Annotated in this window: 42 protein-coding genes; 15 read left to right on the top strand and 27 right to left on the bottom strand. The window is 44.4% G+C overall.

Annotated features, from left to right (window positions below):
* The first annotated feature begins 85 nt into the window (after nucleotides 1-85).
* The 7 genes from GL182_RS08865 to GL182_RS08835 all read left to right on the top strand — a co-directional run bounded on the left by GL182_RS08865 (nucleotide 86) and on the right by GL182_RS08835 (nucleotide 11,373).
* On the top strand, nucleotides 86-1,678 hold the full coding sequence (locus tag GL182_RS08865) for an ATP-dependent DNA ligase (RefSeq protein ID WP_163379307.1): 1,593 nt from the start codon (nucleotides 86-88) through the stop codon (nucleotides 1,676-1,678).
* On the top strand, nucleotides 1,668-4,112 hold the full coding sequence (locus GL182_RS08860; RefSeq protein ID WP_163379306.1) for a ligase-associated DNA damage response DEXH box helicase: 2,445 nt from the start codon (nucleotides 1,668-1,670) through the stop codon (nucleotides 4,110-4,112). Before GL182_RS08865 ends, GL182_RS08860 begins: the two co-directional genes overlap by 11 nt.
* Nucleotides 4,113-4,195: 83 nt before the next feature.
* Nucleotides 4,196-5,320 carry a PQQ-dependent sugar dehydrogenase gene (locus GL182_RS08855; protein WP_240469747.1) on the top strand — a complete coding sequence of 375 codons (1,125 nt, stop codon included), beginning with the start codon at nucleotides 4,196-4,198 and terminating at the stop codon, nucleotides 5,318-5,320.
* A 100-nt stretch (nucleotides 5,321-5,420) separates the two neighbouring features.
* Complete coding sequence (betA, locus tag GL182_RS08850; RefSeq protein WP_163379305.1) at nucleotides 5,421-7,091, top strand: choline dehydrogenase; 1,671 nt, start codon at nucleotides 5,421-5,423, stop codon at nucleotides 7,089-7,091.
* Complete coding sequence (locus tag GL182_RS08845) at nucleotides 7,091-8,566, top strand: aldehyde dehydrogenase family protein (protein ID WP_163379304.1); 1,476 nt, start codon at nucleotides 7,091-7,093, stop codon at nucleotides 8,564-8,566. The genes betA and GL182_RS08845 overlap by 1 nt, the downstream gene beginning before the upstream one ends.
* Before the next feature lie 123 nt (nucleotides 8,567-8,689).
* Nucleotides 8,690-10,108 carry a sodium:solute symporter family protein gene (locus GL182_RS08840; protein ID WP_240469746.1) on the top strand — a complete coding sequence of 473 codons (1,419 nt, stop codon included), beginning with the start codon at nucleotides 8,690-8,692 and terminating at the stop codon, nucleotides 10,106-10,108.
* 302 nt (nucleotides 10,109-10,410) lie between these two features.
* The gene (locus tag GL182_RS08835) at nucleotides 10,411-11,373 is read left to right on the top strand and encodes a nucleoside hydrolase (RefSeq protein WP_163379303.1); all 963 of its coding nucleotides are present in this window, start codon (nucleotides 10,411-10,413) and stop codon (nucleotides 11,371-11,373) included.
* A gap of 740 nt (nucleotides 11,374-12,113) precedes the next feature.
* Here GL182_RS08835 and GL182_RS08830 read toward each other — a convergent pair.
* The 18 genes from GL182_RS08830 to GL182_RS08745 form a co-directional block, all read right to left on the bottom strand.
* Nucleotides 12,114-12,827 carry a DUF3307 domain-containing protein gene (locus GL182_RS08830; RefSeq protein WP_163379302.1) on the bottom strand — a complete coding sequence of 238 codons (714 nt, stop codon included), beginning with the start codon at nucleotides 12,825-12,827 and terminating at the stop codon, nucleotides 12,114-12,116.
* Nucleotides 12,824-13,438, bottom strand: coding sequence for a transcriptional regulator (locus GL182_RS08825; RefSeq protein WP_163379301.1), 615 nt, complete (start codon nucleotides 13,436-13,438; stop codon nucleotides 12,824-12,826). The genes GL182_RS08830 and GL182_RS08825 overlap by 4 nt, the downstream gene beginning before the upstream one ends.
* Nucleotides 13,439-13,528: 90 nt before the next feature.
* Nucleotides 13,529-15,232 carry an L-lactate permease gene (locus GL182_RS08820; protein WP_163379300.1) on the bottom strand — a complete coding sequence of 568 codons (1,704 nt, stop codon included), beginning with the start codon at nucleotides 15,230-15,232 and terminating at the stop codon, nucleotides 13,529-13,531.
* A gap of 23 nt (nucleotides 15,233-15,255) precedes the next feature.
* Entirely contained in the window at nucleotides 15,256-17,142 is a 1,887-nt protein-coding gene (locus GL182_RS08815; RefSeq protein WP_163379299.1) for a malate synthase, read from the bottom strand.
* Between the two features lie 140 nt (nucleotides 17,143-17,282).
* A complete protein-coding gene (locus GL182_RS08810) occupies nucleotides 17,283-18,410 on the bottom strand; it encodes a YncE family protein (RefSeq protein WP_163379298.1) in 1,128 nt (375 codons plus the stop codon).
* A gap of 122 nt (nucleotides 18,411-18,532) precedes the next feature.
* Complete coding sequence (locus tag GL182_RS08805) at nucleotides 18,533-19,465, bottom strand: RraA family protein (RefSeq protein WP_410266299.1); 933 nt, start codon at nucleotides 19,463-19,465, stop codon at nucleotides 18,533-18,535.
* 118 nt (nucleotides 19,466-19,583) lie between these two features.
* A complete protein-coding gene (locus tag GL182_RS08800; protein WP_163379296.1) occupies nucleotides 19,584-21,059 on the bottom strand; it encodes a mandelate racemase/muconate lactonizing enzyme family protein in 1,476 nt (491 codons plus the stop codon).
* A 28-nt stretch (nucleotides 21,060-21,087) separates the two neighbouring features.
* A complete protein-coding gene (locus tag GL182_RS08795) occupies nucleotides 21,088-22,365 on the bottom strand; it encodes a mandelate racemase/muconate lactonizing enzyme family protein (protein WP_163379295.1) in 1,278 nt (425 codons plus the stop codon).
* A gap of 94 nt (nucleotides 22,366-22,459) precedes the next feature.
* Complete coding sequence (locus GL182_RS08790; RefSeq protein WP_163379294.1) at nucleotides 22,460-23,410, bottom strand: RraA family protein; 951 nt, start codon at nucleotides 23,408-23,410, stop codon at nucleotides 22,460-22,462.
* A 78-nt stretch (nucleotides 23,411-23,488) separates the two neighbouring features.
* Nucleotides 23,489-24,802 (bottom strand): enolase C-terminal domain-like protein, encoded by a 1,314-nt coding sequence (locus GL182_RS08785; RefSeq protein WP_163379293.1) that lies wholly within the window; start codon nucleotides 24,800-24,802, stop codon nucleotides 23,489-23,491.
* A gap of 24 nt (nucleotides 24,803-24,826) precedes the next feature.
* Nucleotides 24,827-25,705, bottom strand: a complete 879-nt coding sequence (locus GL182_RS08780; protein ID WP_163379292.1) for a 2-hydroxy-3-oxopropionate reductase — start codon at nucleotides 25,703-25,705, stop codon at nucleotides 24,827-24,829.
* Nucleotides 25,706-25,769: 64 nt separating this feature from the next.
* The gene (locus GL182_RS08775) at nucleotides 25,770-26,930 is read right to left on the bottom strand and encodes a mannonate dehydratase (protein WP_163379291.1); all 1,161 of its coding nucleotides are present in this window, start codon (nucleotides 26,928-26,930) and stop codon (nucleotides 25,770-25,772) included.
* 28 nt (nucleotides 26,931-26,958) lie between these two features.
* Nucleotides 26,959-28,392: a GntP family permease gene (locus GL182_RS08770; protein ID WP_205603614.1), complete on the bottom strand. Its 1,434-nt coding sequence runs from the start codon at nucleotides 28,390-28,392 to the stop codon at nucleotides 26,959-26,961.
* Entirely contained in the window at nucleotides 28,393-29,163 is a 771-nt protein-coding gene (locus tag GL182_RS08765; protein ID WP_163379290.1) for an HpcH/HpaI aldolase family protein, read from the bottom strand.
* A gap of 62 nt (nucleotides 29,164-29,225) precedes the next feature.
* On the bottom strand, nucleotides 29,226-30,758 hold the full coding sequence (locus GL182_RS08760; protein ID WP_163379289.1) for a SusD/RagB family nutrient-binding outer membrane lipoprotein: 1,533 nt from the start codon (nucleotides 30,756-30,758) through the stop codon (nucleotides 29,226-29,228).
* A 51-nt stretch (nucleotides 30,759-30,809) separates the two neighbouring features.
* A complete protein-coding gene (locus GL182_RS08755; protein WP_163379288.1) occupies nucleotides 30,810-34,271 on the bottom strand; it encodes a SusC/RagA family TonB-linked outer membrane protein in 3,462 nt (1,153 codons plus the stop codon).
* Nucleotides 34,272-34,318: 47 nt separating this feature from the next.
* Nucleotides 34,319-35,347 carry a FecR family protein gene (locus GL182_RS08750; protein ID WP_163379287.1) on the bottom strand — a complete coding sequence of 343 codons (1,029 nt, stop codon included), beginning with the start codon at nucleotides 35,345-35,347 and terminating at the stop codon, nucleotides 34,319-34,321.
* Nucleotides 35,348-35,474: 127 nt separating this feature from the next.
* Nucleotides 35,475-36,068, bottom strand: a complete 594-nt coding sequence (locus GL182_RS08745) for an RNA polymerase sigma factor (protein WP_163379286.1) — start codon at nucleotides 36,066-36,068, stop codon at nucleotides 35,475-35,477.
* 407 nt (nucleotides 36,069-36,475) lie between these two features.
* On the opposite strand from GL182_RS08745, the gene moaD reads away from it, so the two are divergent.
* Genes moaD through GL182_RS08720 form a run of 5 tightly spaced genes read left to right on the top strand, consistent with a single transcriptional unit; the run spans nucleotide 36,476 to nucleotide 40,567 of the window.
* On the top strand, nucleotides 36,476-36,715 hold the full coding sequence (gene moaD, locus GL182_RS08740; protein ID WP_163379285.1) for a molybdopterin converting factor subunit 1: 240 nt from the start codon (nucleotides 36,476-36,478) through the stop codon (nucleotides 36,713-36,715).
* A 1-nt stretch (nucleotide 36,716) separates the two neighbouring features.
* Entirely contained in the window at nucleotides 36,717-37,130 is a 414-nt protein-coding gene (locus GL182_RS08735) for a molybdenum cofactor biosynthesis protein MoaE (RefSeq protein ID WP_163379284.1), read from the top strand.
* Between the two features lie 30 nt (nucleotides 37,131-37,160).
* Complete coding sequence (moaA, locus tag GL182_RS08730) at nucleotides 37,161-38,150, top strand: GTP 3',8-cyclase MoaA (RefSeq protein WP_163379283.1); 990 nt, start codon at nucleotides 37,161-37,163, stop codon at nucleotides 38,148-38,150.
* 53 nt (nucleotides 38,151-38,203) lie between these two features.
* On the top strand, nucleotides 38,204-39,400 hold the full coding sequence (locus GL182_RS08725) for a molybdopterin molybdotransferase MoeA (RefSeq protein WP_163379282.1): 1,197 nt from the start codon (nucleotides 38,204-38,206) through the stop codon (nucleotides 39,398-39,400).
* Between the two features lie 15 nt (nucleotides 39,401-39,415).
* The gene (locus GL182_RS08720; RefSeq protein ID WP_163379281.1) at nucleotides 39,416-40,567 is read left to right on the top strand and encodes an XdhC family protein; all 1,152 of its coding nucleotides are present in this window, start codon (nucleotides 39,416-39,418) and stop codon (nucleotides 40,565-40,567) included.
* A 13-nt stretch (nucleotides 40,568-40,580) separates the two neighbouring features.
* Here GL182_RS08720 and GL182_RS08715 read toward each other — a convergent pair whose 3' ends face one another.
* From GL182_RS08715 to GL182_RS08690, 6 genes are all read right to left on the bottom strand, one after another.
* The gene (locus GL182_RS08715) at nucleotides 40,581-41,924 is read right to left on the bottom strand and encodes a hypothetical protein (RefSeq protein WP_205603613.1); all 1,344 of its coding nucleotides are present in this window, start codon (nucleotides 41,922-41,924) and stop codon (nucleotides 40,581-40,583) included.
* 153 nt (nucleotides 41,925-42,077) lie between these two features.
* Nucleotides 42,078-42,935 (bottom strand): HAEPLYID family protein, encoded by an 858-nt coding sequence (locus tag GL182_RS08710; protein WP_205603612.1) that lies wholly within the window; start codon nucleotides 42,933-42,935, stop codon nucleotides 42,078-42,080.
* Nucleotides 42,936-43,007: 72 nt separating this feature from the next.
* Nucleotides 43,008-43,349, bottom strand: coding sequence for a hypothetical protein (locus GL182_RS08705; protein ID WP_163379279.1), 342 nt, complete (start codon nucleotides 43,347-43,349; stop codon nucleotides 43,008-43,010).
* A 69-nt stretch (nucleotides 43,350-43,418) separates the two neighbouring features.
* A complete protein-coding gene (locus tag GL182_RS08700) occupies nucleotides 43,419-46,844 on the bottom strand; it encodes a PVC-type heme-binding CxxCH protein (RefSeq protein WP_163379278.1) in 3,426 nt (1,141 codons plus the stop codon).
* 52 nt (nucleotides 46,845-46,896) lie between these two features.
* Entirely contained in the window at nucleotides 46,897-50,331 is a 3,435-nt protein-coding gene (locus GL182_RS08695; protein WP_163379277.1) for a HEAT repeat domain-containing protein, read from the bottom strand.
* 141 nt (nucleotides 50,332-50,472) lie between these two features.
* A complete protein-coding gene (locus tag GL182_RS08690) occupies nucleotides 50,473-51,852 on the bottom strand; it encodes an AGE family epimerase/isomerase (RefSeq protein WP_163379276.1) in 1,380 nt (459 codons plus the stop codon).
* A gap of 533 nt (nucleotides 51,853-52,385) precedes the next feature.
* On the opposite strand from GL182_RS08690, the gene GL182_RS08685 reads away from it, so the two are divergent.
* Genes GL182_RS08685 through GL182_RS08675 form a run of 3 tightly spaced genes read left to right on the top strand, consistent with a single transcriptional unit; the run spans nucleotide 52,386 to nucleotide 55,190 of the window.
* Nucleotides 52,386-53,498 (top strand): Re/Si-specific NAD(P)(+) transhydrogenase subunit alpha, encoded by a 1,113-nt coding sequence (locus tag GL182_RS08685; RefSeq protein WP_163379275.1) that lies wholly within the window; start codon nucleotides 52,386-52,388, stop codon nucleotides 53,496-53,498.
* A gap of 2 nt (nucleotides 53,499-53,500) precedes the next feature.
* Complete coding sequence (locus tag GL182_RS08680; protein ID WP_163379274.1) at nucleotides 53,501-53,818, top strand: NAD(P) transhydrogenase subunit alpha; 318 nt, start codon at nucleotides 53,501-53,503, stop codon at nucleotides 53,816-53,818.
* Between the two features lie 4 nt (nucleotides 53,819-53,822).
* Complete coding sequence (locus GL182_RS08675) at nucleotides 53,823-55,190, top strand: NAD(P)(+) transhydrogenase (Re/Si-specific) subunit beta (RefSeq protein WP_163379273.1); 1,368 nt, start codon at nucleotides 53,823-53,825, stop codon at nucleotides 55,188-55,190.
* Between the two features lie 79 nt (nucleotides 55,191-55,269).
* On the opposite strand, the gene GL182_RS08670 is transcribed toward GL182_RS08675, so the two are convergent.
* From GL182_RS08670 to GL182_RS08660, 3 genes are read right to left on the bottom strand one after another with little or no spacing between them, the layout of a single operon-like run.
* Entirely contained in the window at nucleotides 55,270-55,608 is a 339-nt protein-coding gene (locus GL182_RS08670) for an L-rhamnose mutarotase (RefSeq protein WP_163379272.1), read from the bottom strand.
* Nucleotides 55,609-55,623: 15 nt separating this feature from the next.
* On the bottom strand, nucleotides 55,624-56,454 hold the full coding sequence (locus tag GL182_RS08665) for an amidohydrolase family protein (RefSeq protein ID WP_163379271.1): 831 nt from the start codon (nucleotides 56,452-56,454) through the stop codon (nucleotides 55,624-55,626).
* Nucleotides 56,455-56,477: 23 nt separating this feature from the next.
* Nucleotides 56,478-57,551, bottom strand: coding sequence for a 3-oxoacyl-ACP synthase III family protein (locus tag GL182_RS08660; RefSeq protein WP_163379270.1), 1,074 nt, complete (start codon nucleotides 57,549-57,551; stop codon nucleotides 56,478-56,480).
* Nucleotides 57,552-57,671: the final 120 nt, after the last annotated feature.

The raw sequence follows: 57,671 nt of genomic DNA, 5'->3' as shown, positions 1-57,671 counted from the left end.
ACAGATTTCTAAACGAACAGGTAGAATTTTTGGTTTATTGAACAGCTGTTTTTCTTTCAGGAGCTGACGAATATCATCCAATTTAATGAAAAAATTTTCACTTTTGTTCAGTCAACTTGACCAGACCAATAAGATCGGGGACAAGCTCAAACTTCTGGTTGGCTATTTCTCGACGGCCTCTGATTTGGATAGACTGTGGACCCTGGCACTTTTTACACACAAAAGACCCAAAAGGTCAGTCAATACACGGCAATTGCGGGAATGGTGTTGTGAGTTTGCAGAAATTTCACCCTGGATTTTTGAGGAATCGTATCAGACAGTGGGGGATCTGGCAGAAACCATTGCGCTGTTACTACCCCTAGCCACATCAAGTTCTGACCAACCATTGCATTTTTGGATAGATTTCCTGGAATCTGTAAAGGACCTGGATGAATCTGCCAAAAAAACAGCCATATTCAATGCATGGACAACACTTACCAAAGAAGAAAGGTTGGTATTCAATAAATTGATTACAGGTGGTTTTAGAATCGGGGTAAGCCAAAACCTGATTACCCGTGCTCTGGCAGAAACTTTTGGCCTGGAAAAGACAGAAGTGGCCCACCGCATCATGGGGCAATGGAATCCCAGGAAGGCAGATTTCACCGGCATGTTGCTGAAACCTGATCTGGCAGACGACTTATCCCGCCCCTATCCTTTCTTCCTGGCCCACCCTTTGGAACAAACCTCTGAGCTGACAGGAGAGCGGTCAGACTGGCAGGCAGAATGGAAATGGGATGGCATCCGCGGTCAAATCATTAAACGTAACGGTGAAATCTACATATGGTCCAGGGGAGAGGACCTGCTTACCGACAAATTCCCTGAATTAAAGCTCATGACTGAAAGCTTACCTGATGGAACCGTTTTAGATGGAGAAATCCTCCCCTTCGAAAATGGCAAACCCCTGCCCTTTGCCCTCTTGCAAACCAGGCTCGGCAGAAAAAAGGTAAATCCAGGTCTGATAAAAAAGGCTCCCATAAGCTTCATGTCCTATGACTTGCTGGAATGGGAGGGGCAGGACGTCAGACATTGGCCCCTGGAAAGGAGAAGGAAACAACTGGAGGAACTGCTGGCTGCAAATCCGGCTGAGAAATTAGAAATATCAAGGATAATTCATGCTGATACCTGGGAACAGCTCGCAGAAATCCGTACCCAATCCCGGGAAGTCAAAGCAGAAGGCATGATGTTAAAAAACCGGTACTCTTCTTATGAAACCGGAAGAAAAAGGGGAAATTGGTGGAAATGGAAAATTGATCCACTTACCATAGACGGGGTGATGATTTACGCCCAGAAAGGCCACGGAAGAAGGGCCGATCTTTACTCAGATTATACCTTTGCCGTTTGGAAGGATGCTGAACTCATTCCTTTCGCCAAGGCCTATTCAGGGCTCACGGATAAGGAAATGAGAATGGTGGATGCTTTTGTGAAAAAGAACACCAAAGAACGATTTGGGCCGGTTAGAACCGTAAAGCCTGATTTGGTATTTGAAATTGCCTTTGAAGGGATTCAGGAAAGCCCCAGGCACAAGTCTGGTATTTCTCTGAGATTTCCCAGAATCCAACGCTGGAGAAAAGATAAGCCCATTGAAGAAGCCAATACATTGGAAGATTTACACCAACTTTTGGAGAAATATGGAAAGTAAATGGGCAGGGGACTGGTTTGCCAGCAAGGGCTGGGAACCTTTTGATTTCCAGAAGGAATGCTGGCACCATTACCTGAAAGGAAAAAGCGGTCTGCTCAATGCCCCTACCGGATCCGGTAAAACCCTGGCCCTTTTTATGCCGGTCTTGATGGAGTATGTTCATCAAAACCCTCAGACCTGGAACAAATCCCAAAAAAACGGGCTTCAAGTGATTTGGATTACTCCCCTGAGGGCGCTGGCTCAGGACATACAGCAGGCAATGACACAAGTTTGTGAAGAGACCGGGCTTCCCTGGAGGATAGGGGTAAGAAATGGTGATACCAGCCCAGCCGAGAGGCAAAAACAGAAACGGTCCATGCCTGAATGTCTGGTCACTACGCCGGAAAGCCTTCATTTACTCCTTGCCCAGAAAGGCCATCCGCAAATCTTCCATAACCTGAAGGCCTTGATAGTGGACGAATGGCACGAATTGCTTGCCAACAAGCGAGGTGTACAGGTCCAATTAGCACTTCAATATATTCATACCCTTACCCAAAAACCATTAAAGGTATGGGGAATTTCAGCCACGATTGGCAACTTGTCGCAAGCCCATACCGTGCTTCTGGGGAAATCTACCCCCCTACGAATCGTTCGATCCTCCTTAAAGAAGGAAATACAAGTGACCTCCGTACTTCCAGATGAGGTGGAAAATTACCCCTGGGCTGGCCATTTGGGAGTGAAATTGCTGCACAAGGTTCTTCCCATCATTGCTGGCAGCCAAAGTGTACTACTTTTTACCAATACCCGATCTCAAACTGAAATCTGGTACCAAAAAATCCTGGAGGCCCGACCGGAATGGGCAGGGATCATGGCCATGCACCATGGTTCACTGGATCCCGACCTCAGGGCCTGGGTAGAAAATGCCTTACATGAAAAAAAGCTCAAGCTGGTGGTCTGCACCAGTAGCCTGGATCTGGGGGTAGACTTTCGTCCTGTGGATACTGTGATACAAGTAGGCGGCCCCAAGGGCGTTACCCGCTTTGTGCAAAGGGCCGGCAGGGCAGGTCACCAGCCTGGGGCCAGGAGTACCATATATTTCGTACCCACGCATTCGTTGGAATTGATTGAAGCCAGTGCCCTGAGACATGCCATCGACTCCGGACAATTTGAGGAGCAGGTACCCCTGGAAGATTGTTACGATGTATTGATCCAGTTTTTGGTCACCCTGGCAGTGGGTGAAGGTTTCTATCCCGAAAAAATCTTCCCAGTAATAAAAAAAGCCCATACCTATCATTCATTGAATGAAGAAAATTTTGCCTGGCTGCTGGAATTTATCACCATTGGGGGCAAAGCGTTGGGGAGCTATGAGGAATATTCAAAAGTACAGATCCTACCTGACGGGCTGCACCAGGTAACCAGTCGAAAAACAGCCATGAGGCACCGCCTGTCTATGGGTACCATCGTCAGCGACCCCATGATTCAGGTCAAATACATGACAGGAGGGTACATAGGTTCGGTGGAGGAAAGTTTCATCAGCAAGCTCAAGCCTGGGGATGTTTTCTGGTTTGCCGGCAGGAGCCTGGAATTTGTTCAGGTCAGGGAAATGAAAGCCCTGGTAAGAAAATCGAAAAAGAAAACCGGTACCATTCCCCGTTGGATGGGGGGACGAATGCCCCTTTCTTCCAGATTGGCGGAACTCATTCGAACAGAATTGCAAAAAGCGGCAAACGATCAGTTCAACTCAATTGAACTCCATACCATCCGGCCCATGCTACAGCTGCAACAAACGCTGTCCAGAATCCCGGACCAAACTTCTCTTTTGATTGAAGCCTGTCAAAGCCGAGAAGGGTACCACGTCTTTATGTATCCATTTGAGGGTAGATTTGTCCATGAGGTATTGGCAGCACTGGTGGCCTATCGCATCAGCGTCAGCCATCCGATCAGTATCAGTATAGCCATGAATGATTACGGTTTTGAATTGCTATCCGACAGCCCTATACCAATTGAAGATTGTCTGGAAACGGACCTATTTTCTCCGGAAAATTTGATGGGAGACGTATTTTCCAGCATTAATGATAGCGAAATGGCCCGCAGGCGTTTCAGAGAAATCGCAGCTGTGGCCGGTTTGGTTTTTCAGGGCTATCCAGGTAAGGGAATCCAAACCAAACATCTGCAAGCCAGTTCAGGCATATTATATGGTGTGTTTGAAACCTATGACCCTGACAATTTACTGTTGGCCCAGGCAAGAAGCGAAGTGCTGAACATACAAATGGAAAAAAGCAGGTTGGAGAAAGTTGTTCAGCGCATCAACCAACAAGAAATACATCTGGTTAAAACCGTGAGGATAAGTCCTTTTGCCTTTCCGATCATGGTGGACCGGCTCAGTAGAAACAGTCTTAGCTCTGAAAAAATAGAGGATCGCATACACCGTATTCAGGCTGAACTGTTAGCTTAAAACTTGTTTTAGAGGGATTTTAAGCGTAAATTAGATCTTTATTTGTCAACCGAGTTCAAATCTTTCTATTTATACCGAACCTTATGAAATCAACATTTCTTGCAGTGATCATGACCTGCCTGTACGTCGCATGTATGGGCCAGACCCCTCCTAACGGACCAGAAGTTACTGAGCCTGAATGGGACAATTACAACATTGAAACAGTGGTTGATGATTTAAAGGTGCCCTGGGGTTTGACTTTTCTACCAGATGGCAGCATGTTGATTACAGAAAGGTCCGGAGAACTGATCCATTTCAAAAATGGAGAAAAAACCATGATCGGTGGTGTTCCTGAAGTAAGGGCTAAAGGTCAGGGCGGTTTACTGGACATTACCCTTCACCCGGACTACTCCAGCAATGGATGGATTTACCTCTCCTATTCTTCGGAGGAGGGCCCTGGAGATGGTGCACATACTGCTATCAGTAGAGCAAAATTACAGGGGGATCAACTGACCGGACTGGAAGTATTATACAAAGCAACGCCTAACACAGAGGCCGGACAACATTATGGTTCCAGGATTGTATTTGACAGGGATGGTTACCTGTTCTTTTCCATAGGAGAAAGGGGTAATCACCAGGAAAACCCACAAGATATTACCCGCGACGGAGGTAAAGTATACCGTTTAACGGATGATGGAAGTATCCCTGAAGACAATCCATTCATCAATGATGCTGGTGCAAAAAAAGCCATTTATTCCTATGGACACAGAAATCCCCAGGGTATGATACTGCATCCGGATACCGGTGAAATCTGGGTAAACGAACATGGCCCAAGAGGCGGTGATGAAATCAATGTGGTGCAAGCAGGTGCCAATTACGGCTGGCCTGAAATATCCTACGGGATAAATTACAATGGAACCATCCTGACAGAAGATACAGCCAAACCCGGAATGATGCAACCACTGTATTACTGGGTACCTTCCATTGCTCCCAGTGGTTTTGCAGTAGTCACAGGAGAAAACTATCCCGCCTGGAAAGGAGATCTTCTGGTGGGTTCACTGAGCTTTGCCTACCTTGAGAAACTCACTTTGGAGGGCAATAAGGTGACCAAAAGGGAAAAAATTATCGATGGTATGGGAAGGGTCCGGAATGTGGTTCTGGGGCCGGACGGCTATATTTATGCCGGAATAGAAGGGGAAGGAATTGTAAAAATTGTTCCTGAAAACTAATTTCCAATCATCATTTCTGGAAATATCCACATACTCCCAATAAAGTATCGGGTTATCCAGAAATTTTTGAAGAAAAAATAATTGCCACAAATTGCAAAAAATGCCTAACGAAAAATATGATTTCATCATCATTGGCGGCGGCTCTGCCGGAAGCGTATTGGCCAATAGATTAAGTAAGGACCCTAAAAACAAAGTACTCGTCATCGAAGCAGGCCGGATGGACCATGGATGGGATTTCAGGATCCACATGCCAGCAGCATTGACCTATCCACTTAGTAATAATTTTTACAATTGGGGATATGAATCAGACCCTGAGCCTTATATGCACAACAGACGGATTTACCAGCCAAGAGGTAAGGTTTTGGGTGGATCCAGCTGTATAAACGGCATGATCTATATCCGGGGCAATGCCCTGGACTACGAAAAGTGGGCGCAGGAAGAAGGACTGGAAGACTGGAGCTATGCCCATTGCCTCCCCTACTTCAAACGGATGGAAAACCGGCTGATCGGTGCTGATAGTTACCGGGGTGAAGGAGGTCCACTTCACCTGACCACCCCAAAATGTGACAATCCTTTATTCGATGCCTTCTTCGAATCTGTGCAGCAGGCCGGCCATCCCCTGACAGAGGATGTGAATGGCTACCAGCAGGAAGGGTTTGGGAAATTTGATGCTACCATATACAAAGGCAGGCGGTGGAATGCGGCCAGAGCATATATTCATCCGGTAATGGACCGCAAAAACCTGACCATCAGCCTGAAATCCAATGTATCAAAAATCCTGTTTGATGGGAATACGGCCACCGGTGTTGTCTTTACCAAGGGAGGTAAAGAGCATACCGTCCATGGCGGACAAATCGTTTGTTGCGGTGGGGCCATCAATTCCCCCCAGGTATTGCAGCTGTCTGGAATTGGCAATGGGGAAGAATTGACTAAGCTGGGCATCCCTGTTATTGCTGATCTCAAGGGCGTTGGCGAAAACCTCCAGGACCACCTGGAAGTATATGTGCAATGGGCAGCCAAAAAGCCGGTCAGCCTTTACCCATCCCTAAAATTTTATAACCAACCCAAAATCGGGCTGGAATGGCTTTTCAATAAAACCGGCATAGGTGCCAGCAACCACTTTGAAGCAGGCGGCTTTATTAGAAGCAATGAGGAGGTTGCTTACCCCAACCTGCAATACCACTTTTTGCCCATAGCCATCCGATACGATGGTTCGGCGCCTAATGAGGGGCATGGCTTCCAGTTACATGTAGGTCCTATGAATACCGATGTCAGAGGGCATGTAAAAATAAAATCTACCAACCCCGCAGAGTACCCCAGCATACTATTCAATTACCTGTCTACGGATCAGGAACGAAAGGAATGGATAGAAGCTATCCGCTGTACGCGTAATCTGATCAATCAACCGGCCTTTGATGAACTTCGGGGCCAGGAAATCTCCCCTGGAAAAAGTGTTGAGACCGATGATGAAATCCTGGATTTTGTGGCCAGGGAAGGAGAGAGTGCCTATCATCCCAGTTGTACCTGTAAGATGGGTTACGATGACCTTTCTGTCGTAAACAACCAATTGAAAGTACATGGGGTTGATAACCTGACCGTGGTGGATGCCTCCGTCATGCCTTATATTACCAATGGCAATATCTATGCGCCGGTAATCATGATCGCAGAGAAAGCTGCCGATATATTATTGGGTAATACACCCGAAGAACCACAAGAGGTACCTTTTTTCAAACATTCACCAGAGGTGGAAAAAAATCAGTTGTCCCATTAATGGATTCAGGTAAACAGTTTATCAATGGCCAATGGCTTCCGGCAAAGTCCGGAGCCCAGAGGGCCATCCACAATCCTTTTGACAAGAAAGTGATCGCCCAGGTAGCAGAAGGAGACCGGGAAGATGCCCGGGCAGCCATTAATAGTGCCCAGGAAGCCTTTTACCAGGGAGATTGGCCTGAATTACCGGCCACCGAACGCGGTAAAATGATCTATGAGTTGGGAAACCTCATAGAAGCCCATAAAGAAAAGCTGGCAGAACTGGAAACTTTGAATACCGGAAAAACCTATACGGAAAGCCTTTGGGATATGGATGATATTGCCGGCATCTTCAGGTATTACGGTGGTCTGGCGGATAAACATGCAGGAGAAGTTATTGCCAGCCCCAACCCCAATACGCATAGCCGGCTGGAAAGGGAACCTGTGGGAGTGGTAGGGATGATCTGTCCCTGGAACTACCCTTTGCTCCAAGCCGCCTGGAAGATTGCTCCGGCACTTGCAGCAGGCTGTACACTGGTCATTAAACCCAGTGAACTTACCCCTTTATCCACACTCGAATGGACCAGACTGGCCACAAAGGTCGGGTTTCCTTCCGGAGTGATCAACACGGTCCTTGGCCCGGGTCACACGGTCGGTGCTGAACTGGCTGAAAATCATGCGGTAGATATGATTTCCTTTACCGGTGGTGTCCAAACGGGTAAAAAGATCATGCAGGCAGCGGCAGGAAATGTAAAAAAGGTTGCTTTGGAGCTGGGTGGCAAAAATCCCCATATCCTTTTCGAAGACGGTGATTGGCAGACGGCCATAGATTTTATACTCAATGGTGTTTTCTTCCATGCCGGACAGATTTGCTCCGCTGGTACCCGGGTATTGGTGGAAGCTGGTATACATGACAGGGTTGTTGCCGAATTGGAACAAAGAATCCGTCACATCCGATTGGGAAATGGCATGGATGATAAAACCCAAATGGGCCCTTTGATTTCTGCTGATCAATTGCAAAAAGTAGACAACCACGTACAGACAGCCATTCAGGAGGGCGCCCAACTTTTATGCGGGGGAAACAGGCCGGAGGAAGTAGCCCTGAAAGATGGGTTTTTCTATGCTCCTACCCTATTGACAGGATGTGAAGCAAACATGCGCATTGTGCAGGAGGAGATATTTGGGCCAGTGGTCCATGTGGAGAAATTTGAGACGGAAGAAGAAGCTATAAAAAAGGCTAACAATACCATTTATGGTCTTTCCGGGGGATTTTGGTCCAAAGATCCGCAACGCATCGCCAGGGTTTCCAAAGCACTGCGCTTTGGTACGGTGTGGATCAATGATTTCAATGTATATTTTACCCAGGCTCCCTGGGGAGGATACAAACAATCCGGTCTGGGTCGAGAACTTGGTTCTACCGGCCTGGAAGAGTTTCAGGAAATCAAACATGTTTATCAAAACTTTAACCCCCAGCCCATGAATTGGTTTGGGAAGTAAAACTGAAAGATTATCGATACCAGGACCCTAGGCATTTTCGTAACTGTTTTCTTTTACCTGATCATCCTGCTCACTGGCTATTATGCCAGCAGAAAGGAATCCGGAGATCAAAGTTCGCAGGGTATGCTCCTTGCAGGCAGGCGGATGCCTTCCTGGATAGGAATTTTTACCATGACAGCTACCTGGGTAGGAGGTGGATATATCATCGGTACCAGTGAAGCTGTATACGACAGTACCAGGGGCCTGGTATGGGCTCAGGCTCCCTGGGGATATGCCCTAAGCCTGATCCTGGGAGGCTTGTTTTTTGCCAAAAAGATCAGAAGTTTTGGCTTTACCACCTTTATAGATGTTTTTGAATATAAATATGGTAAAAAGACGGCTGCAGTCCTTTTTATTCCGGCCCTGATTGGTGAAATATTCTGGAGTGCCGCGATACTGGCTGCACTGGGAATTACCTTTGCCACCATATTTGGTCTTGACCTGGAGACTTCCATTTTGGTTTCTGCCAGTATCGCCGTCGGCTACACCATGATGGGAGGACTATGGTCGGTAGCCTACACAGATGTGGTGCAGCTTGCGTTTATTATCATTGGTCTGGGCATCAGCATTCCATTTGCCTTGGATAAGATTGGCGGCTTTGAACAAGCCATGACCCTCTATGACCAAAATATTGCCAATGGTTTTACCTTACTTCCTTCCCTGAGTGCCTTCTCGGGTAATGATCCCGCCTGGGGAAACGGCATTTGGGTTTGGATGGATTTTGCATTGCTGCTGATCATGGGAGGTATTCCCTGGCAGGTTTATTTCCAAAGGGTATTGTCTTCCAATTCTGACCGTTCTGCCGTAAGGCTTTCCATTTATGGCGGTATTTGTTGCGCCCTGATGGCCATTCCGGCCATTTTTATTGGCGTGGCCGGGGTAGGTTTTGATTGGAGCAGCTCCTCCCTGGGTACCGCACCTGAAGCCACCATGGTCCTTCCTTACGTTTTACTGGAAATGACTCCCCCTTTAATTGCAGCCTTAGGCCTGGGAGCGGTTGCGGCGGCTGTTATGTCATCCGTGGATTCCTCCATTTTGTCTGCCTCCTCCATGTTTACCTGGAACCTATACAGGCCGCTTATCCATCCATCCTGCACGGACAAACAAGTTAAGCTTACCATTCGCCTGGCTATTTTGGTCATTGGCAGCATCTCCACCTGGCTGGCACTTACCCTCCAAAGCGTGTATGAGTTATGGTACCTCTGTGCCGATCTGGTCTATGTGGTGCTGTTCCCTCAATTGGTATTGGCCCTGTATTTTAAAAAGAGCAATCAATATGGAGCCGTCGCAGGAATTTTGATGGGATTGGTACTGAGGTTTGGTGGTGGGGAGCCAATTTTCGGTATTGCACCCTTTCTACCTTATCCCATGAATGATCCTGTAGAAGGCATACAATTTCCTTTTCGTACCTTTGCCATGCTGGCCAGCCTCCTTACCATTGTAGTGGTTTCCTACCTGACCCATACCAAAGACAAAGGTTCCATTACACAAACAAAACCCTAAAAAGATTAAACCGGGCATGTGGTATGCGACATGCGGATGGATGAATAAAAAGCATGCGAAGACGCTCCCGATTTATGATCGGGACAGGTATCTGAACATTAAAAGAAAATTTTTAAGAGATGAAATCGAGCATGACGTACCCGTCACACACCGGGATGATTATAAACCATGCGAGATTCCATGTGACCGCTAAAAGACAATTATAAACACATGAAATCGAGCATGACGTACCTGTCACATACCGGGATGATTATCCAACATGCGAGACTCCTTAGGGCCTAAAAAAAGCAAATTATAATCATATGAAAAGCCTTTTTCTAAATTGCCTGGTGCTGCTATGCTGCCAATTAACTTTTGCCCAAACCCAGCAAGTCATCCTTGATACGGACCTGGATTCCGATGTGGATGATGTAGGGGCCATGGCCATGCTGCATACTTTGGCAGACCATGGTCGGGTGGAAATTCTGGGAATCATTGTCAGCAGTGATGACCTTCACGCCCCTCAATGTGCCGATGCCATCAACCACTATTTCAAGCGGCCTCATATTCCCATAGGTGTAGAAAAAGGCATTGAATTGAATGAATTCTCCAAATACACCAAGGCCCTTAGCCAGACCTTTCCCCACCGGCTTGAGCGTTATGAAGATGCCGAAGATGCCGGCCGGCTTTATCGCAAACTCCTGGCACAGGAGGCAGACGGTTCCGTCACTATCGTGACCATCGGACATTTAACCAACCTGATGCACTTGATCCAATCTGATCCGGATGATATCAGTGAGCTTTCCGGTTTGGAACTGGTCCGAAAAAAAGTAAAGCTTTGGGCCTGTATGGGCGGGCAATTTCCTGAAGGAAAGGAAGCCAATTTTTACAGACCCGATCCGGAATCTACGCTCATCACCGTAGGCCAGTGGCCGGGAAAGGTGATTTTTTCAGGATGGGAAATCGGCAATGACATCATTACCGGCGGAGAATACCTGAAAAAATCCCTGAGTCCGGATAGTCCCGTTTACCAGGCTTATCAACTATATAATAATTTTTCAGGCAGACAGAGCTGGGACCAATCTATTCTGCTATACCTTATCTCCCCGAACAGCTACTGGGAACTAAGCCCTGAAGGTAAGGCTATTGTACATGAAGATGGTAGCAACGCATGGAAGGAGGGTGAAGGTGGGCAGCAACAGTACCTGATCGCCAATACTCCTCCAACTGAAGTAGCTAAAATACTGGATGCCTTGATGGTAGGGCAATACAGGCCAGGATATTAAAGATGTATTTTGGGATTTGAATGCCTCCTTCCTCCTATTTTCTAAAAAAAAAGGCCGGAGCCTCATTTTTCATGAGACCCCGGACAAACCCTACATTTAAAAAATAACCAACTAACCAAATTTTATCCAATCCAGTACGCTACCTGCTATTCCACTTCACGCCAGGGCGCCTGGTAATTTCCAAAAACTCAACCTCAAAAAGTTTCTTTTAATCTTATTGCTGTTTGATGAAATAAAGGTAATAGAAAAAAATGGCAATTATAATATTTTACCATATTTTTAACTATAAAAATTAACAAAACAGTTTTTTTATTTTGAATTACACAAATTATAATACGGATAATTTTAAATACTATATTTTGTATTTCCCAAGGTGTTTAAAGAGGTTTATCCGGATCATAGTGCTAAAAATCAATTGGTTACCGCTATTTTACAGGTAAAAGGGGGGAATGTTGCAAAATTGTTCTTGTTGCCGGCTAAATCAATTTATTACCGGGCGAAAAACCCATACCAATATTTGAGACATGCATTATCTAATGCCAGTATATACATGAAATCGAGCATGACGAAAGCGTCACACAATGGGATGATTATAAAGCATGCGAGATTCCATCTGACCGCTAAAAACAAATTATAAACAGATGAAATCGAGCATGACGTAGCCGTCACACACTGGAATGACTATCAGACATGCGAGATTCCATGTGACCATTAAAGAACAAATTATAGACACATGAAACTCATGGCCATTGACTGGCATATTGCTCATACAGCCAGCCAGATAGAATGGCCAATCCAAAGCTCAATAAGGTGCCGATCAAAATGTACTCTGTCAACTTTCTGTCCTTCGATTGCCTGAGGTCTCCAAATCTGAAAACAGATTTTGCTGCTACCAAAAAGCCTATGGCTTCCCATCTTCCTGCCATGATAAAAACAAATACAAACCAGCGCTCCAGAATTCCGATATACTGCCCTGCCTTGTCCAGCGAAGCCGAATGCTCATCTGGCAGCGGAGTCCATCTGGAGATGAAGGTTTTGATGGTCATCGATGCGGGTAAGGATAAAAACACAAAAATGGTGATGCTCAGCCAATGTTTATCTGTGATTGTTTCCATCCCAGCAAACAAAGAAGAATCATAAAACCAGAGGGCAATCACCAAGGAAAGTAAATGAGCGAATTGGTCAATAAAAAACCAGTAGCGCCTGCTTTGCTCATTTTGAGCAAATAATTTTACCAGGTCAATGAGCCCGTGTGCCAGGGCAATCCCCAGGGCAAATGGCCAAAAACCAATATCAGCTACCAGAAGCAGCAGCAATAGACCATGTACCAGCAAATGCAGGTAAAATTGATAGGAACCGAGCTTTTTTTGTTCCTTCGCTTCCACCCACTGTCGGGGTTGGAAGATAAAATCTCCCAGTAAATGAGCCAATATGAGTTTAATGAAAATGATCATACCATGTACTTTTCCAATCTTCCGGGAAAATAATCCAAAAAAGACCTGATGGCCTCATACCTGGCCCTGGATAACCTTGCACTAATGGCATGTTGGCTTACACCTTCCAGTTTACCAAGCTCCATCTGGGTTTTTTCAGGGTGTTTCATTGCCAGATAAACGGTCCTGGCTGAGCTAGGCGTCCATTCATCCATTACTGTCAGGGCTAATTTCAACATCAGATTCATTTCCTCATTGAATTCATCAATAGAAGATTTGATCAACAAATTCTGGTTCATTTTCGATAAATCCTCAAATGCCTCTCCGGAATGAATATAAGCTGTCCCATTATTTTCCAGCAAGCGCTTTGATTTGAAATTCTCCTCTCCCAAACCTATGCCCATTCTGATATCCAATGGAGGTATGGATTTGATGGTCGCTTTTATTCTAACTGCTACTTCCAGTACACCTACCGGGTTTTTTAATTTCAATTGAAAGCTGTCTCCCCGGTAGATGTCCCAGTCTTCCGCTGCTTTGCCCCAAAGTCCCAACTCCGCTTTCAAAAGCGTCATCCACTTATCCACAGGTACCAGCCTGGAATCTTTGATGTCTCCGGTTATGATTGCTATCATCCTATCAGTATCCTATTTTTAAAGGATAATTAAAATTATCACTTATTTAGATGATAATCAAATTTATCATTTAAAATGATGATAAATTACCTAAATATTGATTAAAAACCGGTCTACAACCCCTATCAGACCAATCAATAGCAGACCAATCAATCCGGTGAATACCAAATAATAGATGGTAGGCAAAACCGTTTTACTCAATACACTTCCCTCCTTACCCAGTAAGCCAACAGTAGCTGAAGCAGCCACCACATTGTGAATAGCGATCATGTTTCCTGCCGCTGCTCCTACGGCCTGCAATGCCAGGATCCAGGTGGGAGCCATACCCAGGTTATCCGCAACACCATATTGAAACAGGCTGAACATGAGGTTACTTACCGTATTACTTCCGGCTATAAACGCTCCCAAAGCTCCTATCATGGGGGCAAAAAAGGGATAAACCATCCCCACCTTTCCAGCCGTCCATTCCGCCATTAAAATCGGCATGGCGATCAGACCGGAATCATTCTCTCCGGAATTGATATAAACCCTCACCATGGCTACGGCAAAAAGCAATACCGCACCAGCCTTGATTATCATCCAACCGCTGTCACGCAAAGCAAACCTCACCGCATCACCTTTCATCTGATGCAGGAAATAGGTTATACAACAAACCAGCAAAAGTATCGTTCCTGGCAAATACAAGGGCGTGCTGCTCCCAGAGATATTGGTTCCTAAAATTCCCTCCAACTCAAAAGAAATACCGGTCAACCAGGCTTTAACGGGCAATTGGGGTAATCGGCTAATAACCAACAACAAAGCCAGCAGGACATAAGGACTCCAGGCTTTTGCTAACGAAACTTTAGGTACAGATTTCCCGGGACTGCCCTCAGAAATATTTAGGGTACCTTTCCATGCTGAGGGCCACTTATCGGCAGCTTCCAGATCCCAAACCTTGGCAGGGACTAAAAATCCTGTTTTGGCTGCAAAAACCACCAGGGAAAGACCCACCAAGGATCCGATGAGAGAGGGGAATTCAGGTCCCAAATATAAGCCCGTAACCAGATACGGAATGGTAAAGGCCAGGCCTGCAAATAAGGCGAAAGGGAAGATTTGAAGGCCTTCTTTCCAGGACCTGTTTTTACCAAAAAACCGACACAGCATCAATACCATTAAAAAGGGCATCAGGGTCCCTACAAGGGCGTGAATCAAAGCTGCATTGGCGGTAATCTTTAGCAAAACTTCCGAAAACTCCCAACCCAGTAAATCAAGCCTTGAAGTCAGTTCAGGGCTTTCCAAACCGCCTCTTATACCCACCAGTATAGGTGTACCTACGGCTCCAAAAGTCACCGCAGTACTTTGCACCATCATCCCTAAGACTACCGCTGCCAGTGCAGGAAAGCCCAAGGCTACCAACAAAGGAGCAACGATAGCCGCAGGGGTACCAAAGCCGGCTGCTCCTTCGATAAAAGAGCCGAAAAGCCACACGATGATGATCACCTGCACCCTTCTGTCAGCACTGATTCCCTGGAACCCCTGCCGAATGGTATCCACTCCACCTGAATACTTCAATAAATTAAGCAACAGAATCGCTGCAAAAACAATATACAGGATATCAAAAGTGATGAAAAAACCCTGAATGGTAGCGGCCAAAATGGTGAGCAGGGACATTTCCCAAAAGAGATAAGCCAGGAACGCCGTTAGCAGAAAGGTCACCGGCATGGTGATTCTTGCAGACAAACGAAAACCTACCAACATGGTGGCAGCTAAAATTATTGGAAGAAGGGCTAATAAAAACAACAGGTTCACAGACATGGAAAAGCCATTTTAAACAATATTCAAACTGTAAAATCCAGATTTTCTGTGACCCGCTCTCCCTTTTCTTTCAATCTTTTTACGTATAGCTGTATCCTTTCCTCTGCCATTTTCAAATCTGAATTGTTCAGGTTGATATTCAGCAAATCTATAAACCATGGAATTTTAATGTCCTCATTCACATAGACTTCAACGATTTTCCTTGCGATGGGAAGCGTTGTATCTTTTGATGAATTATAGACATCCTTATCTCTGGCATTCAGTAGTTTATCATACTCTTCCTCAAGTAATTTCCTGAAAATATTTCTGGAAAAAGCAGTCCCTTTAACCAAGCCTGTTTCCGGATCATCTTCCGTAATTTCAGCTTCTTTATGAAGCCATTCCCAAAGGATACTTAAACGAATCTCTCCAGTGGCCATATCCTCCATCAGGTAAAGTACATGCTCATCACCAAAGAAATCTGCAGGTTTTAGGGCGGCTGCCTGCATGCCTTGCCCAAAGGCATTTCCGTATTGCAATCCAACACTCAACAGATTTCTGGCGCCTCTAATGGTCCTTGGCGCCTTTTCAAGTAGAATCAAACCCTCTGCATCTGCAGGAGTATACGTCAAGGGGGAAAATTTCCTTCCCAGTTGATTGGCCTCGCCTTTCTCTTCCCATACCGGCCGTATGATATGAACCATTTTCCAATGTGCCACCCATTTACCACTTGCCCCTTCCCGTTGCTCTCTTTCGGCACCGGCAACGGCTTTTTTCATACTGTTACTTACTCCTTCTTCTGAACCCACGGGAATATTGGGCTCCATTCCCCCTTGCCAAAGGGCAAAATTACCATCCTGGTCAGGGGTATTGACAGCCCTTCTCACACGGTCCTCATAATTTCTCATGTATCCATAGGTCATTCCTATGGACTCGATATTTGGGTTGATAAAGACAGGGTCCCACGCCATGGCATCGGATACGCTATTGATATAGTCCCACCTGCCTGTATTGTACCCTACGAAATGCCTGCCCAGGGCAGCCCTTATTTCCATCAACTGATAAGTAGCCTCAAGCTGCTCTACCAAAACATATACCTTTACCGCTCCTTCTTCCAATCCGAGATGCGCTTCAAGATGGGATATCATCCTGTTCCATAAGGCAGCTTCTTCAGCGGTCTGAATCTTTGGCAGGTACAACACGATGGAGGAACCCTTTTCTCTGAGTGCCTGATAATTATTGGTCACGTACAAGGCCAGATCGGCAATAGAGGCTGCGAATGAAGTACCGTCTTTCAAGCGCAGGTGTCTGTCATCCAGGTGAAGGCCCCTTGCCCTAAAAATAATGGTGGTAAAATCTAACTGTGATTTATAATCATTGATTTTTTCTTCCCCAAAAAATTCTTTGGACCAAAGGTTCATTTGTGATGCAACCTGCTCAGCCACCTTTAAAAAAACCGGTGCTCGGTGAATGGCCAATTTAAGGTTTTGCTGATTATCTAAAGACATGGTGCTGGTTTGGCCCAATGCATCTTCCCCATCAAACATCCAGCCATCAGCACCTGATAACAGGGCGTAGGCTACATTACGAATACTGCTCTCCAGGGGAGCATTGGGTTTGGCTCCCGGCCCGGTACCTTGCACCCATTGCCGCTGCAGGTCTTCAGGAATGGAGGCTCCCTCAAATTTCCCGTTTCTGGCATCTTCCACGCCAATAGATGTTCCGGGAATATTGGTAGAAGGGTCCAAAAAGTCAATCCGCTTCATTTTTCGGCTTCTTTCCTCCCTTCTTTTCATGCGGATATCCATTAATTTTTTTATTTCTGCATTGAAAGGCGATAAAACATCCAGGGCAGCCAATGCCTCATCGGTATAGACATCCTGGTATTTTTGACTTAAATTATCGCGGATAATGATACTTTTTTCACTCATAGTTTACTCAAAAAGGTTAAGTTTAATTTTCCGGATTCAGACATTTAGCTAAGAAGACTGAATTCATGATCCAGGTTAAAGAATCAATTTAGTTATTTTTTTTATTTATATTATTCATTTGCTAGTCCATCCATTGCAGGCTATTTTCTACCCAAACCAAACTGGTCTCCTGCAGCGATGGCTTTGTTACCTTCCAGGTGTACTTCGATCATTTTTTCACTGGCCACAAAATTGTAAAACTCATCCTGAAGCGTATAGAGAATGGATCTGGTTTTTACATCAATTACCTCTCCACTGGAAGGATAAGCATATTTACCATCCAAACTAAAGGTGACCCATCCCGGCATATCCTGCAGGGGTATGGTGGTCAATTGCTGATAAGGAGGTTTTGCGCTAAATACATGCATGCGCATGTTGTGGCCATCGCTGACCCACAATTCCTCCTCATCTGGGGTCAATCCTATGCCATGACTCGGGTTGCCATGCCGGCGGACCGGACCCTTGTCCCAACCTTCGACGATGACCTGAGCTAATTTTTCTCCGGTTTTCAAATCTCCTACTTCAAATCCCAACAAATCATCCACATTTACAAAGACAAGGGTCTCATCGCTGTTGATTGTAAATGGCCGGATACCATTGGAAAAGGGACCAATTTTCTTAGCTACCGTATGGTTTTTCGTTTCAGCCACATGCAATAAAGGGGAGGCAATATCCGCCATGTATACATGTTTTCCTGAGGGCCCATAGATGGTGTTATGCGCCCGTTGCACCACATCAATTTTGGCAATCAAATCTCCGGTTTCACAATCTACCACATTCCAAAAATCTTTCTCCAAAGAAGGCATGTACATGGTCAGACCATCTGGTGAGATGGACATGCGGTCTGCTCCTCCCTCATATTGCCTTTCCCATACCAGCTCCTCTGTTTCCAGATCTATTCTTTGCAAGCCCTCAAGGGTGCTGATAAATATACTGTTCAAGGGGATACTGACATCTATCCCTTTCACATTGGAGGGCTTACCATCAGCCTTGAAACCTCTGGTGGGTATCCTTTTTACAAATTGGTGCTCATTGTCCATATCAAAGACCAGTAATCCGTGACCACCATATCCCAGGTAATTTCTTATACCGGGTACAGCGACATACAAATACCGATTGCTTTTGCTGGATATTTCAGCATCCATTTGAACATCCTTCCATGGGACAAAACCGAACAAGGAAAAAATAAACAACAAGGAGAGGGCTCTTAAAGGGCTGATTGCTTTCATTATTTTGGGTTTATTGATTACAGGGTTACAATATATTTATAGAAAAAGACCTTATGGGTGCAAATGACAGGTATAAAAAAATAAAATCCCTTTCAACTGCAGCTGAAAGGGATTTTGATAGGTTACCAATTGCGATCTTTGAGATAAGCATCCAACTCCTCCCTACTCATGGGTAAGTCTTGCTTTTCTTCCAGCCAGCCCAAAAAATCTTCTTTAATGGTGTCATTCCAACGGCTGTCTATTTCTCCTGCAGTATATTTCTGCTCCCTGAGGCGCTGATGACCAAATTGATCTCTTAAAGCAGTGAATTCTGCATTGATGACCAGGTCAGCCACCAAATGGGAGGGAATAAATATGACACCCCATTTATTGGCTAAAACCGCATCTCCAGGTAAAACAATTGCCCTGCCCATTCTGATCGGGTAGTTAATGGTGGTCAACATCATTTCTTGGATGTAGGAAGGATCATGGCCTTTGACCCAGGCATTGAAGCCGTCAATTTTACTTAAACCCGCCATATCCCTGACAGATCCATTGAAAATAACACCATTTCCTGAGTTGGCATAAATGGCATTACCTAGATTATCTCCAATTAGGGTTCCATCCACTATTTTTCCAAAACCATCGGCCACATAAACATCGCCATCGGTCAGGACATCTATAGGCCAGGAATTTGTTCCACCGGATTGAGCCCTGTTTTCGGCTTTACCTATCGATTTCACCAGCTCGTTTACATCTTCCCTGAATGGCATGTATTGGGCTGTCACCGCCCGGCCTGTCAATACTTCATCTTCCTTTAAAATGATCCAGTCATTTTCAAACTGGTTGTTATAGCCATTATTCCGTAGTATTCCCCAGGCTTCCTCCATGGAAATTCCCTTGAGCCGTTCCAATAAATCAGCCGGGACTTTAGGGCGCCCATCGGGAAACCTTTCACCTTCCCAGGTTGAAGTCAAGGCCCTGACCTGATCCGGGGTAGGCGAAATCTGTTGGGAAAAGCCCATTCCGGCAAAAGTGAAACACAAAACCAAACATACTATTGTTATTTTATTCATCATTTTAGGTTTAAGTAGTTTTTTTTCGTCAATTTCTTGAAAAGAACCTAATAAAGCAACCTGTAAGCCCTCCTTTTATCCGAATGGTTACTGATTTACTGAATTGGTAAGGTAAACATCAACTCCACCACCTGTCATTGGAGCGGTCCGTATTCCACTCTTCGGTGGGTGCAAAATACTCCGTTCCTTCTACCAGGTGCTCTTTGATCACTTCTTCATTCAATGCTACCCCCAAACCCGGTCCTTCCGGAACTTTGGCAAAACCATTTACCACCAATGGTTTGGGAATATCTTTCACCAGATCTTCCCACCAGGGAATATCTACCGAGTGGTGTTCCAGGGAAATGAAATTTTCTGTAGCTGCCGCACAGTGAATATTGGCCATAAAAGATACAGGTGTGCCTGCAAAGTGCATGGCCATGGGTATCCCCTGCTCTTCGGCATAATCTCCGATCTTTTTGGTTTCGAGAATTCCCCCTGAAGAGGCCAGGTCTGGTTGAATCATATCAATGGCACGTGCATCAATTAGTTTGATAAACTCTTCCTTTAAGAAGATATCCTCCCCCGTAAGTGTGGGGGTTTTGATGGCGTCCGTTATTTGCTTCCATTTTTCTGTATAAAACCAGGGGACCATGTCTTCCAGCCAGGCCAGTCGATAGGGCTCCAGTGCTTCTCCCAGGCGGATACACTCCTTGTAATCAAAATGTCCAAAGTGATCTGCCGCCAGGGGAATATCATACCCCACCTTTCTCCTTACTGCCGCCACATATTCCACCATCTCACTCAGCCCTTTATCTGTAATCTGTACACCTGTAAAAGGGTGGGCTGTCCGGCTGTAACTCCCATATTCAGATGCCCATTGATTCCCCTTTTGGAAGGCTTTGGTATTGACCACAGAGCCCTCATTGTCCCGCACCATTTGAACACCAAAATCCATTTTGAGAAAGGTATATCCCAAATCCATTCTCGCTTTCAACCTGTCCGCAAATACTTCTGGATCATTAGATTGAGTAGTATCGGAATATAGCCGAATCTCTTCCCGATATTTACCGCCTAGCATTTGATATACAGGAACATTATAAGCCTTCCCTGCCAAATCCCAAAGGGCCATTTCCACTGCGCAAACCCCACCAGCCTGCCTGGCATGATTTCCAAACAATTTGATCCTTTTAAATATCCTTTCAATCTGACAGGGATTTTCTCCTAAAAGCCTGCTTTTCAAGACCAATGCATACCTGGCACTGGCTCCATCCCTTACTTCTCCCAAACCATAAATCCCCTGGTTGGTGTCAATCCTGATAATGGGACAGCGCATGGGGGCTCCAGCCACTTCGGCAATGCGGAGATCGGTAATCCTGAGATCGGAAGGGTTGGAATTTCTGTTTACCCTCTGGGTACTGTGGGCCAGTGTATCTTCTATAGGTTGAAACATAAAGGCTCCCAAGGTCAAGCCTCCCAATCCTGCTTTTTGGATAAAATCCCTTCTGGAAGGCACTCGATTGGGATTTATTTCCCTGGCCTTTTCTACCTTGACTTTCCTGTTTTCGGGAAGTTTAAATAATTCATTGAATTTGGAATTGTGATAAGGTTTCATGGTGTATGGGTTTGGTTAATTGACATGCTTATTCAAAAAAGGGAATCCCCTTAACGGCATACTTTTTCATCCCCTCTTCGTTAATCTCCACTCCTATTCCTGGTTTTTCTGAAAGGGTAATGAATCCGTCCTCTGTTCTGGGTCCATCATAGGTAACAATATCCTGCCATAGCTGATCGGTGTCCATGTATATTTGCCATTCCATAACCTGAAAATTAGGAACGGAAGCACATACATGACAGGAGGCCATGGCTCCTAAAAAAGAAGCCACCATATGGGGACTAAAGGGCACGTAATACAAGTTGGCCAAATTAGCAATTCTCTGGGCTTCACCCAGCCCTCCGGCTTTTTGAATATCGGGCATGATGATGTCCGCCCCACCCTGACTCAATAAGTTGACGAATCCATAGGCCAGGTAAATGTTTTCTCCCGTACAAATGGGGGTGGATGTTTCTTTGGTAAGCTGCTGATAAAGGTCTGGATTATCTGCAGGTAAAGGTTCTTCCAGCCACATCAGGTCAAGGTCTTCATATTTTTGGGCCATTTTAACACCGGTGATAAAATCATACCTTCCGTGCATGTCCACACAGATATCTATATTGGGTCCAACTTCCTCTCTCACCGCAGCAATGGCATTGTACATCCTTTCGATTTCAGCGGGGCTGGCGGTCCAGTTGAACCGGTCATATTTATTGGGATCTCTGGCGTCGTCTACATCAAACTTTACAGCCGTATAACCCCGATCTACTGCTCCCCTGGCGGCTTCGGCATAATCAGCTGGTGAAGGATTGGTGGCTGTGTAAAGGGCGGTATCACAGTAAACCCTGATTTTATCCCGGAATTTCCCTCCCAATAACTGGTACACCGGCACATTAAAAACCTTGCCGGTGATATCCCATAGCGCCGTTTCTATGGCCGTCAAAACCGCCACGAAAACACCAGATTGGGCACCACCAAAAAATGCTCCTTTTCTCAACTGCTCGGCCAGTCTATTGGGGTTTAAAGGATTTTGTCCTTTGATTTGATTTCCTAATCTTTTGACCAGGTGATAAGTACCATGAATGGCATCTACCGCTTCCCCACAGCCCCAAACATCCTGATTGGTATATACTTTTACATAAACGGCTCCCCTGACAAAGCCACATTTGACATCTGTGATTTTCAGGTCCGATGGATTGGATGCGGATGGCATCCTTTCCACTGCTGCAGAGAGGTCGGAACCATAGTTGGATAGAAATGCGGCACCCGTAATCCCGGCCAATGTGGATTTGGAAAGAAATGATCTTCTGTTTAGTTTACTTTTCATAAAAGGAATATTTTGAGGTTTAAAAATCCTTTAACAGGATTAGCATGGTTCCTACTCCGGAAGGATAACTGGGTTTGAATGATTAAAATGTGGCTTACCAGGTCCTGTTTTTCAGAATTTCCTGTACCTGTTCTCTGGGCACAGGCAATTCATCGATATGTTCATTGAGCCAGCCTGAAAAATCCTTTTCGATTTCATCGGACCACCTGGTATCTATTTGTCCAGCTGAATAGACTCCAGCCCTAAGCCTTTCATGGCCAAACATGTCCCTGAGTCTTACAATTTCTGATGTAACCACTATTTTTTCAGCCAGGTGAGGAGGAATAAAGGAAACCGCACCATCCCTGCCCAACACCACATCTCCAGCCATTACCGTCACTTGCCGGATTTTGGTGGGTTTGTTGATCCCTATTAACATGGTATTTAAATTTCCGCGTTGGTTATGGTGAGAGGGGTGGTAACTGGTAAAAAAAGAGGTAAACCCCTCTATCTCCCTCAAACCAACAATATCTCTGATGGCACCATCGTATACGATTCCATTTCCGGATCGGGCAAAAATGGCATTGCCTACATTGTCTCCTATCGTAGGTCCGTCGATATGTGCACCAAACTGGTCAGCCACATACACATCTCCCTGAACCAATACATCCACCGGCCATGCATTCTGGCCTTTTTTTCCTGCTGCCTTTCCCCTTTCATCGATGGCATCGTGAATATCAGGTCTTCCCGGCATAAAGGTAGCGGTCACCGCCCTGCCTACCAGAATGCTGTCCCGGTGAATGGTTTCCCAGCCTTCCGCATATTGGTACCTGTATCCTTCATTCTTCATGACCGCCCAGGCCTCATCGTGGGTTACTTCTTTCATGCGTTCAATGATATCATCCGGCACCTTGGGTCTGCCATCTTCAAAACGTTCTCCCTCCCAAAGAGGCGTCAGGAAAAGCATTTCTTCTTTGGAGATTTGTTGGGCATTTATTGTCTGGACTGAAAACAACAAAAAGGCCGTTATCAAAAAAAGATTCAAATGGGGAACGAGGTTTTTCATTTTTTTTAATTTATCGATCACATCCCTGAGGAAAGCAATAAGATTCAAGTATAATTTTCAATAGAATGGAATAAAAACTTACCATCGGATTTTTTTAAAGGTCCATTCCGGATGCACCTTTTGCATTTCTATTTCATCATTTCGTTTTTTTAGGCCACAATCGAGGTATTGCTGGTGTAATGTCGCCAAAGCTGAGCGATCCAGCTCCACGCCCAGTCCCGGCCCTGATGGTACAGGCACTGCACCCTCCTGAAACTCCAAAGCACCTCCGGTAATTACCTCTTCGGACTGCCAGGGATAATGGGTATCCAGGGCATATGGAAGATCGGGAAGCGCTGCCCCCAAATGCACCATGGCAGCCAGGGAGATGCCCAGGTGGCTATTGGAATGCATGGAAAGCTGCCGGCCGAAAGTGGTACAGACCCTGGATAGTTCCATTGAAGCCCTTAATCCTCCCCAAAAATGGTGGTCGCTGAGGATGATGTCCTCAGATCCCAAGTCTATACTTGCGGGGATTTCATCAAAGGAGGTGGTACACATATTGGTGGCCAGGGGGGTTTGAATCATTTTTCGCAACCAGGCCATGTGATCCTGTCCCCTTACCGGATCTTCCAGGTACTCCAATATGGGTTCCATGATTTTTCCATATTTTAAGGCAGTTTCAGGCTTCCAAATGGCATTGGGATCAAATCTCAGTGGAACTCCCTCACCAAATGCCTGGTAGAGTGCCTGCATACTGGCCACCTCTACCTCCGGCTCAAAAGCTCCCCCCTTTAATTTAATGGATTGGAAACCGTAAGCCTGACACATGGCCCGGGCCTGCGCAACGATTCCTTCCGGATCAATTGCTTTTTCCTGTCTTGCGGCGGCCCATCCATTGGCTGCCGGATCCTTGGAAAAACCTAATTTACCTCCAGCCCCCTCATATTTGAAAAAAAGGTAAGCCGCAAAAGGAACAGCATCCCTCATTTTCCCGCCCAGAAGGTCTACCACAGGACGATTGGTGATTTTTCCTATAATATCCAGACAGGCCACCTCTAAAGCTGAGAAGATGTGGACCAACTTTCTCTGGTCCCAGGGTGCATCTCCGCGATCCTGGCTGGAGTCTTTTCCAAACCAGGCTTCAAGCTCCCGTTGAATTTTACCCAATTGATAGACATCTTTTCCAATGATAATATTTGAGGCCTCCCGCAGGGCTTCATCAATTGCCTCATTGCCGGGGATTTCACTTATACCGACAATACCATCCTCTGTTTCCAATTCAACAATGGTACGCAAGGCATACGGAGCATGTAATCCTGCGGCATTTAGCAGCGGAGGATCTACGATGGCAATAGGCGTGATACGGATCTCCCGGACCAAAGGTCCTTTACCTGATTTTTCTAACTTCATATACTATATCGTATCCTACTGCCTTTATTCTTCAAGACCACTGAGTTTTTCCATTAATAAAGCCAGGGCACTGTGGTCTTTCTCATCCAGACCCGATGCCAGCACGGCATCCATATGGCTGGCCACCAAAGCTGATCCGTATAGCGGTACTTTGAATTCCTTACCGGCCATCAATGCGATATTCATATCCTTGCGGTGCAATTTAATTTTGAATCCGGGATCAAAATTACGGTCGATTATCCGCTGTCCATGCAGGTCCAGAATTCTGCTTTGCGCAAAGCCTCCAAGCAACGCTTCTCTCATTTTCTCCAGGTTTACCCCCGCTTTTTTGGCAAGGGTAAAGGACTCAGCCACTGCCTGAATGGTCATTCCCACAATCATTTGGTTGCAGGCTTTGGTCATCTGTCCTGCGCCGGCATCGCCTATCAAAACAGCACTTTTTCCCATCACCTCAAATAAAGGTTTCACCTTTTCGAAGGCATCCTGGCTACCTCCTACCATGATGGATAGGTTTCCGGACTCAGCACCTACCTGTCCTCCGGAAACCGGAGCATCCAGTGCCTCCACGCCCTTTTTCTTCATGGCATCTGCCACTTCCCTGGCCGTAGACGGGGCAATGGTAGACATGTCTACAAAAATACTTTTGGCTTTTATGCCTTGCAATACTCCCTGATCCCCAAACACAACATCGTTTACTTCCGGAGAATCCGGCAGCATGGTAACGATGATTTCTGAATTTTCAGCTACTTCTTTACAGGTGGAAAATGCAGTTGCTCCCTTGTGGGTCAAATCTCCGGCAGCCTTGTTGGTTTCCAATACCAGCAGTTCGTAGCCTGCATCCATCAAATTGATTGCCATGGGTTTTCCCATAATTCCCAAACCTATAAATCCTACTTTCGTCATAACAAATTGTAATTTATATGTACTACATGATTAATCTTTTCGAACAACAGTTTATCAAACGGTCTCAAGCTTCATCTTTTAACGCCTGCAGGAGACCGATGATATGGCCATAAGCAAAAGCAAAGGCTTGTAAGCCGGCACCCTCAGCTTCATGTTGTGGTACATGGTCAGGCATGACCATACCATCAAATCCCACATCCCGTAGGGCCCGGATGACATGGAAGAAATTCATTTCTCCGTTATCCGGATAGACCTCCTGAAAATTATTGTAGCTCCCCTTTATATTCCTTAAATGAATATTGAAAATCTGTTTACGTTTACCCACCCATTCGATAATCGGGAATATTTCATTTTTTGGATCCCTCAGGCCTTCAGCAATAGAACCTATGCAGAAGTTAAACCCATGATAGGGACTATCATACAATTGGGCAAACCTTTTGATGCCCTCAAAAACCTCGGGACTGTTCCAGCGCATGATGCCATTATAGGCAGCCGGAACGGGAGGATCGGCGATGTGATTGCCCAATTTGACCTTGTATTCTTCAGCTACAGGAAGAATCCTGTCCAAAAGATAGGTAATTCTTTCGAAAACTTCATCTGCATCTGCCCTTCCTGCTTTGGTAAGTTGTTCTTCACGATTCAACGCTTCTTCATAATTCCAGGTACTGTAGGAAGCATTCCCCCTGGCCGGATCAATGGTTCTGCCGGTGCGCAAAACGGGTAAAATAGTGGTATTGTAATTCAGTAATTTCACCCCTGTCTTGGCGGCTACTTCAATCATTTGCTGGACCATTTCTATTTCATGGTCTCTTTCGGGACTTTTTCCCATCATGATATGGGGTATGTTTACCCGGTCAATTCCTGCAGAAGTCAAAGGCAGGTGGTAGGCATCCAGGCTGATGCCATATTTTTCACAGGCATCTCTTTTTCTAAGGGAATCTTCCAGGTCCCAGCCCTTTCCCTCAATGAACTTTGGCATGCCGCCATCCATATTGAATACTCCATGGCGGGCCTTGAAAGCCAGGTTCTCTTCAGAGGTACCTCCTGACTGACACCCAACCTTCATCAGCACCTCTTTTTTAGGGACCGAGGGTTTATTTATCTTCTGACCAGGCTCATGACTTGATCCAAAAGCAGCCGAACCGGCAGCAAAGGCTCCGGCTGTTCCGGAGGCAAACAATTTGACGAACTTTCGTCTGTGCAGGTCTTTCAGGAAATGTTTCATAGTTCAATGGGTTTATCATGTTATAGTTTTAAACCAATGGGAAAAGTTTTGCAGCTACCAAAATGGTGATCAATCCAACTACTCCCATAATTGTCAATAAAGGTGAGAAAGTCTTTAAAGCTTCTTTTTCTGTCAGGTTACTCATTTTGCATACGATCCAGAAACCACTGTCATTCATCCAGGGTATCAGTTTGGATCCACAGGCTATGGAAAGTCCAAGGTATAGGTGATGGTACTCCAATCCTGCTGTGGACATTCCGGATAGTATGCCAGAAGCCGTTATCATGGCTACTGTTGCAGAACCCTGGGCTGTTCTTACCAGAGCTGTAATAAAAAAGGCCAATGGGATCAAAGCCATCTGAAAACCCTCGGTCAACGATTCTATCCGGACACTTATTCCAGTCTGCTGTAGCATGGCCCCGAAAGCACCACCGGCTGCTGTGATCAAAATGATCACTCCTCCACTGGTCAGGGCTGCCTGAACAGCTCCCTTCATGCCTGCTCTTTCCTTGTCCTGCTGAAAATACAGGGTCAGCAAAGCGGCCAATGCACCCAGTATCAACGCCATATTTTTCTCTCCAAGGAAATGTACCACATCAAAAATCATCCCTGCTGTCCCCCCTTCAATACTGCCCCAAAAGGTACTGATGGTAGCACTGCCGGTAATCAATAAAAGCGGGACCAAAATGGGAGATAAAGAAAAACCCAGAGACGGCAAACGATTGCTATCCATGTCGGCCAGCGATTGAATTTCTTTTAAGGGTGCATCCAAGGAGTCCCTTAAAGGGATTTGGTTTCGTTTATTGGTCCAAACGGCAAAGATATATCCTGCTGCTATGGTAACCAGGCCTACCAAAAACCCGCCAACCATCATCATGCCAATAGGAATGTTCATTTCTGCAATCAGAAATAAAGGACCGGGTGTAGGGGGCACCAGAGAATTGGCCATAGCTGCGCCGGCAGTAATGCAAAGCACCAGTAACAAATAACTTTTCTTTAACCGCATCGCCATGGCTTTGGCCAATGGGATCATGAGGTAAAAAACGGTATCGAAGAAAACAGGGATACCCAAGAAAAAACTGCCGCTCAAAAATGCCAGAGGGGCATTTTTTTCTCCTGTCAGGCCCAGGATGGAACGTACAATCCGCTCTGCTGCCCCACTCATTAGCATGGATTTACCGATGATCGCTGCCATGGCTATCAGGATTCCGATTTTCCCTACGGTATTTCCAAATGCTCCGGCTATCCGTTCTCCAATGGAGGTAGATGCCAGGGCATTGGCAGCAGTTTCGGACTGCCCTTTACTGAGTGCAAATTCCACAATTGCCCGACTGGGAGTCATCCAGGCCACCACCAGGGCGGCAAGAAGCAGCGCCATAAAGGGGTTTAACTTGCCTGCTAAAATCCCTCCGACTACCATCAGCATACCTACCAATAAAATGACAAAGGGATCCTGTATCATTTAACTGGATTTTTTGTATTGGCTAAGTTTACCATGCAGCTCCCTGGCACCAGAAGCAACAAAGGTGGCGTCCGACCCACAGGCTATCAACTGAATGCCCATCTCCTGGTACTTCTTAAAATCCTCGGGGTCAAAAATTAAAATCCCCACTGCTTTGGAGGCTTTTTTAGCAGCTTTGACAATCCGGTCAACAGCTTCAAGAAATAAGGGGTGGTTCAGATCACCATCAATACCCAATGCGACAGTCAAATCAGCAGGACCAATAAACAAGACATCTACCCCTGAGGTATTGGCTATTTGATCAAGTTCCTCCAGGGCTTCGACGGTTTCTATTTGAATGATACCCAAAATGCTTTCAGATGTGCCCGATTTATATTGGTCGAAGGCTTTTCCAAAGCCGGTAGCCCGAACCATTTTAGCCACTCCCCGAATACCTTTTGGCGGGTAATGCATTCCCCTGACTGCTGTGTTGGCCTCTTCGGCTGAATAAACCCGGGGACACATGACCCCTTCTGCACCCAGGTCCAGCACCCGGTGAATGCGCTCCTTTTGGTGACTTTCTACCCTCACTATGGCAGCGGCCCGGGTATGCTCCAGGGCCTGGAGTTGGTGCAGCAGGTCTTTGGGTTCTCCTGCACCATGCTCCAGGTCTATCAGCACCCAATCGAAGCCCGAAAGGCCTACAATTTCAGCTGTAATGGAACTGCCTAAATTCAACCAGCAACCAATCAAGGTTTCACCGGATTTCAATCGTTTTTTAATTTGCTTCATGCCATATCTTAGGTTGGTTATTTGGAAGAAAGTATTAAAGTTAGAATTTTATAAATAAAAACCTACTTTACATCCCACCAAACCCGGGTATCCAATACATCCGGGCCCATCCGACTGGTTGCCTGGTCTACATTTTCCTTGTTCACGGTCAATTCTGAGTCCGGATAGGTTAACCGTCTGATGAAATCTTCATTTTGCAAGTCACTTCCCGGATAGGGGTTGGGGTTAACCAATGGGTAGCCACTTCTCCTGAAGTTTACCCAGGTTTCAGGTCCAATAAGAAAAGAAGATACCCAATATTGTGTATTGATCAGTTCCAGTTCTTTACCAGTTTCCAGCGGATGACTCTCAATGTAGGCATCAATGGCTTCCTGTTCTATTTCTGTGTCATTGGGCCAAAAGGCCATTTGTTCCATATGCGCCCTGATGCCATCATGATAGAGCTGTTCTGCATCTCCCGGCACCCATCCCCTGGCAGCCGCTTCGGCATGTAGTAACAGCGTTTGGGAATAGGTTACCAGAAAGTTAGGTGCCTCGGGATTTCCCAACCGGGTGCGATCCAACTGACTATAACTAAATAAACTGGCGAGGCCGGCAGCTTCTGCTACGGGAATAATGGTGGTGTTGTCATATCCCTGTGGCATCCCGATTTGGATCTCCGGAGACCTGTTGGCATTTGCCTCCACTTGCTCTCCTCCACTCAAGGCTCCCACATACCTTACGGCAATGGATGCTAACCTTGGGTCGTTGTTGCTTTGAAGAAAATTAACAAAATCTTCATCCAGGTAATAAAAAGGCGCTTGTCCCCCATTTAGATTGGTACCAACATTGTTCCGGTAGTCGGCATTGTGCCTTACCACCGCATTGTCTTCGTTGGACTGCATCAGGCCTCCATTGACTGCCTTTAATGCATACTCTGAAGCTGTAGCCGGGGCGACTTTTACCATCCGCATGGCTGCCCGTAACAACAGGGAATTGCCCAACCTCTTCCATTGCCCGATATTTCCGCTATAAAGAATTTCCTGGTTGATGGGGTCCTTGGTCTCATCCAGGCCCTGAACGGCCATTTCCAGATCATTCAGGATGCTGGTATAAATGGCTTCCTGCGAATCGTACTTTGGGAATACATTTCCCGAAATATATCCCAACCCTGCTTCAGAATAAGGAATGTCCCCATAGGTATCGGTCAGCATCATAAAGGCATGGGCTTTCCAGATACGCATGATATTATACAGATTGGTTCTTTCTGGCGTCTCTCCCAGACTTTCCAGACCATCAATTAAATTCTTCACAATGGTCCGGTATCCGGTTTGCCAGTTTCCCTGGGTGGCAGATCGATTGTCCTGATTAAGGTTTCCTCCCGTACCCACTCCCTGAAATGGAGTAATCATTTGCTTGACAATCGTTGTTTCGTAGGTCAGGTTGTTATACCCGGGCGAACTGGAAATAATGGCTTGATTCAATTGGAAGGTGGGGTCAAGAGAAGTAAGCCGCACCGGATTGGTGTTCATTTCATCAAAACCTTCATCACAGGAGCCAATGCAGAAAACCACAAGCAGCCCTTTAATCAGGTATATTATTTTTGACTTTTTCATTTCAGTTATATTTTTTCGTAGTTATCAAAGATTTAATGAGGCAATTCATCCTTAAAATTTCACATTTAAGTTGAATCCCGTGCTTCTGGTTACAGGTAAACCTGTTGCTTCCAGTCCTGCATTATTGTCTGATATGATGCCATTTTGATCCGGGTGAATGTGGGGTACCCACTTCTTCAGCACCGCCACATTATTGGAAACCAGGTTCAGTCGAAGTCCTCTGATAAAATTATTTTCCGGGATTAGGGATGTAAAGTCATAACCCAGGGTTAACTGTCTTAACTGCCAGGAACCAGCATTGAATACAGATTGCTCCGACATCCTGCCGGACCGTATGGTTTCATAATAGGTTTGAACAGGTGATTGGGCTGTATTTATTTCCCCATTTGGGTTTACGCCATCACCCACTACGAAACCCTGGTCCCGACCTACCAGGGTAGCCTTATCCAGGCCATGCCGGTAGGCATTGGTATGCGTACCTGAAATCATTTTATGACCGAGCTTGTAGTCAATCAGAAAGGAAAAATTCAAATTCTTAAAGGTGAAACCATTGGTAAAACCACCTACCCAAATGGGGATGGCAGTTCCAAAATTCAATTGTTGGTTTGAACGAAGTGGCCTTCCGTTATTGGGATCAAATATCTGTCGCCCCTGTTCGTCCCTAAGGTATCCCCATCCATATAACTGGGCCATTGGCTTTCCAACCTCCTGCCTTACTTCACCATGAAACTCGGCTGTACCTACCGTTATAAAACTGCCATCCACATCATCTCCCAGGCTCAGCACTTTGGATTGATTGTAAGAGGCATTGGCACTGAAATTCCAATTAAAACTATTGGTAGTCACCGGAGAGATAGCGGCAAACATTTCAACCCCTTGGTTTTGACTTTCACCCACATTAATCAACTGATTCAGGAAACCCGAGCCATCTGAAATCTGAGCCTGCAGGATCTGATCGGATGACAATTTATCATAATAGGAAACTTCAAACCGAAGATTATCAAAAAGGGTCATTTCCAGGCCAATTTCTTTTTCAGTTACCCTCATGGGCCTGAGGTCATCATTGGGAACCACAGAACCACTGATTGCTCCTACCGGCTGGGCAATGCCATTGGAATTGGGGAATTGCTGCTGGTTGATGTTATAAAAAAGGTTATTGGCATAGGGCTGAACATCCGTATCACTACCTACTTCAGCATAAGCTAACCGGATTTTTCCAAACGAGATCCAGTTTGGTAAATTGGCAAATGCCTGAGAAAATACAAAACTACCGGTTATGGAAGGGTAGAGTATGCTTCTGTTGGCCGGGGAGAGGGTAGAAAACCAATCGTTTCTGACGGTTCCGTTGAGGTATAAATAACCCCTGTAAGACAATTCTGTACTTGCGTACAAAGAGTTCACCTGCCTTTCCGAAATCGTGTAATTGGTAGTAATCTTACTGGAATTGCCGATGGTGTACAGACCACGGGTATAAAAATTCTCTCCCAAAAGGGTGTTCACATCCAACCTTCTGTACATTTGATTACCTCCCAAATTTACCAGTAGTCCAAAATCACCGAATGTGCGGTCTATTCCAAGCAAGAAATCCGCATTTACCTCCCTGAATCGCCTTAGATCCTGGATATATTGCCCATTCACAAAACCCGGAGGTGGTGATGATTGCCTTTGTGAACCTGTGGGAAGGTTATACTCCGAATCCCGGGAGTAAAAATCCTGACCAAACCTTCCCTGCAAATACAGCCAATCTGTAAATTCATACCTGGCTGTAATATTGCCATAGACCCTGTCACGTACATTGTTTTCAAATCGGGATAACGCAAAATAGGGATTGGTCCTATTGGTAAACCTGGAATAGGGAAATTCATCCCCATTTTCATCAAAGGCGTATTGTTCCAACAGATCCATCGGCATTGAGGTAGCCAGGGTATAAATGACCACCGGACTAAAGTCCTGCTCAGCAATATTCGGAGGATTGATCCGGTCTTCTTTGGAATAATTTACATTTCCGGAGACGGTTAGATTTTTGATGTTTTGTGTGAATCCCAAATTAATGGTCTTCCTGTTATAGTTGGAACCCGGAAGAATGGCCTTGCTATCCATATTGGCTACTGATAGACTAAACCCACCATTTTCTCCTCCTGAAGAGAGTGTAATGGTATTGGAAAAAGTAGATCCATTACGGTAGTAATCCCGTACTTTGTTTGGCTGAGGTTCGTAGGGTACCTCGATCCCATCAAATAAAATCTGGGTCATTCCCGGCTCAAATTTTTCTCCGAAACTCCAGACGCCGGAAACTGGTCTGGGAGAATTAGGCCTTACCCCTCCTTCACCTTGCCCGTATTCGTATTGGTAATCTGTAAAATCAAGCGGGGTATCTGTCGTAAAGTTAGAATTGAGTTCTACCTGGATTCCTGACCCGGTAGCCCTGTTTCTGGTGGTTATCATGATGACGCCATCCTTGGCTCTGGCACCATAAAGTGCAGAAGCAGCCGCTCCTTTTAAAACTGACATGGAAGTAATATCGTCCGGATTGATACTGCTCAATCCATCTCCACTATCAGATTTTCGATTGCTACCCACCTCGGATACATCTCCACTTACCCCAAAATTGGTATTGTCTATGGGCACCCCATTGACCACTATTAAGGGTGAATTGTTTCCTCCAAAAGAGGACACTCCCCTGATCCGGACCTTACTGCTTCCCTGCGGCCCGGACCCCATTGGGGTAATGTTCACCCCAGCTACCTTGCCCTGGAGAGCGTTCATGAAATTCGGGGTTCTGTTGATGGTCATCTCCTCCGATTCGACCGTTGACGTAGCATATCCGAGGCTCTTAGCTTCTTTCTTAATCCCCAGTGCTGTTACTACTACCTCTTCCAAACCTGCTATGTCTTCCATCAGGGTAATATTGATGACAGACCTGGAATTGATATTGACCTGTTGGGTGGCAAAACCAATATAAGAAACCAACAAAACCCCATCCTCTGGTACTGTGAGAGAAAACTCACCATCAATATTGGTGATGGTACCGATGGTGGTGCCGGCTACAGATACTGCAACGCCTGGCAATGGCTCACCTGATTCGGCTATTACCTTACCAGAAACCTCTATGTCTGCCCGATAAAGATCGATCTCCAGTTCCTTTTCTTTGGAATGATCATGGATAAACCGCACACTGATGCTATTGTTTACCTGTTTGAAATGTAGCCCTTTTTCACGGGCCAATTCTTTCAGAATTTCAGCAACACTTCCTTTGATCAGATTCAACGCTACTACCTCCTGATCATTGAGTCCGCTTTCCGTATAAAAGAAACGGTATTCTGTTTTGCTTTCGATGTGTGCCAGTAAATCCTGCAAGCTTCCCTGCCTGATATCCATTTTGATAAACACATCTTCAATACTTTTCACACTGTCCATGGCATAACCGGCAGGACATACCAGTATGCCTAGGATTCCTAAAGCCAGTATCCTGACTTTCAGATTTTCAAAGGGTTTTAATAAAACATGCTTCATAGGATTTTGGGTATTGGTTAAAATTAGAGGTATATAAGTCAGTCCATTTATGCCGGTAAAGAGGGATAAATGGCTACATTCTTTCCATTTAAATCAAATTCAAAACGTAATGAGTGTCCTAAGACATTAAGAACATCGCTCAGGTATGCTTTCTTTTGAAATGTCCCGGAACAAAGCTCATTTGGAATTTCTCCCTTTACTGAAATTTGGACCCCGTACCAGTTTTCCAATTTCTTAATCACAAGTTGAAAGGGTTCTTTATCAAAATGGAGAATTCCCTCCTTCCAAAGAGAAATTTTGCTGGGATCCACATCAAATATTTGGATGGATTGGGTCGTTCTGGATATTTTACCTGCTTCTCCGGGTTGAAGCAGTATATCCTTTCCAGTATTTTCATTTAGAATCCGCACTTTTCCTGTGGCTAAAGCAATTTCTATGGATTCCAGGTAGTCTGTATTTACATTAAAAGAAGTGCCCAGCACGGTAGTGGAGACCGGTCCGGCCTGCACATAAAATGGCTTTCCCTCCCTTTTTCTTACATCAAAAAATGCTTCACCCGTTAATATTACCCGCCTGTTGATAGTAAAATCCCTAGGGTACCTGATTTGACTGTCGGCATTTAAAAACACCAAAGAGCTGTCAGGTAATAGAATCCTGGATTTGATCCCTTTAGGATTTGATTTTATGACCCATTCCGTTTCTTTTACCAAAGGAAAATTCCCTTGCTGTGATGAGTTCGGGTTAATCAAACCCCATTCCTTCAAAATAAGGATAATGGCTATTAATGAAGCAGCATAACGGATCCAGGTAAGAACAGAAAGCTGTTTACCTGGTTTATGGTTTTTCAATTCCTCTCTTTTTTTTTGCCGATTGAAGGAATTCAGGTTGGATGACTTCCCAGCAGGAGTGGACTCATTTCGCTCAGGCACATTTTCCGCCTCCCAAATCATCTTCAACAGCTTTTGAAAATCAACTTTGCCTTCGGGACTATTCAGGTGCTCCAAAAAGGATTTTGCATCCGTTCCGGAAAGCTTGCCTTCATGAAATTGCTTCCATTTTTGGGTAAAGTCCTTCATTTTTTCTGCCAGGTTATATGGTATATATCCCTAACACAGGGCATTTACTCATGCAGAAAATAATTTTTCCATATTTATTAATGGATTAACCCGTTTTTATGAAATCAAAAATTTTAGGTATGGTTTCTTAAAAAATCAAAAACAAAAAAAACAAATCCGACGGAACCAGATCATTGGATAAAAACTCCTGTTTTAACCTTTTATTTGCTCTATATAATTGGTTTTCCACCGTTCTTTTCGATAAATGCAGTTTACAGGCAATTTCATCAGCAGTAAGATGTTCGGTGAATTTCAGCTTAAAAATTTGCTGTTGCCCCTTGGGAAGGGAGTTGATGATCTTTTCCGAAAAACCCTTCAATTCTTCAAATGCCAATTCCTCCTCCGTACAGCAATCTGTGCGAACCCCGTAGTTCAGTTGGTAGGTTTTGTAAGCAATTTCCAAAGCCTGTTTCCGGGACCTTTTAAAAATAGAAAATCTCATGATAGTGAACAGATAGGCGTTAAAAGACAAGGAGCAATCTAAGCTTTCCCTTTTTTCCCAAACCTTTAAAAACACTTCCTGAACCACCTCCTCTGCATCTTCATGTGACAAATACATCTGCTTGCAGGTGTTCAGAATTTTTGATGCAAACTGATCATAAAGTTGCCGAAAAGCATTGGGATCACCAGCTTTTAACAAATTTACCAGCTCCGGAACCGAATAAGAATTATCAGTTATCATCGGCTTTTAAAACTTTTTAGTCTTACAATTAATGTATTTTTACTAAAAATCACAATTAATTATCCCATTTAATATTTTTTATAAAAGATAATTTTTTAGACTTAAATTTAATCTTTTTACCACAAATAAGCATCAAATATTAGTAATATTGGCATTAAAATATAATAATTTCAATCAATAGAATTTCATTCATGTGTTTATTTTATTATTAGTTTGATACAATTAATATTTTTTTATCATTCATAATGGTGATAGTGAAAAGATAGCTTTTGATTTGCGCTATATTTTTTTCCGAACAGCTGACCTCAATGTCTCTGGGATCCTTTTAATATACTGCTCAAATTCGTGGTTAATCTAATCCAATTGTGTAAATTTAACCTTTACAAAACGAGGAATTAAAACCAATTATGGAAGTGCTGCTATTCGGAATATCTAAAGAAATAACCGGCCAACAAACCCTTGATGTATCATCAGACCTAAAAATCAACACTGTGTTGGAATTAAAGAAATGGATCTTGGAGAAATACCCGGAAATGGGAAATCTTGATAGTTTTGCCATAGCTGTGGATCAGGAATATGCGAACGATGAGCTGAACATCTCCGATGGGCAAGAAATTGCCCTTATTCCTCCGGTAAGTGGTGGTTGACATGAAAAAAATAGAACTGGTAAGTGAAATCGACCTCAATGGCCTGTATTCCTGGCTTCAACACCCTGAGGCAGGAGGAATAGACCTTTTCATTGGCAGTGTAAGAAACCATGCCCACGGAAAATCGGTTATCAAACTGGTGTTTGAAGGATATGAACCCATGGCCATTCATCAAATGAATAAATTGGCCGACCAAGCTATAAAACAATGGCCCCTAAAAAGATTATTGATGATTCATGCTTTGGGAAGTAAAAATATTGGTGATCCTGTGGTAGTCATTGGGGTGGCCACGGCCCATAGGAACGATGCTTTTGAAGCCTGCAAATTCCTGATTGACGAACTCAAAAACACTGTTCCCATTTGGAAAAAGGAACATTTTACAGACCATACGGTCTGGGTAAATGCCCACCCTTGATGCGGCTGCTAATGTAAAAATTAATTTTCTATGGAAAACGAACTGATTGACCGCTATGGAAGAAAGTTGGACTACCTGAGATTATCGGTAACTGATCGATGTAACTTCAGGTGTTACTACTGCATGCCAGAAGAAGGGATGGATTTTGTTCAAAGGAAAGCATTGCTTACCTATGAAGAACTGGATTACCTTACCGGAATATTTGTAAAGCTTGGCGTTACGAAAATCAGGATCACCGGAGGGGAGCCTTTTGTCCGTAAGGGAATCATGGACTTCTTTACCAAACTGAGGCAGCACCAGGATTTGCGTGAAATTACCCTTACCAGCAATGGTTCCATCAGCGAGGATCAAATTCAACAGCTGAAACATTTGGGTATAAAAAAAATAAATATTTCCCTTGATGCATTGGATAAACAAAGGTTTTTTGAAATCACCAGAAGAGATAAGTTTGATGAAGTATTCCATTGTATTCTCACACTGCTAAAACAGGGTTTTTATGTCAAGCTTAACTGTGTGGTAGATGGAAACAAGAATATTGCAGATATCATTCCCTTTGTGCAATTGACCGCCGACTACCCTTTAGCAGTCAGGTTTTTGGAAGAAATGCCTTTCAATGGAACCGGGAAATTTGAAATACCTGAGTGGAACCATCTCGCCCTATATGACTATATCGCCAGCCACTTCCCTGAGATTCAAAAAATTCAGGATGGAAAAAACAGCACATCTGTCAATTATCAAATCCCGGGTTACCAGGGCACTTTCGGTATTATACCTGCTTTTAGCCGAACCTTTTGTGGAACATGTAACAGGATAAGGCTTTCTGCAACGGGTGAATTGAGGACATGCCTTTACGGCCCCCCGGTCACCAACCTGAGAGACATATTGCGAGCTGGTGCTAATGAGGAGTCCATTATAACTGAAATCCGCAATGCAGTAGCTAAAAAGGAAAAAGATGGCTTTAAAGCAGAGGAGTTAAACTCCAAAACACCAAAAAAATCAATGTCTTTTTTGGGAGGCTAAGCACTCAGTAAAATCTAAAGAACAATCTAAACCCATAACAAACGGATAATAGCATGAAAAGTGTAGCGGAAGCCTTGCAACTGGTTTTGGAAAATGAACTTCCCAGGCAAATTGAAAGCGTCCCCATAGAGGATTCTCTACACCGCATCTTAGCCCAGGAAGTTTTTGCAGATAGAGATGCGCCTCCTTTTCATCGGGTGAGTATGGATGGCATTGCGATCCACAGCTCTCAATTGGATAAGAAAGGTACTTTTCGCATAGAAGGCATACAGGCCGCCGGAGATGCCCAAAAAACATTAGCCAGCAGAGAGAATTGCCTGGAAGTCATGACAGGAGCCATATTACCTTCAAATACCAATTGTGTCATACCCTATGAGCAAATAGATATTAAAAATGGCACAGCCTCCCTGGCGAAATTTGATTATAAGGAAAACCAAAACGTACATCTAAAGGGGACCGATGCAAAAACCGGTGACCTGCTGATACAAAAAGGTACTTTGATCCAGCCAGGCAGCATTGCGGTGATGGCAACTGTTGGTGTTTCAAAAGTTAATGTCATAAAAGCTCCAAAAATCACTATATGTGCTACAGGAAATGAACTGGTAGACATTTCTGACAAGCCCCTCGCCCATCAAATCAGGAAATCGAATGTTTACATGCTGCAGGCAGCTTTGAAATCTCTTGGGATCCCTGCTCAAATACTTCATTTGGAGGATGATAAGCAGCTATTAAAAACAAGTGTAGAAAAATTAATGGAGGAAAACGATATACTGTTATTCTCGGGAGCGGTTTCTAAGGGTAAATATGATTTTTTGCCGGAGGTATTGGAAAGCCTGGGGATCAAAAAACTGGTCCATGGTGTAGCCCAGAAGCCAGGAAAGCCTTTTCTGTTTGGTAAAAAGGATAAGCAGCTTATTTTCGGCTTTCCAGGCAACCCTGCCTCTACCCTTATCTGTTTTCACCTGTATTTTAAAGCCTGGTTGATGGCCCATTGGGGCATACCTAATAGCGGAATCTTTGCGACCCTGGCTGAGGAGGTAAGTTTTAAAAGACCCGTCACCTACCATATCCTGGTAAAAGTAATGGCAGAAAAGGACAAACTGGTAGCAGTACCGGTAGTCAATTCCGGATCCGGGGACCTGGTACATTTGGCAGAAGCAGATGGATTTCTTTCTCTTCCTGCCCAATCGGCATCGTTCAAAAAAGGAACAAACTATCCTTTGACATTCCTGAATCAGGCCTGGTTCTAATCATTTTCCAAATTTATGAAAGAGATCAAAGAAATAATTAAGGCCTATGCACGGTCTCGAAAAACAGGAGAAAAAGTGGCATTAGCCACTGTGGTACAAGTCGATGGATCATCGTACCGAAGACCAGGGGCCAGGATGCTGGTCACCGAAAATGGTCAACTTACAGGAGCCATTTCGGGGGGGTGCCTGGAAGGAGACGCACTAAAGAAAGCGCAGCTGGTCATTTTTAAGAAAAAGTCCATGCTGGTGACCTATGACACTACCGATGAAGATGATGCCAAATTCGGTGTAGGACTGGGTTGCAATGGTATCATCCATATCTTAATGGAACCCATCGATGAGGAACAGGAAAACAACCCCATCGATTTACTCCAGCAATGTGTCAATGACAGGAATGACAAGGTCCTGGTAACCTTTTATGATGTAAAAAATAAAAGGTCAAGCCAGATAGGCACCTGTTTGCTGTACAATAAGGAAGAATATTTCCCCAACCTCAATTTCAACCATATCGGTCAATCCGCTCAGACATTTGCCAGAGAAAAATCACAAGAGGCCATCGCAACAGGGAAATCCACCATATGGCCCCTGAGTGATGGGAGTAATCTTCATGCTTTTGTAGAGTTTGTTCCTGCCGCTATCAAGTTACTCATTTTTGGAGCTGGAAATGACGTGCAACCTTTGACTCAATTGGCTGCTGTATTGGGCTGGGAAATGACGCTGGCAGATGGAAGGTCAGATCATGCTACTACGGATCGTTTTCCATTGGCCGATCAAGTTTTATCCGGAAAGGCCATTGACATCCTTTCCCAGATCCATGCCGACAGGCGAACTGCAGTCGTTTTAATGACCCATAATTTCAATTATGACCTGGAGGTCATGCTAGGTCTGTATCCCTACCAATTTCCCTATTTGGGGGTATTAGGTCCAAGGAAAAAGTTAGAAAAATTAGTGGAAAATTTATCACTTTCTGGTATTGATCTGAATGAAGAAGATCAAAAAGTCATTTTTGGTCCCATGGGCCTGAATATAGGAGCTGAAAGTCCGGAAGAAATTGCCCTTTCCATAATTGCTGAAATCAAAACAGTGATTTCCGGGCACAATCCGGTACATTTAAAGGCAAAAAAGGGTCCCATACATGCGGATGAAAAAGGCAGCTTAGAGCCTTGAGAACAAGGTATTCCTAGATAGAAATTTGAAATTGCATGACGAGCATTCCTTTTCGTTCAGATTGAAATATTCCTGTTGCTTCTTCCGTAAAGACGGGCCGGCTTTGATAATTGACAGACAATTTGGTTTGATTACCATTGATCAACCAATTGAAACCATATTCGTACATGAGCATGGGATCATCCAGGGCATCAAAATTCGACAACTGGCTGGTAAGGAAAGGCTGCAGGGTACCCCAGCTTCCCAAAAGATTTTTTTTCATCAAATAACCTATTTGACCATAGTAACTATTGCCGGTCCCCATCATGGGAAAGCCATTACCTGCCCCGTTAAAACTACCACCGTCCAGGCTGCCGTTGGCAGGGTTCATTACCCCGAGATTTCTAATGTAATTTCTTCCATAATCGTTTGAATGAAAAGCGGCATAGGCAGTAATAGCTGTTCCCTTACTTTGATCAAGGGGCTGGTCGTAAAAAACATCAACCGAAAAAAGGGCCAGGTCGCTATAGGCTACCTCCCCACCTGCTTCCTCCTGAAACCACATGGCATCCTTCTGGAAAAGAAATCCCGTACCCAGGTTAAAAACACTTTTCTCTCCCAGGTAGGAGCCTGCATTGTATGGCGTAAGGTTGGATTCCTGATCCTGAAATTGATACATGTAGTAACCATGCCACTGCAGCCCAGCCGGAGAAGCAGCGAAAAGGGCCTGCTCCGCAGGTAACGCTGACTGAACAGTGGACCTACTCACTGCCATGGGTTTACTGATGGCCATCCTGTAGTCCAACCGATTGAGTTTCCCCTTAACATAGGCAGAATATTTTCTTAAAAACTGGTCGGTGGCGTCATTGGTTGTCTGTTGATACAATGGGGCATCCAACGAAAGGATGGAGCCTATGGAAGGAGAGGCATACCTGGATACCCCATTCCAACCTGTAAGTCCTGTACCTATGGAAAGTTTATTTTCCATAATTTCAAGCTCCCCCAATGCATCATGAAAGAACAATCCTTGCTTTCGTTCACCTAAATAGGTGAGGTTATTATTTCCAAACTGTGTATAAAAAAATATTTTATCAGCTATTTTTCCAAAAAGCTGAATTCGGGTACGGCGTAGCCCTATATCAAATGTTTGGTCTTCCAGGTAACCATCTACGGTAGTTCCAGGGTTGTTCCAGGTATTTCTCAGCCAGATTTGGTTCAGAAAAGTAGCCTTTACATAGTGGCTTCCATCTTTATTCAAAAGAAATTTTAATTCACTTTTATCTTTTTCCGTCTCAGGAGAACCCACCTTCTGCCCATATAAATCAGTGGAGAACAGAAAACTTAAAAATAGCAGCGAAAGAATCGTTAATTTCGTCATAAACAAGATGTTAGAATTACAAAAGCAGGTCAATGGATAAAATCAGTAAACAAAGCTCCTTTTTTTGACAAAATTAACCTTAATTAGGCTGATTGCTCAGACAAAACAGGGTAAAGATGGAAAATTTATTTGAATGGGAAATGAACCAGGCTTCTAATGGCCCGGTTCATAAATCAATCTCAGGAAGGAACTGAATCTTTCATTTTCTCTGCTGACAGGTACCCCCGTCACAATGCCAATCAAAAGGTTGTCAGCTATACCCAATCTCATCTGTGGCCGGATTACCATGTCAAACTGGCCGTTTTCAAATGCTTTATTGAATTCAATACCGATAAAATTTCTGGTACCACTGATCATATAGTGAAAATTGGAATTGATTTGCCAGGAAATATTTACCCCTGCAGCCCCAAAATGATCCTGGATAAAAGGTCCTGTATAAATCAGGCTGTGGTAATTGGTTCCCCACCTTTTCGCCGCAATGAAAAATGGGTTGTACGCATTGCCGGAAAAAACACGGTCTTCTCTATAATCAGAGAACTGATTCATTTCAAATTCATGGATATATCCTATGGCCAGAGAGGTTTTTTGTCTTTCCGACACCAAAAAGGTATACTGTCCTGCAACTTTTATACTATTTAGCCTGTTACCCGGAGCATTTCCATTGATGGGGTAATAGAGGGAAAAGGGTAATTCTACCTCCAGGCCCAGCCTGTCTATAGGTGCCCATTCGTATTCTACCAGCGCCAGGTATTCATCAAACCTTTCCCTATCGGTCAGTCCGAGACCAAGATTCCACTCCTTTTCTCCTTTTCTGGCTCCCAAATCCCGAATTAAATCAATATATAATGGTTCGGCATGCAATACTTTTGCAGGGGTATCACTGCTTTCCACATCTGAAAGGTACATGCTATCTAATACTACATTTGGAATATCTTGATCTATTTGCCCCTTAGCAAGGGTGTGCAGGCCAAATAGCAAATAACTGATTAAAGCCAATCGAATAATCATCATAATAAAATTTGTTGAATTAATAAAAAAACCATTCCTGCTGAAGTAAAACAGGAAATTTAAACAACTTATTTATTATGAAATCCGAGGAGGTGGGGAAGGGACTTTAAAAAATACGGGAATTAGCCGGTTAGTACCATACCTTAAAAAATTATGAGCAGAAGCTTTAAGATCTGTAAAAGCCCTGCCTATATTTTCTACATAAAAATGAATGTCTTTTTTAAGCTTTTTTTTGTGAGAGGTTTCCTGATCCCCATCAGCATCCTCATTTTCAGGGATGGCATCTTCTATTCCAAGGCCTATCTCCAGAAAAATTTCAATCATACTTTCCTGGTCATTGATCGTCAAATCCTCCGGTAAGTGATCTGGATTCTCATCGGCAACATCTACACTACAATTTAAAAGGTAAATTGCCATAAAAATCCAAAAATTACCTAAAAAGCGGGAGTTTCTAAGGCGCTGCAACATTGAGGCAATAATACAAAATTAAAGATAAGGTTCCTTTAATGTAGCGAGAAAACTTACCAAATCCCTGATTTCCCGTCGGGAAAGGTACTGCTTCATATCGGGCATGCTGGAGGGGGCATCTCTCCTCTCTACTACCTGAGATTTCAGAATTACCGTGTCAGGCTGATTTCCCATTTTCAAAGTAATACTGTTGTCATTTTCAGCTACTTTTATTCCGGCCAATTTTTTTTCCGTCTCGAGTTCAAGGGTAACCACACCAAAACCCGGAGCCAATCTTTTACTGGGATCAATCAAAGCCTCCAGCAATTCCTGCCTGTTTAGTTTCTCACCAATTCCATTTAGTTTCGGACCGGCATTCCCTCCAAAATCATCATAGGCATGACACTTGATACACTGACCTGTGGCATGCTGAAAAAATATCCTGCGACCCTTGGATTCATCTCCTCCGTACATGCTGCCGCTGTAACTGGCCAATAAATCATCATCAGACATGTCCATCTTGATTTTTTGATAACGATCCAGCAAGTCCTGATTATCCATTCCTTCCATGGCTTCATAAAATTCCAGTTCAATGGCAGGAGATAAGTCCCCTTTTTCCAGCTGATCGAGCAAATTTTTAAATACAGGAAAAGCACTTTCTCCGTCCAGTTTGGCAAGGGTATTGACGGCAGCTTGCTTCTCCTCTACTGTTCTTTTTTGAATGACTTCTTCCAGCAAAGAGGCTTTTGCATCCCCAGCAATGTCCAATTGCTCCATAAGATCCAATCCTGCCACCCTGACATTTTTTTCGCTATCGGATAGTGCCGTTTCCACCGCTGCTTCCAGAGGAGCCTGATCCATTTTGGCAAGGGCTTTAATGCTTTCTTCCCTAACTTTCGCTTCCGGATCTGTTTGGAGTACAGCCAATAATCTTTGATTGGCATCATTGATATTCAGGAATCCCAGCGCCTTTACTGTTGCCTGGCGGATACTGGCATTGGCATCATTTGTCAATTCTATAAGGGATGTGCTACTCGCTACCTGTACCTCCTTCAGATTCCTGCTGATTTCCCCTCTGTACCAACCATCAACCCGATCCAGTACTGAAGGGGCTGCCCAGGTACTGAGTGCATCAAGCGCTTCAATCCTCATGGATTCCGGGGCACTCGAATTATTGATATAGGTCAGCAGGTTATTCATTGCTTCATCGGATCCCCACCGTAAATTGGCATTAATAGCCCTCCTTATCAATGGTTCAAGGGTAAGTTCTTTCGAAGGCAACAAATTTCCCAAAGCCGGAATAGCATTTGTAATCGAATAATCGTCATTGATGGCTCTTGCAGCCTCTGCCACTATATATTCGTCCTCGTCTTGTAAAAATAGGCTGATGTTTTCATCTCTTAATCTCCTCAATGCGATGACTGCTGCCAATCTCACTGCTTTTGATTCGTGATCTGCCAGGTCAATGATGGATTCAGGTTTTCCCATTCTGGATAATGCCAAACTCCCCGCATGTCTGATATACACATCTTCATCATTGTTTTCTTTTAACAATTTCACCAATCCCTCAAACGCCTCGCTAAATCCCATTCTTCCCAGCGCTTCTGCAGCAAAAAATCTTACTCTTTGCACTTTATCTTCCAGCAGCGGCAAAAGATCCTTTCCCGCTGCACTATAACGCAAATCTCCTAACCACTTGGCTGCCTGAGCCCGGATTTCATCATCCTTGTCATTTAGGTATGGCACCAAAATCCCTGCTCTCTCCCTATCGCTTCTGGATAGCTGGGAAATTCCCCAAATGGCATGTATTCTGGCTAGTCTGTTGGTGTTTTGAGCCAGCGCTTTGCTGAAAATCTCAAGTCCTTCATCTCCTCTTTTTGCCAGCTCAAACTGGGCTTTTTGCCTTACCCGCTGGTCCTCAAATGCTAAAAGATCCTCAAGCTCCTGAAGGGTTAAGGATTTATAGTCTGCCGCCAAATGCTTCGCTGTCAACTGCCTGATATCCCTATTGGCTGTGTTGTCATTTAATTTCCAAATTCTTCCATAACCTTTATTCACCCAACCATCGATCCAGTCGGAAAAATAAAGCGATCCATCCGGAGAAAAATCCATTCCAGTGGCCAATATCCCCTCCAGTATTTGTTCGGTTTCTTCCAACTCGAATCCAGCACCGCTAGGCTTCAGGCTAAAGGCATGAATGCCCGACCTGGCAGGATTTCCTGCGAACTCAGCAACAAAAAACTTATTTTTCCACTGCTCTCCCAAAGCAGTGCCTGGATTATACAACATGCCGGTGGGACCATTCACATAGTTGGCAATGGCAGGAATATAATAAGCTGCCTGCTCATCTGATCTGGGCAAATGCATCTTTTCATCCATCCAGACCTTATACTCGTTATTTTTGGGATCCCGGTATTTTCCAAACTGCCAATTGATCCTCCAGCCGGTATCCGATCCTTCCACCAGGTATACAATTCTTTCTCTTTCTCCCCTGTGGTCTCCGTCATTGTCCACACTGATCAGGTTACCGTATTCATCAAAAGCAAATTCATGGGTGTTCCTAACGCCATAGGCAAAAATCTCAAAGTCGCTTCCGTCCGGATTGGCCCTGGCTATTACACCACAATTGGGGTACTCGTGTTTGTTTCCGTCCTTGTCCACCCCATTGAATCCAATGTCTCCAATTCCCCAGTAAATCTTCCCTTCCGGACCTACTTTAAGTCCAGACATGTTGTGTCCACCAAAACCAATGTGAACTCCAAAACCATGAATCAACGATTCTTTTTCATCCATGGTCCCGTCTCCATTGCTATCTGTCAGGCGCCACAGGTCTGGGGCAACCCCAACATAAAGTGCCTCCTCATGGTACAATACAGCTCCAGCAACATCCGATACCTCTTCATTGAAATCCTCAACAACCATTTGAGACCTGTCTGCTCTTCCGTCTTGATTGGTATCTTCCAGCCTGAATACGTTTTCCTTTTCTACTGTCAGATCCTTCCAGTCATGAGACCCATCCCCATTGATATCGGGCAACCATTCATTTTTTTCGCTATTTTCAGGAGACAATTCCGTGTGTAGAAATTCCCTTCTGTCAGCTACACTTTGCAGTTTAAGGGAAGCAATCTCCCAATCCTGGTGGCTTCGGATGTCAAATTCAGAAATTTTCCTTCTATTGGTTTTGGAATAAAAAACACGACCCTGATCGTCTATTTGCATGGATATGGGATCCGCTACCAGGGAATCTACCCCCCATAGGTCCAAATCGAAATCTTCATGAAACTTCGGTTTAACCAGGTTCTTGATTGCAGCGGCTTGTTGATCAACTTGCTCCTTAGTCAATTGTTTGATTTCAGGTTCCGTAGTGTTGGTACTACAACTAAAAAGTAGGGATAGACACAAAACGGCAACCATAAGGTTGTAAAAAAAGCGGGGCTTATTGATCAAATCAACTCTATTAAACATATATGGATAACAAATTTTAATACTTTACTGTTGAACGTTTTCTTTACTTAAATTAGTGGTTGGAATCAGTATAATCGTCATCTGTCAAAGTAGCCAAAAAGCTGACCAAATCCCGTATCTCTCTCCGGCTTAAAAGTCCTTTCATATCAGGCATAGAAGACATGGCATTGGTTCTTTCTGAAATTTCAGCTTTCAAAATTTTCTTTTCTGGATCATTCCCTATTTTCAATGTAACGGTTTCCTCGTCTTCATCCAGCAATATTCCCGAAACTGTTTCATCATTTACCATTTTAAGAGTAACCACCCCATAACCGGGGGCCACCCGCTTGCTTGGATCTATCAATGCTGCCAGCAATTGCTCCCTATCAAGCTTTTTACCAATACCATTCAATCTCGGACCTGCATTTCCTCCAAAGTCGTTATAGGCGTGACATCTGATACATTGCCCGGTCTGGTGCTGAAAAAAGATCCTTCTACCCGATCTTGTATCTCCTCCATAAAGACTTCCGCTATAAGAGGCCAACAAATCATCCTCATTCAGGGAAGAATTGACTTCCTGGTACTTTTGCAAGAGGGTTTCATTTTCTAAGGCCTCCAATGCTTCCAATAACTCCAACTCCATCCCCGGCGAAAGGGTTCCTTTTCCCAACTGATCCAAAAGATTTTCAAAAACGGGTATGGAAAAATCCTCCTCCACCCGGGCCAATGTCAGTACAGCGGCCTGCTTTTCCTCAATTGTCTGCTGTTCAATCACACCCGCCAATAATTCAGCCAATAACTCTCCAGAAAAATCCATCTCCCCCATCAGGTCAAGGCTGGCCACCCTTACATTTTTTGATTTATCGGTGGACGCCTGTTCCAGCGCCAAATCCAATTTTTCCCATTCCATATTTCCCAAAGAACGCAGGGATGCTTCCCTTACCTCCTCATTGGCATCGGTTTTTAACCTTGTGAAAAGGTTCTCCGAAGCTGCCAACAGATTTATATTTCCTACCGCATTCACGGCAGCCAGTCGTAAGGTATCGTTGTTGTGATCAATCAAATCAATCAAAATATCTGAAGCCAAATCTTTAAGCAAAGTAGGGTTTCGGCTAACCGACCCACGAAACCTGCCATCCACCCTGTCCAAAACAGATGGCTCAGTCCAGGTAGAAAGCGTTAGGATGGCCTCTCTGCGCATGGATACAGGAGCATCTGCCTTAGATATATATTCTACCAGGTTTTTCAGTGCCTCTTCAGTACCAACCCTCAGATTAGCGTTGATGGCTCTTCTGAGTAAGGGTTCAGAACGAAGGCCATTTCGGTTTAAAACGTCTGCCAGCTGGGGCAATGCCTCTTCAATAGAAAAATCATCATTGATGGCCCTGGCCGCTTCTGCTATAATATATTCATCTGCATCCTTAAGGAACGCCGCAATTCCGGGATCTTCCATTCTCCTGAGAGCCACCACTGCAGCTATCCTTACTGCTTTTGATGGATGATCACTTAGCGCAGTCAGGGATTGGGCATCTCCAATCCTGGCCAGTGCCAGGCTCCCTGCATGCCTTAAATAAACATCTTCTTCATTGTTTTCTTCAAGCATATCTACAATAGGGGAAAAAGCATCCTGGAAAGCTATTCTTCCCAATGCCTCTGCTGCAAAAAATCTTGCCCGGGGATAGCTGTCCCCGAGTAAAGGAATCAACTGCTCCCCTGCATCAGCGTAGCGCATGTCCCCAAGCCATCGGGATGCCTGTGCCCTGATTTCGGGATCATTATCAGTCAGGTAGGCCAATAAAATGGATCCTGCCTCCTTGTTGTTGGACCGGGCAATTTGTGCAATTCCCCAAATGCTATGGATCCTGGCCAACTGGCTGGATTTAGCTGCCAATTGTCTTTCAAAAACTTCCAATCCAGCATCCCCCTTTTTTGCCAATTCAAATTGTGCTTTCTGTCTTACCCGCTTGTCCGGATGTGCCAAAAGGCTTTCAAGTTCAGTAGGAGCTTTTTCTCTGAAATCAGCCTTAATTAATTCCGCTGTTTCCTTTCTGATCTGGCTTGACTTACCGGAAGTATCATCCAATTTCCAAACCCTCCCATAATCCTTGGTGCCCCAACCGTCAATCCAATCAGAAAAATAGAGGCTACCATCGGGAGCAAAATCCAATCCTGTGGCCAAAATGCCACCCATGATTTTTTTGGTTTCCTTCAAGGAGAACCCTGCACCATTGGGTTCTAATTTAAATGCATGTATCCCGGATCTTGCCGGATTACCAACAAACTCAGCGACGAAAAAAGTATTTTTCCAGGATTCACCCAGGGCAGTGCCCGGATTGTATACCATTCCCGTAGGTCCATTTACATAGTTAACAATCGGAGGTAAAAAATAGGCCGCCTGCCCCTTATGCCTGGGCAAATACATGCCCTCATCCATCCATACCTTGTATCCATTATTCTTGGGATCCCTGTACTTCCCAAACTGCCAGTTGATCCTCCAGCCGGTATCTGACCCGTCTACCAGGTATACCAATCGCTCGCTTTCGCCCCGGTGGTCCCCGTCATTGTCTACGGAGATCAAATTCCCATACTCATCAAATACAAATTCATGGGTATTTCGTACGCCCATCGCAAAAATCTCAAAGTCACTGCCATCCGGATTGGAGCGGGCGATGACACCACGGTTGGGGTATTTGTGGATTTTTCCTTCCTGATCTTCACCATGAAACCCGATGTCACCGATTCCCCAATACACCCTGCCATCAGGCCCCATTTCCAATCCGGACATGCCGTGTCCACCGAAACCAATGTGCACCCCATATCCATGAGAAATTGAGCTTTTTGATTTGGCAAGCCCTGTATTCTTGTCCTCCGTTACCCGCCACATATCAGGTCCGGCTCCGACAAACAAATCGTCACCATACTTCATGACAGCTCCGGCTACATCAGTTACCTCCTCATGCAAATCCTCAAATACCAATTGGTACTTATCCGCTAGTCCATCCCCATCCGTATCTTCAAGCCTGTAGATATGCTCTTTTTCGACGGTCATGTCTCTCCAATCTCTGACACCATCCCCATTCACGTCAGTCAGCCATTGGTTTTTGTCACTGTTTTCTTTAGAAAGCTCCGCCCTTAAAAAAGCCCTTTTTTCTTCCACCGACTGAAGGGATATAGACCTGATTTCCCAGTCCTGGTGCCCTCTAATGTCAAATTCCGAATTTTTTTGTCTGTTGGTTCGGCTGTAATAAAGATTCCCTTGTTCATCAAAATCAATGGAAATGGGGTCGAAAACCAAGGAGTCAGAGGCCCATAAGGAAATCTCCAGGCCCTCTTCCAGCTCAGGTTGAACGAGATTTTCGATTTCATTGGCCAGTTCTCTGGCATTTTCAGAATCAATTTGCCTTATTTTTAGGTCTTCCGGCGCAGGGTTACAGGAATAAAAAAAAACTAAGCTTCCGACTAATACTATTTTCACCTCCTGCAGGAAGCCCCCTTTGAATGGATACATGGATAAACCTGGGTAAATAATTTAATTTCTAATAAAACGATCAATCACTAATTCATTGTATTTTTCGCCCGTTAATATAAGTAAAAGATTAGCAGTGAAAAATCAAATTTTTATAAAGTCACTTTTTGACCAAGACAATTGCTATTCCTTGCTTTTAATGGTAAGTGCCAGATGGGAAGGATCGCGAAGTTTCAGGTCACAATTGTGGAGGGACCTGAAATTATGGTAGGCGGTTTTCCAAATGTGTCCTTTTTGACCATTTTTCAACTCTGGTTGCTTATCCAATCCCCCTGAATACCAACCGCCATATGCATGGTCGATCAGGTTTTGTTGGATATAATTCCATTGCTGTTTAAATTTTGCAAAATACTCCATGGGATCGTCCGGATACAAATCAGCCATAATCAAAAGGGTGTTGAGACCTTCCGCCTGAGCCCACCAATTCTTTGTATCTTTAACAATTTCGGGAGCATCCTCTTCGGGAAAGTAGTATCCTCCGTCATAAAATCCACCCGATTGCCCATCCCAGCCGTGCATTAAAGCATGGTCCACCATCTTTTTGCCAATCTCCCATGTTTTGTAATCATTTGTCAAGCCCAAAACATGGGAAGCCTCCATCATCAAATAAGCCGTTTCCACATCATGACCATAGGACACATGATCGATATTGTGGTGCTTTTCTATGGCAGACCTGCCCTGATCCCGAAAACTGACCGGGGTCCAGTCGGCCAATAGGAAAAGTTGGAGATACCCTTCGTTCTGAACTATGGTATCCCTGATAATCACCAAAAGCTCTTCTGTTCTCCTCTTTAAAAGCGGATCTTTCCATACCTGGTACAATTCAGTAAAAGCTTCCAACAAATGGATGGAACTGTTTTGATCCTTGTAACCTGTGGTAGCTGTTGAGGGCGTCTGCTCGTTTCTTTTTGAGGGTGTACCATCCCTTTCCAAAGATTGGAAATATCCACCGAATTCCGGATCATAGCTGTTTTTTTCCAACCAGTAAAAGGCTTTTTTTGCCCATTCCAGGGCTGAGGGGTCACCGCTGGCATGATGGTAAGCAGCCAAACCATAGATCCCAAAAGCATTTCCATAGGCGGTCTTTGCTCCCTGATTATTTTCAAGAACGTTTCCTTTTCTATCAAGCAAGGTAAAAAAACCACCATGTTCCTGATCCCAGAATTTATTGATCAAGAAATCCAAGCCCAATTTGGCTCCTGCTGCATAATGGGAGGTGTCAGGATATCTTTCCATAAGTTTGGACAAAGTCCACAAATGCCTTGCCTGAGATACGATCATTTTGTTTTGGTTTTCAGAAGGAGAAAAATCGTATTCAAAACTACTGACATATCCCCCGTTTTCGTGGTCATAGGCATTGGGGTACCACCGGTTGATCATTTCATTTTCAATGGAGTTCCTGACTTCTTCGGCAATAGCCATCCGGGCAGCTTCCTGAGCAACAGTTGATGGGCTAATTAACTGAAGCAGCAGCAGAAAAAGGGCATTTAGGTAGACTGTCATCGCTTTTGGGTTTATTGAAAGTAAAACATTGATCTACAGCGCACAAGTAATGTGCCTTATAGGTAATTTGAATGGTATCAAGCAGGTCATTTCATTTATTCCTACGTTTTTTCCACACCCGGTACAAGACTATTACAAAAATAGGCAAAAATATAATGGGCCAGTAATCGGCATATGGCAGGGCTTGCTCCTGGTTTTGTGTTTGCCCCAGAATTGAAAAAATGATCATACAATTGAGGGCAGCTAATAATGTCAATAGTAACATATTATAAATGATTTTAAATGCGGTTGAAAGATATTTGCCAAGGCTTAACTTCCGCCAATTACTTGTTTTTTTAATTATGTTTTGAAATTTAATTAAAAAAATGGTATTACCCTTTAAATCTCGAATTTTTAATAGACAATACTGTAAAATCCGTAAAAAAGTGCTTTTTTTGCACTGCCATATTTAATTGTCTATATTAACCACTAACCACAGGCAATTCATTTTCTACTTGATTTCGAAGATTAAATTCTATCTATAAACCACCATTATGATTTTAGGAATATTAAAAGAACCTTCACCGGAAACTCGGGTATCCCTTCATCCGGAAGCCGTAAAGGTACTCACTGCAGCAGGCAACAAAATTCAGATTGAGCAGGGTGCCGGTTCGGCCTCTTTTCTTTCAGATGAAGTTTATTCAGAAGCAGGTGCTGAAGTTAAGCCAAGAGCGGAAGTCCTTAAAAATGCTGAAATGATTTTCCAAATCACCCCTTTAGCTACCGAAGAGCACCAATCACTCAGCAAGGGGAAAATTCTGGTTGGGGTATACCAACCTCTCGTGGCCAGAGAATTAATGCAAACCCTGGCTGAAACAGGTGTCACTTTATTTAGCATGGATTCCATACCCAGGATCACCCGTGCCCAAAGCATGGATGTCCTTTCTTCTATGAGTACTGTATCGGGGTATAAAGCAGTATTACTTGCCGCAGCCAACCTGCCCAGATTTTTCCCTATGTTGATGACTGCGGCTGGCACCATCGCTCCTGCAAAGGTATTGGTCATTGGAGCAGGTGTAGCCGGACTACAGGCCATTGCTACTGCGAAGAGATTGGGAGCAGTGGTGGAAGCCTTTGACACGCGTCCCTCCGTTAAAGAACAAGTAGAAAGTTTGGGGGGTAAGTTTGTAGAAGTCCCCGGAGCAGTTGAAGACAAATCTGCCGGTGGATATGCCGTAGAACAATCTGAAGAGTACAAACAGAAGCAGTCAGAAATGCTGGAAAAGTCCATCGTGAAATCGGATGTAGTAATTACCACTGCATTGATTCCGGGACGAAAGGCTCCTATCTTGGTTACCCATGCCATGTTGGAGCAAATGAAGTCCGGAGCAGTGGTGGTTGATTTGGCCGCCGCCAATGGCGGTAATTGTGAAGGGTCAGTTAATAACGAGACCGTAACCATAGAAGGTGTGACCATCATTGGCAATTCCGCCCTACCTGCAACCATGCCTGAAGATGCGAGTAAAATGTACAGTAAAAATGTACAGAATTTACTCAAACTCCTGCTAAAGGAAGATAAGTTAAATCTTAATTTTGAAGATGAAATCATCAAAGGAACCTGTATCACACATGACGGTGCAATTGTATATGAACCCTTATTAAAGTAATCATGGAAGCAATTATAGAATATATATCAAGTAATCAACAAGAGTTTTACGTATTTATCCTGGCCATTTTTGTGGGGATAGAGGTCATCTCCAAGGTACCGACTGTTTTGCATACCCCATTGATGTCTGGGTCAAATGCTTTGTCTGGTGTGGTGATCGTCGGCTCAATAATCGTTTTGGGGAAAACAGATCCAGCGAATTACCTGGCCCTTTCCCTGGGATTTTTAGCTGTTTTACTTGCTACCCTAAATGTGGTTGGTGGCTTTGCGGTTACCAATCGAATGTTGGAAATGTTTAAAAAGAAACCTGGTAAAAAATAGAAAGATGATTTTACAAATTATAGATATTTGCTACTTGGTAGCGGTGGTACTTTTTATTGTAGGTATTAAAATGATGAGCCACCCTGATTCGGCAAGAAGAGGAAATGGCATTGCGCTATCAGGCATGCTTTTGGCGATAATCGCTTCTTTTTTAACCCCCGGACTGAATAACCTTATCCTTATCATTATTGCCATGGCATTAGGCACCATAGGAGGGTTGTATTCTGCCAAGACCGTACAAATGACTGCCATGCCACAATTGGTTTCCTTCTTTAACGGAATGGGAGGAGCTGCAGCGGCCCTGATAGGCCTTGTAGAATATGGGGACTTGCCGGTAGACGATATAGGTAAAGGATCTGTATTGATGGCCAGCCTGGTTATTGGTTCGGTTTCATTTTCAGGATCCATGATTGCCATGGGAAAATTACAGGGAGTTATCAAGGATATACGAATCAATAAGATTTTGGGATTTCTGGTCCTGGCAGCAGCTGTCGGACTGGCCATTTATGTATTGAATTCAGGTGAGCCCCAGCCAAATATCGTATACCTGCTGATTTTTCTTTCCTTAATCTATGGATTATTATTCGTCTATCCCATTGGTGGTGCCGATATGCCGGTGGTAATTTCCCTGCTCAACGCCCTCACCGGTGTTACTGCTGCCACAACTGGATTATTGTATGACAATAAGGTAATGCTTATGGGAGGAATTCTGGTGGGCTCTGCCGGTTTATTGTTAACCCTCCTGATGGCCAAAGCTATGAATCGGTCGGTTTCCAATATCCTCTTCACCTCATTCGGTACCGCTTCAGGGGCAGCAGCTCCCGGTCAATCCGGAGATCAGGTAGCCAAAGAGATAAATGCCTATGATACGGCCATCCTTTTGGCCTACGCTAAGCGCGTGGTAGTCGTACCAGGTTATGGACTTGCAGTAGCCCAGGCCCAGCATGCGGTGCATGACCTGGAGAAAATTCTGGAAGAGAAAGGTGTAGAAGTGTTGTATGGCATTCATCCGGTAGCCGGCAGGATGCCAGGTCACATGAATGTCTTACTGGCTGAATCCGATGTATCTTATGACAAGCTGATTGAAATGGATGACATGAATGAACAGCTACCCAATACAGATGTGGTAATGGTGATAGGGGCCAATGATGTGGTCAACCCGGCAGCCAATGATGATCCCTCCAGTCCAATCTATGGGATGCCCATATTGGAAGTTAACCGGGCCACCAATGTAATCGTTATCAAGAGAAGTATGAGTTCAGGCTATGCAGGCATCCAAAATGCCCTCTTTTTTGACGCCAAAACACGCATGCTTTTCGGAGATGCCAAAAAGGTCCTCAATGGACTTGTCAGTGAGGTGAAAAACATGTAGTAATCAATCTAAAACGGCTGTCTATCAATTAGACGGCCGTTTTTTTTACTTACTTACTCTTGAAATATTACCACTTACATCACTTGTCTTTCAGTGAAAAAATGCTGTCCATCAGCACCCATTTTTCTCCTGGTTTAGCCCAGGGCAAGGCTTTTTGTAATCTGCCCATCATTTGTTCCCATTCTTGAACCTGATCATCTTCAGCATCCATCTTTGACTTCTTCTCGAAGGAAAAGTCATCAGTCACTTCCATAATCATAAACAGACGGTTTCCGGTCAGGTAAATGTCCATTACCCGTATACCTGCTTGCCGGATACTTTCTTCGATGTAAGGAGGTACGTTCTGATGGTGAATCTTGTATTGCTCGATGATTTGAGGATCATCTACAAGGTCCAAAGCCAAGCAATAGCGTTTCATAATTATATTTTTGCCTTAAAGTCTGTAAAAATGCCTGGCATTTTTGTACCATATTTTATTTTGAACCTGGAGGGGTTGACCTTCCAGAAACTTTTCCAAAATCCCACATACCTGCTGGTAAGATGCAGCCAATTGACAAACGGGCCAGTCAGAGCCGAACATAAGTCTGTCCTCGCCAAAAGCTTCCAGCACCAAGTCAAGGTAAGGGAAAAAGTCCTTTGTTTTCCATCCTTCCCAATTGGCTTCAGTCACCATACCGGAAAGTTTGCAAAATACCTGTGGGTGGCTGGCCAGATCCCTGATCTTATCCCCCCAGTCATCGAACTTCCTTTCCCCTATGGGAGGCTTACCCAGGTGATCCAGTACAAAGCTTCCCTGAGGAAAATTGCTCGCCGTCTGTATGACACCATCCAGTTGATGGGGAAAAACCAGCAGGTCATAACTGAAACCCGCTTCAAAAATTTCTTTCAAACCACGCTGAAATCCAGGCCTTAATATATATTCGGGATCGGATTCATCCTGAAGCAGGTGCCGAAAACCCTTTAATTTGGTAAAAGGCTGGTAGGCATGCAAGGTGTCCGACAATTGACCGGACTCAAGGTCCACCCAACCGACTACCCCCAAAATAAAAGGAAATTTCTCAGCTAAATCCAGCAGAAATTGCGTCTCTTCAGGATCTTGCAAGGCCTGCACAGCCACGGTTCCTTCTATTCCATTATCTGTCAGTATCGAATAAAGCTTATCAGGAAGAAAATCACCCTTCAATGCCAACATTTCATTGCTGATCCAGGGAAGTTTTTTAGCATCATAATACCAGAAATGTTGATGTGAATCGATCTTATTCATGGAGTTGGAATTAAATGATGATCTTAGGGGTGCTTGTAGACGAAAGCATTAATATTCATACCCGCTCCCACGGATGCAAATAGCGCATATTCACCAGTCATGAAGGAATGGCCTTTCATGCTGTTTTTGGCTACCATATCATATAAAATGGGGACCGTGGCTACTGAGTTATTACCCAATTCCTGAATACTCATGGGCATCAAATCCGCCGGTGCCGGACCGAGCCCATACAGTTGAAACAACCTATCCAAAATATTATGGTCCATTTTCGCGTTGGCCTGGTGAATCAATACTTTTTTAATTTTTTCCAGGGGTATACCGGAACGATCAATACAGGTTTTTAAAGTAGGAGGAACCGTTTTAATGGCATATTCATACAATTTTCTTCCATTCATTTTTAAAAATAGGGTGTCATCCGGATAATCTTTATTATAGGAGGTCCCCATGGTAAGTAAATGGGCATGTTCCAGGGTGTCGGACCTTGTCAGGTGATTGATCATTCCTACAGGTTCTTGCTGCTCTTTGGCTTCCAGGATGACAGCCCCTGCGCCATCTGAAAAAATCATACAATCCATATCATGTGGGTCAGAAATCCTGGATAAGTTTTCAGCCCCAATTACCATAATTCGTTTTGCATCGCCTGATTTGATATAATAATTGGCTTGAATCATCCCCTGTACCCATCCGGGGCAGCCAAAAGGCAAATCATAGGCAATGGTGTAAGGGTTACTAATTCCTAATTTATGTTTCACACGTGCTGCGATCGTCGGACAAGTATCAACCCTGATATTATCAGGTAAAATATCCCCAAAATTATGAGCAACAATGATATAATCCAGAGATTCCTTGTCTATTTCTGAGGCTTCCAAAGCTTCGGTTGCAGCAAAATAAGCCATGTCAGAAGTCATTAGGCCAGGCTCAAGATACCTTCTTTCCCTAATTTCAGTTATCTTTTGAAGGGTAGCGACAATATCTTGGTTGGGTTTTGCCAATCGTTCGCCTTGGCTGTCATAAAATGTACTGGTCAAAAAATGTTCGTTGGAAATTTTTAAAGTGGGTAAATATTTTCCGGACCCTATAATAATACTGTTAATCATGTTTCTATTAAGACTAGGCTATACATTTGAAAAAGCACTAAAGCGATAAATATGGTATTCCTCTTGTTAAAAAACAAATTCACAACAAAGAAATCCTTGGTAAGGTAATGATTAATGGGT

The sequence above is a fragment of the Cyclobacterium sp. SYSU L10401 genome, from assembly GCF_010993705.1.
Lineage (GTDB): Bacteria > Bacteroidota > Bacteroidia > Cytophagales > Cyclobacteriaceae > Cyclobacterium.
Note: the sequence above shows the minus strand (reverse complement) of the source record. Positions and strands in the feature narration are given on the sequence as shown.

Coding starts and splice junctions, on each gene's coding strand:
- GL182_RS08865 (WP_163379307.1), top strand. CDS start 86: ATGAAAAAATTTTCACTTTTGTTCAGTCAACTTGACCAGACCAATAAG.
- GL182_RS08860 (WP_163379306.1), top strand. CDS start 1,668: ATGGAAAGTAAATGGGCAGGGGACTGGTTTGCCAGCAAGGGCTGGGAA.
- GL182_RS08855 (WP_240469747.1), top strand. CDS start 4,196: ATGAAATCAACATTTCTTGCAGTGATCATGACCTGCCTGTACGTCGCA.
- betA (WP_163379305.1), top strand. CDS start 5,421: ATGCCTAACGAAAAATATGATTTCATCATCATTGGCGGCGGCTCTGCC.
- GL182_RS08845 (WP_163379304.1), top strand. CDS start 7,091: ATGGATTCAGGTAAACAGTTTATCAATGGCCAATGGCTTCCGGCAAAG.
- GL182_RS08840 (WP_240469746.1), top strand. CDS start 8,690: ATGCTCCTTGCAGGCAGGCGGATGCCTTCCTGGATAGGAATTTTTACC.
- GL182_RS08835 (WP_163379303.1), top strand. CDS start 10,411: ATGAAAAGCCTTTTTCTAAATTGCCTGGTGCTGCTATGCTGCCAATTA.
- GL182_RS08830 (WP_163379302.1), bottom strand. CDS start 12,827: ATGATCATTTTCATTAAACTCATATTGGCTCATTTACTGGGAGATTTT.
- GL182_RS08825 (WP_163379301.1), bottom strand. CDS start 13,438: ATGATAGCAATCATAACCGGAGACATCAAAGATTCCAGGCTGGTACCT.
- GL182_RS08820 (WP_163379300.1), bottom strand. CDS start 15,232: ATGTCTGTGAACCTGTTGTTTTTATTAGCCCTTCTTCCAATAATTTTA.
- GL182_RS08815 (WP_163379299.1), bottom strand. CDS start 17,142: ATGAGTGAAAAAAGTATCATTATCCGCGATAATTTAAGTCAAAAATAC.
- GL182_RS08810 (WP_163379298.1), bottom strand. CDS start 18,410: ATGAAAGCAATCAGCCCTTTAAGAGCCCTCTCCTTGTTGTTTATTTTT.
- GL182_RS08805 (WP_410266299.1), bottom strand. CDS start 19,465: ATGAATAAAATAACAATAGTATGTTTGGTTTTGTGTTTCACTTTTGCC.
- GL182_RS08800 (WP_163379296.1), bottom strand. CDS start 21,059: ATGAAACCTTATCACAATTCCAAATTCAATGAATTATTTAAACTTCCC.
- GL182_RS08795 (WP_163379295.1), bottom strand. CDS start 22,365: ATGAAAAGTAAACTAAACAGAAGATCATTTCTTTCCAAATCCACATTG.
- GL182_RS08790 (WP_163379294.1), bottom strand. CDS start 23,410: ATGAAAAACCTCGTTCCCCATTTGAATCTTTTTTTGATAACGGCCTTT.
- GL182_RS08785 (WP_163379293.1), bottom strand. CDS start 24,802: ATGAAGTTAGAAAAATCAGGTAAAGGACCTTTGGTCCGGGAGATCCGT.
- GL182_RS08780 (WP_163379292.1), bottom strand. CDS start 25,705: ATGACGAAAGTAGGATTTATAGGTTTGGGAATTATGGGAAAACCCATG.
- GL182_RS08775 (WP_163379291.1), bottom strand. CDS start 26,930: ATGAAACATTTCCTGAAAGACCTGCACAGACGAAAGTTCGTCAAATTG.
- GL182_RS08770 (WP_205603614.1), bottom strand. CDS start 28,392: ATGATACAGGATCCCTTTGTCATTTTATTGGTAGGTATGCTGATGGTA.
- GL182_RS08765 (WP_163379290.1), bottom strand. CDS start 29,163: ATGAAGCAAATTAAAAAACGATTGAAATCCGGTGAAACCTTGATTGGT.
- GL182_RS08760 (WP_163379289.1), bottom strand. CDS start 30,758: ATGAAAAAGTCAAAAATAATATACCTGATTAAAGGGCTGCTTGTGGTT.
- GL182_RS08755 (WP_163379288.1), bottom strand. CDS start 34,271: ATGAAGCATGTTTTATTAAAACCCTTTGAAAATCTGAAAGTCAGGATA.
- GL182_RS08750 (WP_163379287.1), bottom strand. CDS start 35,347: ATGAAGGACTTTACCCAAAAATGGAAGCAATTTCATGAAGGCAAGCTT.
- GL182_RS08745 (WP_163379286.1), bottom strand. CDS start 36,068: ATGATAACTGATAATTCTTATTCGGTTCCGGAGCTGGTAAATTTGTTA.
- moaD (WP_163379285.1), top strand. CDS start 36,476: ATGGAAGTGCTGCTATTCGGAATATCTAAAGAAATAACCGGCCAACAA.
- GL182_RS08735 (WP_163379284.1), top strand. CDS start 36,717: ATGAAAAAAATAGAACTGGTAAGTGAAATCGACCTCAATGGCCTGTAT.
- moaA (WP_163379283.1), top strand. CDS start 37,161: ATGGAAAACGAACTGATTGACCGCTATGGAAGAAAGTTGGACTACCTG.
- GL182_RS08725 (WP_163379282.1), top strand. CDS start 38,204: ATGAAAAGTGTAGCGGAAGCCTTGCAACTGGTTTTGGAAAATGAACTT.
- GL182_RS08720 (WP_163379281.1), top strand. CDS start 39,416: ATGAAAGAGATCAAAGAAATAATTAAGGCCTATGCACGGTCTCGAAAA.
- GL182_RS08715 (WP_205603613.1), bottom strand. CDS start 41,924: ATGACGAAATTAACGATTCTTTCGCTGCTATTTTTAAGTTTTCTGTTC.
- GL182_RS08710 (WP_205603612.1), bottom strand. CDS start 42,935: ATGATGATTATTCGATTGGCTTTAATCAGTTATTTGCTATTTGGCCTG.
- GL182_RS08705 (WP_163379279.1), bottom strand. CDS start 43,349: ATGGCAATTTACCTTTTAAATTGTAGTGTAGATGTTGCCGATGAGAAT.
- GL182_RS08700 (WP_163379278.1), bottom strand. CDS start 46,844: ATGTTTAATAGAGTTGATTTGATCAATAAGCCCCGCTTTTTTTACAAC.
- GL182_RS08695 (WP_163379277.1), bottom strand. CDS start 50,331: ATGTATCCATTCAAAGGGGGCTTCCTGCAGGAGGTGAAAATAGTATTA.
- GL182_RS08690 (WP_163379276.1), bottom strand. CDS start 51,852: ATGACAGTCTACCTAAATGCCCTTTTTCTGCTGCTGCTTCAGTTAATT.
- GL182_RS08685 (WP_163379275.1), top strand. CDS start 52,386: ATGATTTTAGGAATATTAAAAGAACCTTCACCGGAAACTCGGGTATCC.
- GL182_RS08680 (WP_163379274.1), top strand. CDS start 53,501: ATGGAAGCAATTATAGAATATATATCAAGTAATCAACAAGAGTTTTAC.
- GL182_RS08675 (WP_163379273.1), top strand. CDS start 53,823: ATGATTTTACAAATTATAGATATTTGCTACTTGGTAGCGGTGGTACTT.
- GL182_RS08670 (WP_163379272.1), bottom strand. CDS start 55,608: ATGAAACGCTATTGCTTGGCTTTGGACCTTGTAGATGATCCTCAAATC.
- GL182_RS08665 (WP_163379271.1), bottom strand. CDS start 56,454: ATGAATAAGATCGATTCACATCAACATTTCTGGTATTATGATGCTAAA.
- GL182_RS08660 (WP_163379270.1), bottom strand. CDS start 57,551: ATGATTAACAGTATTATTATAGGGTCCGGAAAATATTTACCCACTTTA.